The sequence below is a fragment of the Streptomyces sp. CNZ287 genome (genome assembly GCF_007827615.1).
On record NZ_VISV01000004.1, the window covers coordinates 57,207 to 114,114 of the forward strand.

General features: G+C 73.9%; 53 protein-coding genes, 1 pseudogene and 1 riboswitch (2 of these 55 only partly in view). Of the genes and pseudogenes, 21 read left to right on the plus strand and 33 right to left on the minus strand.

The window, feature by feature from the left end:
* From FB457_RS10320 to FB457_RS10330, 3 genes are all read right to left on the minus strand, one after another.
* Nucleotides 1-402, minus strand: partial view of a response regulator gene (locus FB457_RS10320; protein ID WP_047015302.1) — the 5' portion only. The gene continues 243 nt to the left of window position 1, outside the view; 402 of the gene's 645 nt are visible here — the first part of the coding sequence; it begins with the start codon at nt 400-402; its stop codon lies beyond the left edge, outside the window.
* A gap of 604 nt (nt 403-1,006) precedes the next feature.
* Nucleotides 1,007-2,230, minus strand: coding sequence for a MacS family sensor histidine kinase (gene macS, locus FB457_RS10325; RefSeq protein WP_145781609.1), 1,224 nt, complete (start codon nt 2,228-2,230; stop codon nt 1,007-1,009).
* Between the two features lie 36 nt (nt 2,231-2,266).
* Complete coding sequence (locus FB457_RS10330; protein ID WP_047015304.1) at nt 2,267-3,043, minus strand: lysophospholipid acyltransferase family protein; 777 nt, start codon at nt 3,041-3,043, stop codon at nt 2,267-2,269.
* 200 nt (nt 3,044-3,243) lie between these two features.
* Between FB457_RS10330 and FB457_RS10335 the strand changes: the two genes are divergently transcribed.
* Nucleotides 3,244-4,041: an alpha/beta hydrolase gene (locus tag FB457_RS10335; RefSeq protein WP_047015305.1), complete on the plus strand. Its 798-nt coding sequence runs from the start codon at nt 3,244-3,246 to the stop codon at nt 4,039-4,041.
* The gene (locus tag FB457_RS10340; RefSeq protein WP_047015306.1) at nt 4,028-4,708 is read left to right on the plus strand and encodes a hypothetical protein; all 681 of its coding nucleotides are present in this window, start codon (nt 4,028-4,030) and stop codon (nt 4,706-4,708) included. Before FB457_RS10335 ends, FB457_RS10340 begins: the two co-directional genes overlap by 14 nt.
* A 365-nt stretch (nt 4,709-5,073) precedes the next feature.
* Here the strand turns inward: FB457_RS10340 and FB457_RS10350 are convergent, their stop codons facing one another.
* From FB457_RS10350 to FB457_RS10375, 6 genes are all read right to left on the minus strand, one after another.
* On the minus strand, nt 5,074-5,856 hold the full coding sequence (locus tag FB457_RS10350; protein ID WP_145781611.1) for an endonuclease/exonuclease/phosphatase family protein: 783 nt from the start codon (nt 5,854-5,856) through the stop codon (nt 5,074-5,076).
* Between the two features lie 163 nt (nt 5,857-6,019).
* Nucleotides 6,020-6,961: an ROK family glucokinase gene (locus tag FB457_RS10355; protein WP_047015308.1), complete on the minus strand. Its 942-nt coding sequence runs from the start codon at nt 6,959-6,961 to the stop codon at nt 6,020-6,022.
* A 73-nt stretch (nt 6,962-7,034) separates the two neighbouring features.
* On the minus strand, nt 7,035-7,487 hold the full coding sequence (locus FB457_RS10360) for a DUF5304 family protein (RefSeq protein ID WP_145781612.1): 453 nt from the start codon (nt 7,485-7,487) through the stop codon (nt 7,035-7,037).
* 131 nt (nt 7,488-7,618) lie between these two features.
* On the minus strand, nt 7,619-8,932 hold the full coding sequence (locus FB457_RS10365) for an ArsA family ATPase (protein WP_047015310.1): 1,314 nt from the start codon (nt 8,930-8,932) through the stop codon (nt 7,619-7,621).
* A gap of 8 nt (nt 8,933-8,940) precedes the next feature.
* Nucleotides 8,941-9,423, minus strand: coding sequence for an SRPBCC family protein (locus FB457_RS10370; protein ID WP_047015311.1), 483 nt, complete (start codon nt 9,421-9,423; stop codon nt 8,941-8,943).
* A gap of 49 nt (nt 9,424-9,472) precedes the next feature.
* Complete coding sequence (locus tag FB457_RS10375) at nt 9,473-10,234, minus strand: metallophosphoesterase family protein (protein WP_078898183.1); 762 nt, start codon at nt 10,232-10,234, stop codon at nt 9,473-9,475.
* A 143-nt stretch (nt 10,235-10,377) separates the two neighbouring features.
* Between FB457_RS10375 and FB457_RS10380 the strand changes: the two genes are divergently transcribed.
* Entirely contained in the window at nt 10,378-12,198 is a 1,821-nt protein-coding gene (locus FB457_RS10380) for an AMP-dependent synthetase/ligase (protein WP_145781614.1), read from the plus strand.
* A gap of 147 nt (nt 12,199-12,345) precedes the next feature.
* Here the strand turns inward: FB457_RS10380 and FB457_RS10385 are convergent, their stop codons facing one another.
* On the minus strand, nt 12,346-13,569 hold the full coding sequence (locus FB457_RS10385) for a glycosyltransferase family 4 protein (RefSeq protein ID WP_486588983.1): 1,224 nt from the start codon (nt 13,567-13,569) through the stop codon (nt 12,346-12,348).
* A gap of 121 nt (nt 13,570-13,690) precedes the next feature.
* Between FB457_RS10385 and FB457_RS10390 the strand changes: the two genes are divergently transcribed.
* Nucleotides 13,691-14,932, plus strand: coding sequence for a glycosyltransferase 87 family protein (locus tag FB457_RS10390; RefSeq protein WP_486588984.1), 1,242 nt, complete (start codon nt 13,691-13,693; stop codon nt 14,930-14,932).
* Nucleotides 14,933-14,960: 28 nt separating this feature from the next.
* On the opposite strand, the gene FB457_RS35635 is transcribed toward FB457_RS10390, so the two are convergent.
* The 6 genes from FB457_RS35635 to FB457_RS10415 form a co-directional block, all read right to left on the minus strand.
* On the minus strand, nt 14,961-15,086 hold the full coding sequence (locus FB457_RS35635) for a DUF6126 family protein (protein WP_222439496.1): 126 nt from the start codon (nt 15,084-15,086) through the stop codon (nt 14,961-14,963).
* A 16-nt stretch (nt 15,087-15,102) separates the two neighbouring features.
* On the minus strand, nt 15,103-15,687 hold the full coding sequence (locus FB457_RS10395; RefSeq protein WP_047015315.1) for a helix-turn-helix domain-containing protein: 585 nt from the start codon (nt 15,685-15,687) through the stop codon (nt 15,103-15,105).
* Nucleotides 15,688-15,753: 66 nt separating this feature from the next.
* Nucleotides 15,754-16,995 (minus strand): hypothetical protein, encoded by a 1,242-nt coding sequence (locus FB457_RS10400; protein WP_145781616.1) that lies wholly within the window; start codon nt 16,993-16,995, stop codon nt 15,754-15,756.
* A gap of 195 nt (nt 16,996-17,190) precedes the next feature.
* Nucleotides 17,191-18,231, minus strand: coding sequence for an NlpC/P60 family protein (locus tag FB457_RS10405; RefSeq protein ID WP_145781618.1), 1,041 nt, complete (start codon nt 18,229-18,231; stop codon nt 17,191-17,193).
* A gap of 180 nt (nt 18,232-18,411) precedes the next feature.
* Nucleotides 18,412-19,434, minus strand: coding sequence for a C40 family peptidase (locus FB457_RS10410; RefSeq protein WP_047015318.1), 1,023 nt, complete (start codon nt 19,432-19,434; stop codon nt 18,412-18,414).
* Between the two features lie 306 nt (nt 19,435-19,740).
* Entirely contained in the window at nt 19,741-21,099 is a 1,359-nt protein-coding gene (locus FB457_RS10415) for an NYN domain-containing protein (RefSeq protein WP_047015319.1), read from the minus strand.
* 177 nt (nt 21,100-21,276) lie between these two features.
* On the opposite strand from FB457_RS10415, the gene FB457_RS10420 reads away from it, so the two are divergent.
* From FB457_RS10420 to FB457_RS10435, 4 genes and pseudogenes are all read left to right on the plus strand, one after another.
* On the plus strand, nt 21,277-21,558 hold the full coding sequence (locus FB457_RS10420; protein ID WP_047015320.1) for an Lrp/AsnC family transcriptional regulator: 282 nt from the start codon (nt 21,277-21,279) through the stop codon (nt 21,556-21,558).
* 104 nt (nt 21,559-21,662) lie between these two features.
* On the plus strand, nt 21,663-21,980 hold the full coding sequence (locus FB457_RS10425) for a hypothetical protein (RefSeq protein WP_052770237.1): 318 nt from the start codon (nt 21,663-21,665) through the stop codon (nt 21,978-21,980).
* Between the two features lie 3 nt (nt 21,981-21,983).
* Nucleotides 21,984-23,399 carry an ATP-binding protein gene (locus FB457_RS10430; RefSeq protein WP_145781620.1) on the plus strand — a complete coding sequence of 472 codons (1,416 nt, stop codon included), beginning with the start codon at nt 21,984-21,986 and terminating at the stop codon, nt 23,397-23,399.
* A pseudogene (locus FB457_RS10435) lies at nt 23,399-23,707 on the plus strand (response regulator); the annotation flags it as partial. The gene FB457_RS10430 and the pseudogene FB457_RS10435, both read left to right, overlap by 1 nt.
* An 89-nt stretch (nt 23,708-23,796) precedes the next feature.
* Here the strand turns inward: FB457_RS10435 and FB457_RS10440 are convergent.
* From FB457_RS10440 to ctaE, 6 genes are all read right to left on the minus strand, one after another.
* Nucleotides 23,797-25,179, minus strand: coding sequence for an aminotransferase class V-fold PLP-dependent enzyme (locus tag FB457_RS10440; RefSeq protein ID WP_145781621.1), 1,383 nt, complete (start codon nt 25,177-25,179; stop codon nt 23,797-23,799).
* 191 nt (nt 25,180-25,370) lie between these two features.
* Nucleotides 25,371-25,488, minus strand: a riboswitch (SAM riboswitch).
* A gap of 113 nt (nt 25,489-25,601) precedes the next feature.
* Complete coding sequence (gene trpD, locus FB457_RS10445; RefSeq protein WP_047015324.1) at nt 25,602-26,669, minus strand: anthranilate phosphoribosyltransferase; 1,068 nt, start codon at nt 26,667-26,669, stop codon at nt 25,602-25,604.
* Between the two features lie 127 nt (nt 26,670-26,796).
* Nucleotides 26,797-28,431 (minus strand): cytochrome bc1 complex cytochrome b subunit, encoded by a 1,635-nt coding sequence (qcrB, locus tag FB457_RS10450; protein ID WP_047015325.1) that lies wholly within the window; start codon nt 28,429-28,431, stop codon nt 26,797-26,799.
* Nucleotides 28,428-29,501 (minus strand): cytochrome bc1 complex Rieske iron-sulfur subunit, encoded by a 1,074-nt coding sequence (gene qcrA / locus FB457_RS10455; RefSeq protein ID WP_047015326.1) that lies wholly within the window; start codon nt 29,499-29,501, stop codon nt 28,428-28,430. The genes qcrB and qcrA overlap by 4 nt, the downstream gene beginning before the upstream one ends.
* On the minus strand, nt 29,498-30,310 hold the full coding sequence (gene qcrC, locus FB457_RS10460; protein WP_047015327.1) for a cytochrome bc1 complex diheme cytochrome c subunit: 813 nt from the start codon (nt 30,308-30,310) through the stop codon (nt 29,498-29,500). Before qcrC ends, qcrA begins: the two co-directional genes overlap by 4 nt.
* 63 nt (nt 30,311-30,373) lie before the next feature.
* Complete coding sequence (gene ctaE, locus FB457_RS10465; RefSeq protein WP_047015328.1) at nt 30,374-30,994, minus strand: aa3-type cytochrome oxidase subunit III; 621 nt, start codon at nt 30,992-30,994, stop codon at nt 30,374-30,376.
* A 145-nt stretch (nt 30,995-31,139) separates the two neighbouring features.
* On the opposite strand from ctaE, the gene FB457_RS10470 reads away from it, so the two are divergent.
* Nucleotides 31,140-31,553, plus strand: coding sequence for a hypothetical protein (locus FB457_RS10470; protein WP_047015329.1), 414 nt, complete (start codon nt 31,140-31,142; stop codon nt 31,551-31,553).
* Nucleotides 31,554-31,614: 61 nt separating this feature from the next.
* Here FB457_RS10470 and FB457_RS10475 read toward each other — a convergent pair whose 3' ends face one another.
* From FB457_RS10475 to ctaC, 4 genes are all read right to left on the minus strand, one after another.
* Complete coding sequence (locus tag FB457_RS10475) at nt 31,615-32,868, minus strand: L,D-transpeptidase (RefSeq protein WP_047019834.1); 1,254 nt, start codon at nt 32,866-32,868, stop codon at nt 31,615-31,617.
* 114 nt (nt 32,869-32,982) lie between these two features.
* Nucleotides 32,983-33,381, minus strand: a complete 399-nt coding sequence (locus tag FB457_RS10480) for a cytochrome c oxidase subunit 4 (RefSeq protein WP_047015330.1) — start codon at nt 33,379-33,381, stop codon at nt 32,983-32,985.
* Complete coding sequence (ctaD, locus tag FB457_RS10485; RefSeq protein WP_047015331.1) at nt 33,378-35,129, minus strand: aa3-type cytochrome oxidase subunit I; 1,752 nt, start codon at nt 35,127-35,129, stop codon at nt 33,378-33,380. The genes FB457_RS10480 and ctaD overlap by 4 nt, the downstream gene beginning before the upstream one ends.
* Nucleotides 35,126-36,124: an aa3-type cytochrome oxidase subunit II gene (ctaC, locus tag FB457_RS10490; RefSeq protein WP_047015332.1), complete on the minus strand. Its 999-nt coding sequence runs from the start codon at nt 36,122-36,124 to the stop codon at nt 35,126-35,128. Before ctaC ends, ctaD begins: the two co-directional genes overlap by 4 nt.
* Before the next feature lie 249 nt (nt 36,125-36,373).
* Between ctaC and FB457_RS10495 the strand changes: the two genes are divergently transcribed.
* Entirely contained in the window at nt 36,374-37,759 is a 1,386-nt protein-coding gene (locus FB457_RS10495; RefSeq protein ID WP_145781623.1) for a cysteine desulfurase/sulfurtransferase TusA family protein, read from the plus strand.
* A 96-nt stretch (nt 37,760-37,855) separates the two neighbouring features.
* Here the strand turns inward: FB457_RS10495 and FB457_RS10500 are convergent, their stop codons facing one another.
* Nucleotides 37,856-38,845: a carbohydrate kinase family protein gene (locus tag FB457_RS10500; RefSeq protein ID WP_125934420.1), complete on the minus strand. Its 990-nt coding sequence runs from the start codon at nt 38,843-38,845 to the stop codon at nt 37,856-37,858.
* A gap of 146 nt (nt 38,846-38,991) precedes the next feature.
* Here FB457_RS10500 and FB457_RS10505 point away from each other — a divergent pair, with 146 nt between their 5' ends.
* Both FB457_RS10505 and FB457_RS10510 read left to right on the plus strand, forming a co-directional pair.
* A complete protein-coding gene (locus tag FB457_RS10505; RefSeq protein ID WP_047015335.1) occupies nt 38,992-39,243 on the plus strand; it encodes a hypothetical protein in 252 nt (83 codons plus the stop codon).
* 86 nt (nt 39,244-39,329) lie between these two features.
* Nucleotides 39,330-41,066 carry a hypothetical protein gene (locus FB457_RS10510; RefSeq protein ID WP_145781624.1) on the plus strand — a complete coding sequence of 579 codons (1,737 nt, stop codon included), beginning with the start codon at nt 39,330-39,332 and terminating at the stop codon, nt 41,064-41,066.
* A gap of 117 nt (nt 41,067-41,183) precedes the next feature.
* Here the strand turns inward: FB457_RS10510 and erpA are convergent, their stop codons facing one another.
* Nucleotides 41,184-41,537, minus strand: coding sequence for an iron-sulfur cluster insertion protein ErpA (gene erpA / locus FB457_RS10515; protein WP_018837629.1), 354 nt, complete (start codon nt 41,535-41,537; stop codon nt 41,184-41,186).
* Nucleotides 41,538-41,844: 307 nt separating this feature from the next.
* Here erpA and nadA point away from each other — a divergent pair, with 307 nt between their 5' ends.
* Together nadA and FB457_RS10525 are read left to right on the plus strand one after the other, a co-directional pair.
* Nucleotides 41,845-43,029, plus strand: a complete 1,185-nt coding sequence (nadA, locus tag FB457_RS10520) for a quinolinate synthase NadA (protein WP_145781626.1) — start codon at nt 41,845-41,847, stop codon at nt 43,027-43,029.
* A gap of 54 nt (nt 43,030-43,083) precedes the next feature.
* The gene (locus FB457_RS10525) at nt 43,084-43,959 is read left to right on the plus strand and encodes a GNAT family N-acetyltransferase (protein WP_047015338.1); all 876 of its coding nucleotides are present in this window, start codon (nt 43,084-43,086) and stop codon (nt 43,957-43,959) included.
* 295 nt (nt 43,960-44,254) lie between these two features.
* Here FB457_RS10525 and FB457_RS10535 read toward each other — a convergent pair whose 3' ends face one another.
* From FB457_RS10535 to FB457_RS10550, 4 genes are all read right to left on the minus strand, one after another.
* The gene (locus FB457_RS10535) at nt 44,255-44,977 is read right to left on the minus strand and encodes a response regulator (RefSeq protein ID WP_078898186.1); all 723 of its coding nucleotides are present in this window, start codon (nt 44,975-44,977) and stop codon (nt 44,255-44,257) included.
* Nucleotides 44,974-46,455 (minus strand): histidine kinase, encoded by a 1,482-nt coding sequence (locus FB457_RS10540; RefSeq protein WP_145781631.1) that lies wholly within the window; start codon nt 46,453-46,455, stop codon nt 44,974-44,976. The genes FB457_RS10535 and FB457_RS10540 overlap by 4 nt, the downstream gene beginning before the upstream one ends.
* An 88-nt stretch (nt 46,456-46,543) precedes the next feature.
* Complete coding sequence (gene pspAA / locus FB457_RS10545) at nt 46,544-46,822, minus strand: PspA-associated protein PspAA (protein WP_047015340.1); 279 nt, start codon at nt 46,820-46,822, stop codon at nt 46,544-46,546.
* 37 nt (nt 46,823-46,859) lie between these two features.
* Nucleotides 46,860-47,669 (minus strand): PspA/IM30 family protein, encoded by an 810-nt coding sequence (locus tag FB457_RS10550; RefSeq protein ID WP_047015341.1) that lies wholly within the window; start codon nt 47,667-47,669, stop codon nt 46,860-46,862.
* 318 nt (nt 47,670-47,987) lie between these two features.
* Between FB457_RS10550 and FB457_RS10555 the strand changes: the two genes are divergently transcribed.
* Nucleotides 47,988-48,539: a DUF3043 domain-containing protein gene (locus tag FB457_RS10555; protein WP_047015342.1), complete on the plus strand. Its 552-nt coding sequence runs from the start codon at nt 47,988-47,990 to the stop codon at nt 48,537-48,539.
* A gap of 80 nt (nt 48,540-48,619) precedes the next feature.
* Here the strand turns inward: FB457_RS10555 and FB457_RS10560 are convergent, their stop codons facing one another.
* A complete protein-coding gene (locus FB457_RS10560; protein WP_047015343.1) occupies nt 48,620-48,835 on the minus strand; it encodes a hypothetical protein in 216 nt (71 codons plus the stop codon).
* A 105-nt stretch (nt 48,836-48,940) separates the two neighbouring features.
* On the opposite strand from FB457_RS10560, the gene FB457_RS10565 reads away from it, so the two are divergent.
* The 6 genes from FB457_RS10565 to sucB form a co-directional block, all read left to right on the plus strand.
* Nucleotides 48,941-50,143 carry a bifunctional adenosylcobinamide kinase/adenosylcobinamide-phosphate guanylyltransferase gene (locus FB457_RS10565; protein ID WP_047015344.1) on the plus strand — a complete coding sequence of 401 codons (1,203 nt, stop codon included), beginning with the start codon at nt 48,941-48,943 and terminating at the stop codon, nt 50,141-50,143.
* Nucleotides 50,144-50,351: 208 nt separating this feature from the next.
* Nucleotides 50,352-51,443: a nicotinate-nucleotide--dimethylbenzimidazole phosphoribosyltransferase gene (locus FB457_RS10570; RefSeq protein ID WP_047015345.1), complete on the plus strand. Its 1,092-nt coding sequence runs from the start codon at nt 50,352-50,354 to the stop codon at nt 51,441-51,443.
* The gene (locus tag FB457_RS10575; RefSeq protein WP_486588985.1) at nt 51,427-52,386 is read left to right on the plus strand and encodes an adenosylcobinamide-GDP ribazoletransferase; all 960 of its coding nucleotides are present in this window, start codon (nt 51,427-51,429) and stop codon (nt 52,384-52,386) included. Before FB457_RS10570 ends, FB457_RS10575 begins: the two co-directional genes overlap by 17 nt.
* A 334-nt stretch (nt 52,387-52,720) precedes the next feature.
* The gene (locus FB457_RS10580; protein ID WP_047015346.1) at nt 52,721-54,322 is read left to right on the plus strand and encodes a leucyl aminopeptidase; all 1,602 of its coding nucleotides are present in this window, start codon (nt 52,721-52,723) and stop codon (nt 54,320-54,322) included.
* Between the two features lie 188 nt (nt 54,323-54,510).
* A complete protein-coding gene (gene lpdA, locus FB457_RS10585) occupies nt 54,511-55,899 on the plus strand; it encodes a dihydrolipoyl dehydrogenase (protein ID WP_047015347.1) in 1,389 nt (462 codons plus the stop codon).
* Between the two features lie 53 nt (nt 55,900-55,952).
* Nucleotides 55,953-56,908 carry the 5' portion of a 2-oxoglutarate dehydrogenase, E2 component, dihydrolipoamide succinyltransferase gene (gene sucB, locus FB457_RS10590; protein ID WP_145781633.1) on the plus strand. The gene runs 916 nt beyond the window's last position, so 956 of the gene's 1,872 nt are visible here — the first part of the coding sequence; it begins with the start codon at nt 55,953-55,955; its stop codon lies beyond the right edge, outside the window.

Sequence of the window (56,908 nt, forward strand, 5' to 3'; positions counted from 1 at the left end):
CCGGCGGTACTCGCCGAGCACGAGGCCGGCGAGGCCGGGGGTGAACACCGGGTCGCCCTGGGCGGTCCGGTGGACGGCGTCGGTCAACTCCTCGGTGCTGGCGGACTTCACGAGGTAGCCGGTGGCGCCGGACTTGACGGCTTCGAGGACGTCGGCGTGCTCGCCGCTGGCGGAGAGCACGAGCACCCGCACGCCGGGCTGGGCGCCGAGGACCTCCTTGCAGACCTGCACGCCGGGCAGCCCGGGCAGGTTGAGGTCCAGCACGAGCACGTCCGGCGCGGCGGCCCGCGCCCGCCGCACGGCCTGCGGCCCGTCGCCGGCGGTGGCCACCACGTCGAACCCGGCGGCCGCCAGATCCCGGGCCACGGCATCACGCCACATGGGGTGGTCGTCGACGACCATCACCCGGACCCCACCGCTGCCTTCTCCGCCCACCTCGACTCCCTCCCTGCCACTACCGGACGGACACCGTCCGGGAACCATGGTGGCGCATGTATCTCGCCTCAGCACGTGTCGCGTCCCGCGGGGACGTGCGGACGACGGCGCGACGGAGCATCTGCCGGGACCGGTACGGGCACCGCCTCCGGCGGAAGCGGGAGGGTGAATGACGGGGGAAGAGCGCGGGCGGCGCGGGGACGGCACCGACCGGACCGACACCGCCCGGGAACCACGGCGGCGCGTCTCGGCACGTACCGCCTCCGGCGCGGACGTGCGGGCGAGGGCGTGGCGGAGCATCGGCGCAACCGGTACGGCACCGCCTCCGGCGGGAGCCGGGGCGGGTGAAGGAGCGCGGCCAGCGCGGGCACGGCACCACCACCGGACCGGCGCCGCCCGGGGCCCCCGGCGGCGCGCGCCCCGTGTCCGCATGCGTCTGCTCCCGTGGGCCCCATCGGCGGGGACAGGGCGCGGCACCCGGCGGACCGGCGCGGGCGCCCTCGGCCGGGACGTACCCGAAAGGGGGAGCCGTCGGGGCTTGGGGTCCTCGTCGGCTCGCGTGGGGGTGGGGTCATCCGGGGAGCGGGGCGTTGTGTGGGGGGAGGCGGAGTTCGACCTCCGTGCCCTGGCCCGGGGTGGAGATCCACTCCGCCGTGCCGCCCAGGTCCCGCAGGCGGCCGCGGATGGACTGCGCCACCCCCAGGCGGCCCTCCGCCTCCGCCGCCGCCAGGCGGCCCCGCGGGATGCCGGGGCCCTCGTCCCGTACGGTCACCACCACCGTGCCGTCCGGCTCCTCCTCCAGCAGCACCCACGCCCGCGCCTCCGGGCCCACGTGCGCCCGTACGTTGTCCAGCGCCGCCGCCACGGCCGCCGCCAGCTCCCGGGCCGCGTGCGCCGGCAGCGCCACCGGCGTGCCCGGCTCCGCGACCGAGACGCTCGGCCCGCCCAGCGACAGCAGGAGCAGCCGCAGGGAGATCTCCCCCGTCTCCCCCTCCGGGCCTCCGCCTGGCGCACCACCGCCCGCCGGACCGGCGGCACGTTCCGCCGCCGGCGCCCTCCGCTGACCCGGCAGCGTCGCGCCCATCACCAGCGTCCGCAGCGCCGCCTCCTGCTCGCCCGCCAGCCGGCCCAGTTCCTTCGCCTCGCCGCCGATTGCCGCCCCGCGGCGCTGTACCAGCGCCAGCACCTGCAGCACGCTGTCGTGGATGTCGCGCGCCAGCCGCTCCCGCTCCCGCGTCGCCGCCTCGATCTGCAGCGCCCGCGCCAGCGTCCGCTCACTGGTCCGCGCGACCTCCACGATGTAGCCGATCGCCGTCGACGCGACCATCAGCAGCACGATGTTGTGGAAGTTGTCCTGCACGACCTCGCCGCGCTGCACGATGTTCGACAGCCCCACCGCCGCCGACGACGCCGCGCCCCAGCGCCAGCCGCCCTTGACCGCGAAGCCCAGCACCGAGCCCGCCGCCCAGATCGACGGCAGCGTGGTCGCGCCGTCGTCGATGCGCGCCTGCGTCTCCACCGGGATCGTCAGCAGGATGCCGGTCAGCGTGAGCGTGATGTCCGCCGCGAGGAAGGGGTACGTGCAGCGCTCCGCCGAGGAGACCCGGCGGAAGGTGACCAGCGTCCACAGCGTGAGGACCGCGAAGTACGCCCAGCCCAGCGCCGGCCGCGCGACGTCGTCGTGGCGGGGTACGAACTGCGCCACCGCGTACGCGAGCGTCAGCACCCGGAAGTACGTCAGCGCCTGCCACAGCGGCTGCTCCACCGACATCCGCCGCTTGCTCTGCCCGGCCATCGCCCCGACTCTCCCTCCCGCAGGCGGACCGCCGCGCTAGGCGGCGTCCCGCCGCCCGCCGGCACCGGAGCCGCCGTCGGACTTCTCGGCCTTCTCGGCCGCCTTCTCCTCCGCCTTACGCCGCTTGGCCTCGTCCGCCATCCGCCGCTTGGCCGCCGTCGCGTACTCGTCCACGTACTCCTGGCCGGAGAGCTTCATGATCTCGTACATGACCTCGTCGGTCACCGAACGCAGGATGAACCTGTCGTGCTCCATGCCCTGGTAGCGCGTGAAGTCCAGCGGCCTGCCGATCCGGATGCCCGGCCGCATGACCTTCGGCACCACCTGCCCCGGCGGCTGGATCTTCTCCGTGTCGATCATCGCCACCGGCAGCACCGGCGCCCCGCTGAGCAGCGCCAGCCGGCCGAGCCCACCGGGCTTGCCGCGGTAGAGGCGGCCGTCGGGCGAGCGCGTGCCCTCGGGGTAGATGCCGAACAGCTCGCCCCGTTCGAGGACCTCAAGGCCGCTCTTGATCGCCGCCTCGCCGGCGCCCCGGCTGCCGGAGCGGTCGACGGGCAACTGCCCGACGCCCTTGAAGAACGCCGCCGTCAGCCGGCCCTTCACGCCCGGGGTGGTGAAGTACTCCGCCTTCGCGATGAAGGTGACCTTCCGGTGCAGCATCGAGGGCAGGAAGAAGGAGTCGGAGAAGGACAGATGGTTGCTCGCGAGGATCGCGGCACCGGTCTCGGGCACGTTCTCCATGCCTTCCACCCAGGGACGGAAGACGAGCCTCAGGCTGTTGCCGAGAGACATCTTCATCGCGCTGTAGAACAACCGGGGCCTCCTGCGATCCGCTCGTGTGACCATAGCGCTCCTGGTAGGAGAGCGGTATCCGGGGGCGCGGGCCCGTCCGGGGCCGGCGCGGGGCGCCCGCCGGGTGTCCGCGGGGGGCCGTCCGTCCGTACGGGGCAGTACGCTCAAGGGCAGCGCCAGGCACGTATCCGCCGCCCGCCTGACACGATCGGAGTCCCGTCATGCCGGTCCTTTCCGGAGCCGAGCCGTTCCGCCAGCCGGGTGGCGGGACCGGAGTGCTTGTCTGCCACGGCTTCACCGGCTCCCCCCAGTCCGTACGGCCATGGGCAGAGCATCTCGCCGCCCGCGGCCTGACGGTCTCCATGCCCCTGCTGCCCGGGCACGGCACGCGCTGGCAGGACCTCCAGGTGACCCGCTGGCAGGACTGGTATGCGACGGTGGACCGGGAGCTGCGCGAGCTGTCCGGCGAGTGCGCGCGGGTCTTCCTGTGCGGGCTGTCCATGGGCGGCACGCTGATGCTGCGGCTCGCCGCCCTGCACGGGGACGCCGTCGCCGGCGTGGTCGTGGTCAACCCGCTGAACAAGCTGCACGGGGTGCTGCCGAAGGCCCTGCCCGCGGCCCGCTTCCTGGTACGGAGCTCGCCGGGCGTGATCAACGACATCGCCAAGGAGGGCGCCGCCGAGACCGGCTACGACCGCGTGCCGCTGCACGCCGCGCACTCGCTGCGGCAGCTCCTCGCCCGCGTCGACGGCGAGCTGCCCCAGGTGACGCAGCCGCTGCTGGTGCTGCACAGCCGGGTCGACCACGTCGTCTCACCGGTGGACTCGGCCCGTATCCTCGGCCGGGTCTCGTCCCTGGACGTCACGGAGACCGTGCTGGAGGACAGCTACCACGTCGCCACGCTCGACCACGACGCGGAACGGATCTTCTCGGCCACCGACGACTTCATCGACCGGCTCACCCCGCCGGCCGACGGCAGCGAGCAGCGGAAGGGAGCCCGGGCCCGTGGCGGAGCGTAACCCGGACCGGGAGGACCCGCAGCAGGGCGACGGGCCGGCGGAGACGGAGCCGGCGGGCGCGGAGCCGGCGGGGTCGGGCGGCGCGCCGCTGGACGAGGAGGCCGCGTGGGCGGAGATCGTCGCGGCGTTCGACGAGGACTCCGTGGAGCCGCCGCACGAGCGGGCGGCGCGTGCGGCGGCCGAGGGCGAGGGCCCGGCGGGCGGTGCGGAGGGCGGCCCGGCGGACGCGGGCGGCGGTGTCGCCACCGCGGAGGGCCCGGCGGACCCGGACGAGGACGGCGGTCCCGGGGCCGCCGCCAAGAGCGGCGGGACCGGAGGCGGCGACGGCGCGAGCTTCATCGTCTTCTCCGCCGGTACGGGACCGCGCGACTGGGAGGCCGCCGAGGCGTCGGACGACGACCTCGACGAGACCGACGAGGGCCACTTCGTACCGCCGGAGCCGCCGCCGCTGCCGAAGGCCGACACGACGACCAAGTTCGCCTGGCTCGCGGTACTCGGCGGCCCGCTGCTCCTGCTGGGGATGCTCATCTTCCAGCAGCCGATGACCTGGTGGGCCTCGGTGCTCGGCATCGGCGGCTTCCTCGGCGGCTTCGCCACGCTCGTCGCGCGGATGCGCCCGGGCGGCGACGATGACGACGAGCCGCCGGGCGGCGGCGCGGTGGTCTAGGCCCCGGGGCCGTCGCCAGGCCCCGTACGGAACCGGAGGCGTCCGCCGCGGTCTTCGACCGGTACGCCACCGACGTCCACCGCTACGCGGCAAGGAAGCGGCCGCAGCCGGTTCAGCCGTACATGTCGCCCCAGACGGTCCGCAGCGCCCCCCTCGCGCACCAGCGACTCCCGCGCGGCCGGGGCCACATCAGGCGCCGCGGCCAGCAGGCCCAGGGCCTCGTCGAGCCCCGCCGCGCACCCGCCGGGGAACCCTGCCCGTATTCCAGCTCGGCCTCTCCGGGCAGCCAGGAGAGCCGCAGCCAGGAGCGCAGGCCCACCGCCCGCGGGCCGGCGACGGTCCGGCCGGAGGATCCGGTACGCGCCTCAGCGGCCGGCGTTCGCGGCCCCGGTCGGCGGCGGGGCGGGGACGCGGAGTACCGCCAGGACCGGGAGGTGGTCGGTGGCGACGCTGAGGTCGGCCGGGGAGACGCCCGGCAGGCCCTCCGGGACGCCGCAGGCCAGCACCTCGACCCCGTCGGTCGCGAGCACGGCGTCGATGCGCTTGCGCGGGTTGAGCGCGGTGGAGGTGTGCCGCCCGCCCCAGGGGCTGACGACCCAGCCGTCCTGCAGTTCGGCGGCGAGCCGGCGGAACGCCGGGCCCTTGGGTCGCTCGTTGAGGTCCCCGGCGACCGCGACGTGCGGCTCGCCGAGGGCGCGCACGTGCGCGAGCAGCAGCCCGGCCTGCTCGTAGCGCTCGGACTTGGCGAGGCTCAGGTGCGTGCTGACGACGGCCAGCCGGGCGTCGCCGAACCGCAGTACCGCCGTCGCCAGACCGCGCTGGTGCAGGCCGCGGGTGCGGGGCAGCAGGGTCTCGTCGGTGCGCTCCACGTGCGAGCGCAGGCCGGCGAGGAGCATGGGCCCGGCGCTGGTGGCGCCGCCGGTGACGTACAGCAGGCCGGTGGCGCGCGCGAGCCGGGCGGCTTTCTTGCGCCAGCGGAAGAAGCGCGGCGCTTCCTGGATGCAGACGACGTCGGGGGCGCAGGCGCGGATCACGCGGGCGAGGGCGGCGGTGTCGTCGCGCATGGAGCGGATGTTGTAGCTGAGCAGCCGGACGACGGCGGAGCCGTCGGGCTCGGTGCGCGAGGCGGGCAGATCGGGCAGCAGCACGGGGGTGAGACTACCGGGGTACGGCCGTGGGCGGCGGGCGCCGCGGGCCGCGGCGTCGCGGAAGCCGGGGGCCGCGGCGTACCGCGAGCCGTGGGCCCTCGTGCCTTCGGGTGCTCGCACCGTCCGGCACGCGGGCCGTCACGTCATCCGCGCCGGCCGGGCGTCAGCCCTGGCGGGCCAGGTCAGCGGCGCCGACGAGCCCGGCGCGGCCGCCGAGTTGGGCGGCGAGCACCTGCGCGTGCGGGCGCCACTGGCTGCCGACGAGCCAGCGCCGGAACGACTTGCGGATCGGGTCGAGGACGAGGTCGCCCTCGTCCGAGACGCCGCCGCCGACGATGAACGCCGACGGGTCGAAGAGCGACGCCAGGTCCGCGAGCCCCGCCCCCGCCCAACGGGCCAGCTCCCGGAACGAGTCGACCGCCACCGGGTCACCGTGCCGGGCGGCCTCGCTCACGTGCCGCCCCTGGACGCCCTCCGGTGTGCCGTCGCCGAGGGAGAGCAGTATCTCGGCGGACTCGGGGGTGGCGGCGGCCCGCTGGCGCGCGTACCGCACGAGGGCACGGCCGGAGGCGTACTGCTCCCAGCAGCCCTGGCTGCCGCAGCCGCACAGCAACCCGTCGGGCACGACGCGGATATGACCGAACTCCGCGGCCACGCCGAAGCGGCCGCGGTGCAGCCGGCCGCCGATGATCACGCCGCCGCCGAGGCCGGTGCCCAGGGTGATGCAGACGACGTCGTCGTGGCCCTGTCCCGCGCCGAAGCGATATTCGCCCCAGGCGGCGGCGTTGGCGTCGTTCTCGACCACGACGGGCAGGCCGATGCGCTGCTCGACCTTGTCCTTGAGCGCCTCGTGGCGCCAGTTGACGTTCGGGGCGAAGAGCACGGTGGCGCGCTTGTCGTCCACGTACCCGGCGGCGCCGATGCCGACGGCCTCGGCCGGGGTCGTGGACGTGACCTCCCGGACCGCCGCGCAGATGGCGTCCACGACGCCTTCGGGTGTTTCGGGGGTCGGTACCGTGCTCGTCCGGATGATCGAGCCCTCTTCGTCGACCACACCGGCCGCAATCTTGGTGCCGCCGATGTCGACGCCGATGGTGAGTCCCATGTCTCCCTCGGTTATTCGGTTCGAGCCCCGCTGCGCCTCCTCACATTACCGGAGGCGGCGCGGGGCCCGGCCGTCAGTCGAGGTCGATCTGCTTGGGGCTGCTGGGCGGTTCGTCGTCCCGCGACCAGTCGGCTTCCTGCCGCTGAACTGCGGCGCGGTAGGCGGCGGCGATCTCCGTGCCGGCGGTGGCGAGGTGGTCGAAGACCTGCGGATTGCGTTCCACGACGGGCTCGACGACGGTCTTCACGGAGGCGAGGAACTGCTTCGCGATCTGCTGCGCGGCGGTCTGCGCGACGGCGGCGGTACCGCCGGTCGCGCCGGGGGCGCGGAGCTCGGAGACCTTGTCGGAGAGGGAGTCGAAGAAGCGGCGCAGCTCCTCCGCGGCGCTGACGGGCTCCGGCCCGTAGACCGCGCGCCGCCGGGCCTGCTCGGCGGCGAAGTCCTCGGCACACGCCTGGGCCCACGCGTCCGGGTCCGGGACGGTGGACGCCGCACCGGGTTCAGGGCGCTCGATGGCATCACTCATACATCGACGGTACCCGACCGCCGACTTCACGTTCACCGCCGCGCAGCGGGTTGTGGGCCCGGGGAGGAGGGAGGCGGGGGTGGCGGGGGACGGGACGGAGCGGGTCGGGGTCGATGAGGCGGGTGGGGTCGTCAGCCCGGCTGGGGCCAGACCGCCGGGTCCGGGGTGAAGCGGATGTGGAGTTCGGCCTCGTGGAGGCCGGCGCGGGTGATGGTGCAGCGGCGCAGTGCCGCCGGCAGCGGCAGGGCGCGGCGGTGGCCGGCCGCCGTGACCAGGAGTTCGTCGCCGCGGCGTACGAGGGTGAGGTCCCCCCGTTCGACGCCCGGCAGCGGCAGGCGGTACAGCAGCACGCCCTCGTCGGCCAGCAGGTCGTCCACCTCCGCCGGGTCCCCGGGGTCGATCGCCGCGGGCCGTGCGCCGGGCGGCGCCACGGCCTCCGCCAGCACCGCCAGGGCCACCGGGCCCTTCGGCTCCGGGCCCAGGTGCGGCAGCACGCAGAACCTGGCGCCCGCCTCGCGCAGCTCCGCAGCCAGTTCCTTGGCGACACGGTGCTGCTCGTCCGCCAGCGTCGCGTACCAGGCGTCGTCCGAGCCCCCGGGCAGCACCCGGTTCGCCACCACGGCCTCGACCGCGCAGCCCTGCAGCGCGTACGCCGCGCGCGTACGCCGCAGCTCGCGCGCCCCGCGCGGAGTGGCCTCCAGCACGAGCCGCACCCGCGTCCCCGCGGCCTCGGCCGCCTCCCGTACGGTCTCCAGCCGGTGCTCCCAGCGGGCCGCCGCCTCGTACACGCGCCCCGCCGGCACCGGCGCCCCGAGCAGCCGGCCCAGCAGCGGGCGCAGTCCCCGCGCCGCCTGCCGCTCCGCGGGCAGCAGCCGCCGCAGGTAGCGCACCAACTGCTCCGGCAGCGCTAGCGCCCGCAGGGTCTCCCACGCGGCGGGCATGTCCACGACGGCCAGGTCCCACGGTCCGGACGCGGCGGAGTCCCCGGCCGCGGATACGTCGCCGTCTGCCGGCCCGGTCTCGTAGAGCGCCACCAGCGCCCGCAGCACCGCGAACTCGCGCGAGCCCGGCAGCGGCGTCAGCTCCTCCGCCGCCAGCGGCGTCGCGCCGAGCAGGTCCAGGGTGTCCTCGTACCGCTCCTGCCAGAGCGCCAGCGACTCCGTCGCCGACTCCGCCCCGCGCAGCCGCGCCGCCCACAGCCCCGTCCCGACCCGGACCGGATCCGTCCACGGCGGCGCCTCCGCCGACCGCTCGGCCGCCGGCTCCGCGGCCGGCCGCTGGCCCGGGACCCGCGCCTCCGGCGCGCCCGTCAGCAGCCCGCCCGCCTCCCGGTCCGCCGTCAGCAGCAGCACCCGGGCCCCGGCGCGCGCGGCCCGCAGCGCCGTCGCCGCCGCGACCGTCGTACGGCCCGCGCCGGCCGCGCCGGTGACGAGGAGAGTACGCACGCGGCCCGTCAGTCCGTGCCGGAACCGGAGCCGGAGTCCGCTGAAGCGCCCGGCACGCTCTCGACGCGCTGCTTCAGCCCGTCCAGCGCCCGCTCGATGATGATCTTCTCCATCTTGCGCTTCATCATCCCGAGCATCGGGATCTTGACGTCGACGGTGAGCTCGTACGTCACCTCGGTGCGCTCGCCGCCCGCCAGCGGCCGCAGCAGATACGCCCCGTCCAGCGCGCGCAGCATCTGCGACTTCTCCAGCGTCCAGCGCACCTCGTGCGGTCCCGCCCAGGTGTACGCCAGCGTCTGTTCGTCCCGGATCGTCTTCGCGTCCAGCACCAGCAGCACGCGCACCGCGCGCCCCTGTCCGTCCGCTTCGAGCACCTCGGTCCGCCGCACCTCGCCGGTCCATTCCGGATAGCGGTCGAAGTCCGCGATCACCGTCATCACCGCGTCCGGCGCGGCGTCGATGGTGATGCTCGACCTGGTGTGCTCTGCCATGCCTTGGCTCCTCCGTCAACCGTCCGCGCTGAAGGTTACCGCGCCCGGTTCACCACTCCAGAACCCACGGCTTCCCACGGGACGCGAAGTGCCCGACGTTCACGCACTCCGTCGCCCCGATGCGCATCCGCCGCGCCAGCGGCTGGTGGACGTGGCCGAAGAGCGCGTACCGCGGCCGCACCTTGTGCACCGCCTCCAGCAGCGCCTCGCTGCCGCGCTCGAAGCGGCGCGCCACCGTGTCGTAGCAGAGGTCGGGGACGAGGGGCGGGATGTGCGAGCAGAGCACGTCGACGTCGCCGACGGCGGCGACCTTCGCGGCGTACGTCTCGTCGTCGATCTCGTACGGCGTGCGCATCGGCGTCTGCAGTCCGCCGCCGACGAAGCCGAAGACCAGCCCGCCGATCTCGACCCGCTCGCCGTCGAGAACCGTGGTGCCCTCGCGGGCGAACTCGGGCCACAGCCGCGGGATGTCGACGTTGCCGAAGGTGGCGTACGTCGGCGTGGGGAAGGCCGCGAACAGCTCCGCGTACTGCTGGCGCACCGCCTTCTCGATCTCCCCGCGCTTGTCCATCCCGGCCCACAGCGAGCCCACGAACTCCCGGTGCTCGTCGAATCTGCGGGCGGTGCGCAGCTCCACGCTGCGCGTGGTGTTCGCGACGCCGAAGAGGTCGGGGAAGATGCCGCGCGAGTGGTCGGCGTAGTCGATGAAGAGGATGAGGTCGCCGAGGCAGACCAGCGCGTCCGCGCCGTCGCCCGCGCGGGCCAGATCCGCGCTGTTGCCGTGCACGTCGCTGACCACGTGGACCCTCATGCGATCACCCTACTTCCGGCGCGCACGGGCCCGCACGGCGCCCGTGCGGGCACCCGCACGGCGGCGAGCGGCGCCACTGCCGCTAGGCGCCCCCGTGGGGATAGGGTCGCAGGTGGCCCACCGGAACGTCGAGGAGCAGCGTCTTGCGAGAGTTCGCCCTTCCCGCCCTGTACGAGGTCCCGGCGGACGCCAACCTTTCGGACCTCGTCCGCACCAACGCCGCCCGCACCCCCGACCTGGCCGTCGTCGCCCGCAAGACCGCGGCCGGCGACTGGCGGGACGTGTCCGCGGCGGACTTCCTCACGGAGGTCGAGGCGGTGGCCAGGGGCCTGGTCGCGGCCGGGCTGCGGCCGGGGGACCGGATCGGGCTGATGTCCCGTACGCGGTACGAGTGGACTCTGCTGGACTTCGCGATCTGGACCGCGGGCGGCGTGACGGTCCCGGTGTACGAGACGAGTTCGGCCGAGCAGATCCACTGGATCCTCAGCGACTCGGGCGCCGTGGCGTGCGTGGTGGAGACCGCGGAGCACGCCGCCGCGGTCGAGTCGGTACGCGGCCGGGTGCCGCTGCTGCGCCAGGTGTGGCAGATCGAGGGCGGGTCCGGCGGCGAAGGGGACGGTAAGGGCGCCGTCGCCGAGCTGACCGCCGCCGGGACCGGGGTGTCCGACGCCACGCTGGAGGAGCACCGCTCCGCGGCCGGCGCCGACTCCCCCGCGACGCTCGTCTACACCTCCGGCACCACCGGCCGTCCCAAGGGCTGCGTCCTCACCCACGGCCACTTCCTCGCCGAGTGCGGCAACGCGGTGGAGCAACTGCGCCCGCTCTTCCGCTCCGGCGACAGCTCCATCCTCCTCTTCCTGCCGCTCGCCCACGTCTTCGGCCGGCTGGTGGAGATCGCGGCGATGGTCGCCCCGATGAAGCTCGGGCACGTGCCGGACGTGAAGAACCTCACCGGCGACCTCGCCGCCTTCAAGCCGACGCTGCTGCTCGGCGTCCCCCGCGTCTTCGAGAAGGTCTACAACTCCGCCCGCGCCAAGGCCGGCGCCGACGGCAAGGGGAAGATCTTCGACAAGGCGGCCCACACCGCCATCGCGTACAGCCGCGCCCTGGACACCGGCGGCCCCGCCCTCGGACTGCGGCTGCGGCACGCGCTCTTCGACAAGCTCGTCTACGCGAAGCTGCGCGCCGTCCTCGGCGGCCGCGCCACGCACGCGATCTCCGGCGGCGCCCCGCTCGGCGAGCGGCTCGGGCACTTCTACCGCGGCATCGGCTTCACCGTCCTGGAGGGCTACGGCCTCACCGAGACGGCCGCCGCGATCACCGTCAACCCGGTGCAGCGCCCGAAGATCGGCACCGTGGGACAGCCGCTGCCGGGCTGCACCATCCGCATCGCCGACGACGGCGAGGTGCTGGTGCGCGGCGGCAACGTCTTCGAGGAGTACTGGGCCGACGCGGACGCGACGGCCGCGGCGCTGGACGGTGAGTGGCTGCGCACCGGCGACCTCGGGAGCCTGGACGAGGACGGGTATCTCTCCATCACCGGGCGGAAGAAGGAGATCCTCGTCACGGCGGCGGGCAAGAACGTCGCCCCCGCGGTCATAGAGGACCGCATCCGGGCACACGCGCTGGTGGCGGAGTGCATGGTCGTCGGCGACGCGCGCCCGTTCGTCGCGGCGCTGATCACGCTGGACGAGGAGTTCCTCGCCCGGTGGGCGGAGGAGCACGGCAAGCAGGGCCGGACGGCGGCCGAGCTGGCGGACGACGCGGAGCTGCTCGCGGCGGTGCAGTTGGCGGTGGACGACGGGAACGCGCAGGTGTCGCGGGCGGAGTCGGTGCGCAGGTTCCGCATCCTGCCGGGGCAGTTCACGGAGGAGTCGGGGCATCTCACGCCGTCGCTGAAGCTGAAGCGGGGCGCGGTGGCGAAGGACTTCACGGAGGAGATCGAGGCGCTCTACGAGCGGTAGGGGGCGGGGGCGTACGGGGCCGCTCGCGGGCGGGCGCCGCACGCCGGTCGGCTGCGGGTGCCCAACGCCGGTCGCGTACGGGCCCGGTGGGGCCGGTGCGTACGGCCGCGAGCCCCCGGCCCGTACCGTACGCGCCGCTCCGCGCCCTCACAGCAGCGACGTCAGCCGCTCCGCCAGCAGGTCCCAGCGCCACCGCTCCGCCACCCACACCCGCCCCCGCGCGCCCATCCGCGCGCGCAGGTCCGCGTCGCCCAGCAGGGTCACGATGTGCTCCGCCGCCTGCGCCGCCTGCCGCTCCGCGCCGCCGCGCACCACCCACCCGGTCTCGCCGTCGAGCACCGCGTCCGGGGCCCCGCCCGAGTCGCCCGCGACGACCGGCAGGCCGGTCGCGGACGCCTCCAGGTACACGATGCCCAGCCCCTCCACGTCGAGCCCGCCGCGCCGCGTGCGGCACGGCATGGCGAACACGTCGCCCGCACCGAAGTGCGCGGGCAGTTCCTCCCACGGCACCGCGCCCGTGAAGCGCACCGAGCCGGCGACGCCCGTGGCCGCCGCGAGCTTCTCCAGGTCACCGCGGTACGGTCCGCCGCCGACGATCAGCAGCACCGCCTCCGGCTGCGCGGCCAGGATCCGGGGCAGCGCGCGGATGAGGGTGTCCTGGCCCTTGCGGGGGACGAGCCGGGAGACGCAGACGACGACCGGCCGGTCCGCGAGCCCGAGGCGGGCGCGTACGGCGTCGCCGCCGGAGCCCGGGTGGAACGCGGTGTCGTCGACGCCCGGCGGCAACCGCGCCATCCGCGCGGCGGCCTCGGGGGTGAGCGCGCGGGCGATCCGGGCGCGGGTGTACTCACCCAGGTACGTGAGCGTGTCCGCCGACTCGCCGATGCGCCGCAGCAGTTGCCGCGCCACCGGCAACTGCGCCCAGCCCGCCTCGTGCCCGTGCGTGGTGGCCACGATCCGCTCGGCGCCCGCGCGCCGCAGCGCCGGCGCCATCAGCCCCAGCGGCGCGGCGGCCCCGAACCACACCGAGCGGCAGCCGTGCGCGCGCAGCAGCCCGGCCGCGCGGCGGGTGACGCGCGGCGTGGGCAGCAGCATCGTGGTGCCGTCGCGGATCACCTCGAAGGGCTGGCGGGCGTCGAAGTCCCGGGTGGCGGCGCGGCCTTCGGCGTCACGCTTCCAGGTGGAGGCGTAGACGACGACCTGCTCGGGGTCCAGCCGCAGGCACATGCTGTGCAGGAAGTTCTGGATGCCGCCGGGCCGGGGCGGGAAGTCGTTGGTGACGACGAGGGTCTTGCGCGGCGGCCGGTGGGCCGGCGGTCTGCCGGGAGGCGGGTCGCCGGGCGGCGGCTTGCGGGGCGGTGGCGTGTGCATCGCGGCCGACAGTACCGGGGCCCGCGGGGCCGGGGACCTGCGGCCGGGCGGAGCCGTGTCGTAGTGTCGTCGGACTCGCAGCGTCGTCGGACGCACACGGGGCAGGGGCGGAGGTCGAGCCATGGCACGGGTCGCGGCGCCGGTGGCGGCGTGGGCGCTGACCCGCGCGGGCCTGCTGCTGCTCGTCCTGGGCGTGGTCACGCTGCCCGGGCCCGACGTCACCAGCGACGTCGAGGTGATCTACCGCGGCTGGTACGAGGTGCTGCGCACCGGCACGTTCCCGGTCGACGACGTGAGCTGGCAGTACCCGCCGGGCGCGGCGCTCCCGGTGCTCTCCCCCGGGCTGCTGCCGTTCCTCGGCTACGCGTCCGCCTTCTTCGCGCTGGCCTGCGCCGCGGACGCGGCGGTGCTGGCGCTGCTGCTGCGGGCCGGGGGCGGCGCCGGGCGGTCGTGGGCGGGGGCGTGGTTCTGGGTGGCGGGGGTGCCGCTCCTGGGGCCGACCGCGTACGCGCGCTACGACGTGATGGTCACCGCCGTCGCCGTCGCGGCGCTGCTGGCCGCGGCCCGGCGGCCGGCGGTGGCGGGGGCGCTGGCGGGGTTCGGCGCGATGCTGAAGGTGTGGCCGGTGCTGGTGCTGCTGGGCGCGGCGCGCGGGCGGGCGACGCGGCTGTCGTGGGGCGCGGCGGCGGGTACGGCGGCGGGGGTGGCGCTGCTGGCGGCCGTGGCGCTGCCGGGGGCGTTCGGCTTCGTCACGGCGCAGCGCGACCGCGGCACGGAGGTGGAGTCGCTGGGGGCGCTGGTCTTCCACGTCGGCAGGCACCACGGCTGGGAGGGGACGGTGGAACTGCACTACGGCTCCATGGAGTTCCTCGGTCCCGGCGTCGGCCTGGTCAGCGATCTGGCGCTGGGGCTCTCGGTGGTGGCGATGGGGTGGCTGGTGCTGTGGCGGCTGCGGGCGCGGGAGTTCACGGCGACGACGGGGTGCGAGGCGGCGTTCGCGGGCGCGCTGCTCTTCACGACCACGAGCCGGGTGATCAGCCCGCAGTACCTGCTCTGGCTCGTCGGCCTGGCGGCGGTGTGCCTGACGCTGCGGGCGGCGCGGATGGCGCTGCCGGCGGGTCTGGTGCTGGCGGCGACGGGGGTGACGCTGGCGGAGTTCCCGGTGTGGTTCGGGGAGGTCGTGGGGAGCACCGGGTTCGGGATCGCGCTGCTGGCGTTCCGGAACGGGCTGCTGGTCGTGGCGACGGTGGTGGCGTGCCGGCGGCTGTGGCGGTCGACGGCGGCGCCCGTGGGGCCGGGGAGCGGGGAGGCTGCGGTGCCGCGGCAGCGTACGGCGCGGGAGGACGACCTGCTGACGTGGTGAGGTCCGCGTTACCCCATCCCCTGCGGGTCTACGCGCCGCCGCCCGCCTTGAAGAGGAGGAGCAGGAACGCGGCGAAGAGGTGGCCGACGAAGATGTAGACGATGAGGCGGATCACCAGGCCGCGGGGGAATCTCTCTTCGATCCGCTTGGACACGGCGGTCTCCTTGGGGTCAGTGCCGGGTGCCGTCGCCGAGGCACAGCCCGGTGACAGCGCTCTGCAGCAGCGTGTGGACGAAGAGCAGCCCGAGCCCGCCGGGCTCGGCGGCGGCGATGCGGTGCGGGGTGAGGGAGTCGAACTGGGCGCTGTCCCCGGGGTCCAGCAGGTGCTCGCGGTCGCCGAGCACGAGCCGCATCCGCCCGTCGAGCACGTACAGCCACTCCTCGCCGGGATGGACCCGGACGAGATCGCGGTGCTCGGCGTCGTACGGCACGAACACCCGCAGCGCCTGCATCCCCCGGTCCGTCCCCCCGGCCTGCCGGTACGACCACCCCCCGGCCTCCCGCACCGGCACCTCGGCCCCCCGCACGACGGAGGTCTGCGCCGAGGACACCTCGCCGAGCAGCTCGGAAACCGTCGTACCGTAGACCCGGGCCAGCTTGAGCAGCACCGGCAGCGAGGGCTGCCGCTGCCCGGTCTCCAGCCGGGAGAGATGGGCCGGCGAAAGCTCGGCCCTGGCGGCCGCGGCCTCCAGCGTCAGCCCGGCCCGCCGGCGCAGCTCGCGCAGGTGGGGAGCCTGGGGATGCTCGGTGCTCATACCGCTCATTGAGCCAGCGCACGTGCCTCAGAGTCAAACTTCTTGCCTCTCAGGCAAAAGACGGCCTCAGCCCAGCTCGTGGTCCAGGTACGTCCGCCACCGTGCCGTGAACTCCGTGAGGCTCGCGCCCAGCTCCGCGCGGAGAGCCGGGCCGACGGCCTTGTCGCGGGACTTCGCCCCGCCCACGGCGCGGTAGAGCGCCACGAGGTCGTCCGGGGTCCACTCGTCGGCGACCATCCGTGCCGCCAGCCACGCTTCGCCGTACGCCTCCGCCACCCGGTCGCCGTCGCCGCCCGTGGGGCGGGTGAAGTCGCCGTCGGCGGGGAGGGAGTCCGGCAGCCGGCCGGCGGCCACCGCGCGGGCGAGTTCGGGTGCGCCCTGGCGGGGGTCGCGGCCGGTGCCGCGGAAGGCGACCCAGTCCGCGAAGCCCTCGGAGAGCCAGAGGGGCGTGGCCGGGGAGGTGTCGGCGCGGGTGGCGACGTGGACGGTCTCGTGGGTGAGGACGATGCGGCGCCCCAGGGTGCCGAGCGTGCCGTACGCCTCGGGGTTGACGACGACGCGGTCGGCTGGCGTGCGGTCCCGGTGCCGGCCGGTGGTGACGGCGGCGACACCCGCGTAGTCCGTGGGTCCCGCGCCGAGCAGTTCCCCCATCGCCGCCTGCGACGCGGGCACCACCACCACGACGCGGCGCGCCCACGCGCCGCCCCACGCGGCGGAGACGTCGGGCACCGCGCGGTCGGCGACGGCGGCGATGCCGCGCAGGCGGGCCCCGGACTGGCCGGCGCCGAGCACGAGGCTGTGCGTGCCGCGTACGACGGTGAGCGGGCCCTGGTCCCACGGCTGCGGGCGGCTGCCGGGCGCCGGTCCCGCGACGTACCAGCGGCTGTCGCGGCGTACGAACTCCAGCCGCTGGCCGGCGGTCGCGTCGCCGGTGTCGTAGCCGCGGAGGCGGTAGGCCAGGCGGACGTCGGCGGTGGTGCGTTCCGCGGTGGCGGGCACGGTGGCGCGGGCCGGGTCGTCGAGGCGGACGGTCCAGGCGGCGAGCGGGAGGGCGTCGAGGTTGCGGAAGACGGTGCGCTGCCGCTGCCGGTACGGGCCGGAGTGCGGGTCGACGGTGCGCAGGTACGCGGCCTCGTCGCCGTCGCGGACGGCGGCGGAGCGCTGCCGCAGCAGGTCGGCGATGGCGCGGGTGGCGTCGCGGGGCTCGCCGTCCCCGCCGTCCCTGCCGTCCCTGCCGCACCCGCCGAGCAGCGCGGCGACCAGCCCGGCACAGAGCACCAGCACCACGGTCCGCCGCACGCCTGCCACGCCGACGAGCGTACGTCGCTCCGGCGGGCGGGGGTGCGGCGCGGGTGACCGGGGCGGTGTTGTCAGAGGGGCGGCCTACCCTTGGGCGGGAGTGCGGGGGACGTAGGGGACGTAGGGGACGTAAGGGGTGGCGGGGAGGTGGCGGGGATGTGGCAGGCGTGGGGGCGCGACGGCGATCCGCGCCCCCGTCCGGCTCTACGGCCGGGTCACCGAGGCCACCGGCATCATCCCCACCGGGTCGTAGCGCACCGACGCACCCGGGTACGGGGCGTGGACGACCTGGCCGCCGCCCACGTACATCGCCACGTGGCTCGCGTCCGCCCGGTACGTCACCAGGTCGCCCGGCTGCGCCTGGCCCAGCGGCACCTGGCGGCCCGCGTAGCGCTGCGCCTGCGACGTGCGCGGGATGGACACCCCGGCCTTGCCGTAGGCCCACTGCGTGAGGCCCGAGCAGTCGAACCCGCCGGGCGCCGCGCCGCCCCACACGTACGGGGTGCCGACCGCGCCCCGTGCCGCCGCCACCGCGAGCGCGCCGCGGCCGGAGGCCGGTGCCGGGGCGAGGTCGGGCGCCTGGGCGGAGCGGGAGGCGCGGTCGCGGCCGGTGCCGGGGCGCTCCTCCTTCGGCAGCGAGTTGAGGAGCCGCCGCGCCTCCGCGAGCCGGTCCGTGACCTCGCGCTTGTGCCCCGCCAGCGCGTCGCGTTCGCGCTCCAGGTCCGCGAGGGTGTCCCCGGCCCGTACCCGCTGCTGCTCCAGCCCGCGCTGGAGGCCGACGAGTTGGCGCAGCCGGCCGCTCTGCCGGTTGCCGATGCGCTCCAGGGCGGCGGCCTTCTCCAGATAGCCCTCGGGGCTCTCCGAGAGGATCAGGGTCAGCTTCGGGTCGATGCCGCCGGAACGGTACTGCGCGCCGGCGAGCGAACCGAGTTCGGTGCGCATCCGGTTGATCCGGGCGAGGTCGCGGGCGGCGCGGTCCTGGAGCAGGGCCGCCTTGCGGCGCAGCTCCTCGGTGCGCTCCTTGGCCGCGTTGTACTTCTCGGTGGCCCGCTCTGCCTGGGCGTAGAGGTCGTGGACGCGCTCCCTGGCCGCGGCGTGGTCGTCGGGGGCGGCCAGGGCCGCGTCGGAGAGGCCGGAGAAGACGGCGGGCGAGCCGGACAGCGCCGCCGCCGCGGCGGCGGTGAGGACGCCGGTACGCAGCCGGCCGGCACCGCAGGGCCGGGTGGATCGTCGATGTGCTGACACGCGGCAGACAGTAACCACGCGACTACGCGCCGACCAAGAACCGCCCCCGGGCGCGATGTCGGCGCCCGGGTGCCGACGCAGGTCACCCGCGGGACGTTCGAAACGCGCGGTGTCGGCAATTCGCCCGAACGGGCGGCACGGTGCCCGTAACGAAAGCCGCGGCGGGCGCCGCGGCCGGCGTCAGACGCGCGCGCCCCACATGAACGGCATGTTCCCGACGGCCTCGTAGCGGACGACCGCGCCCGGCTTCGGGGCGTGGATGATCTGGCCGTTGCCCGCATAGATGCCGACGTGGTGCAGGTCGCTGTAGAAGAACACGAGGTCCCCGGGCTGGAGCTGGCTGACCGAGGATATCCGGGTGCCGACGTTGGCCTGGTCCTGCGAGATGCGCGGCAGCGCGACGCCGGCCTGCGAGAAGGCCCAGCCGGTGAGGCCCGAGCAGTCGAAGGAGCTGGGGCCGGTGGCGCCGTAGACGTACGGGGCGCCCAGCTTGCTCTGCGCGGCGGACAGGGCGGCCGCGCCGTGGGAGGAGCCGGGGGCGACGTCGCCGAGGTCGACGCGGTCCTCCGCCTCGCGGCTGGCGCGCTGCTCCTCTTCGGCGAGCGCGGCCTGCTCCTCCTCGGTGAGCTGGTTGAGCAGCGCGCGGGCGTCGCTCAGCTTGTCCTGGACCTTCTTCTTCTGGGAGCCCAGCTCCTTGCGGGTCTCCTCCAGGTCCTTGAGCTTCGCGCTCGCCTCCTGGCGCTGCTGCGCGAGGCTGCGCTGCTTGTCGGCGATGCGTTCCAGCGACTCGGCCTGCTTGCCGCTGACCCGGTCCATCGTGGACGCCTTGTCCAGGTAGGTGTCCGGGTCGGCGGAGAGGAAGAGCTGCACGGAGGGGTCGATGCTGCCGCTGCGGTACTGGGCGGTGGCCAGCGAACCGAGGCCGTCGCGGAGGTCGTTGAGCTCCTGCTGGCCGCGGGCGGCCTTGTCCTGGAGCTCCTTGACGTCCTCTTCGAGCTTGTCCTGCCGCTCCTTGGCGCCGTTGTACTTCTCCGTGGCGCGCTCGGCGTCCTCGTACAGGTTGTCGACCTGCCGCTTGACGTCGTCCTTGTCGGGGGCGGCTTGCGCGCTCTGGGTGGAGAGGGCGACGGCCGCGGCGGCGGTCGCGGTGAAGACGGTGACCCTGGCCCGGTTCGGCTGCTTCGGTCGACGGTGGGACGCCACGAAGGCGAGCTCCTCTTCCTCCAGCCGCCCGACCGTGGCTTTGGGGATGCCCCGGTACCGGCGGGACCTTCGCCATCGCCCCGGATGAGCGATCGACTGCACGAAGGTTCGGGCCAGACACTAACGAGGCACGGGCGATCCGTTCAAATCCCTCCGGCAAAAAAGTCCCCCCGAAGCGCGTTTCTTTACTCACATCACACGGCCAGTAGTCACTGTTCGACAACGAGTTGGACTCGGAGCGGCGAACTGTCCGTACCCGCGAGGGACGGCGGGGTTGTCCGAACTCGCCCGTGTTTCCCCGGGTTGTCAGCTCCGGGCGAGCCGCTTGAGGAGCAGCGCGGACGATACGGGCCGGGCGCCCGCGGCGGCGACGCCGTCGGCGACCTCGCGGTCGGCGGAGACCACCACGACGGGTCTGCCGGTGGGTTCGGCCCGGACGAGCCGGCGGATCAGCTCGTCCGCGGTCTCCCCCGGCTTGCTGAAGAGCACCCGCACCCCGCGAGGCGGCGCGAGCAGCACCGGCGCGGCCAGCTCCGCGCCGTCGAACACGCACGTCACCTCCGCACCCGTCTGCGCGGCGAGGCCGGCGAGGCCGCCGAGGAGACGCAGGCGCTGCTTCTCCAACGGGAGCGTGGGATAGCCGGTCTTGGTGACGTTGTAGCCGTCGACGACCATGTGCGCCTGCGGCAGCGCGAGCAGTTGGTCGAGGAGCGCCGGGTCGGTGGCGGAGAGGGCGCGGGCGGCCACGTCCTTCGGCGAGATCGTGCCGGGCTCGACCGCGCCGACGGTGTCCGCGGGGGTCATCCGGGTGGGCGGCAGGGCGAGTTCGCGGCGGAGCCCCTGGGCGGCGTCGAGCACGGTGTCGAGGAGGAGGCGTACGCGCATGTCCTCCACGCTGCGCCCCTCGCGGGCGGCCCGGCGGCTGGCCTCCAGACCGGACTCGGCCTCGCCGAGGCGGGCGCGGAGGCGGCGGGCCTCGCTCTCGGCGGCGGCCAGGTGGGCGGCGGCCTCCTCGCGTCCCGCGGCGGCCTCCTGCTGGAGCTTGCGGACGGCGGCCTCGCCGCGCTTGACGTCGCTGAGCGCGCTGCGCAGCCGGCGGTGCAGGCCCTCGTTCTCGCGGCGCAGCGCCTCCAGTTCGTGCCGGGTGCGCTCCGACTCGCCGCGGGCGGCGGCGCGGGCCTCGGAGAGCTCCGTACGCAGCCGGGCCAGCTCGCGGGCGGCCTCCTCGCCGGCCCGCTCGGCGCCGGCGCGCTGCTCCTCCTCGCCGGCGGCGGCGATGAGCTTGACCCAGCCGGGGGGCCGCAGCAGGTACGCGAGGGCCGCGACGTCGACGGGCTCGGCGGCGGCCGGCGGGCTGCCGCCGCGCAGCGCGGCGGCCAGCTCGGGCTGGAGCTCGGCGGCCCGCAGGGCGATCCGCTCGCGGAAGGCGGCGTCGGCCGCCAGCGCGGCGGCGATGGCGTTGCCGGCGAGCTTGACGCGGCGGGACGGGGTGAAGCGGGCGTACTGCCGCAACTGCGGCGGCAGCTCCGCGACGGTCAGGCCGCCGAAGGACTCGTCGGCCAGGGTGACGATCCGGCGGCGCACCCCCTCGGGCAGCGGGCCGTCGAGCACCTCGGCCGCGTCCTCGTCGGAGGAGACGCCCGAGCCTTCCCTCGGCTCCACCACCGGTCACCCTTCCGCTTCAGCGATCCCCGCGGCTTCGGCCGGTCCTTCCGGCGCCGGCGCCGGCCCGGCGCACCGACCTCGTCGCAGGCCGTGCCCCCACCCTACGACCTGGAGCGAGGTCTTAGGCAGACAGATAGAGTGAGCGCCGCACGCGGGTCCGAGAGGGAGAGCGCACACATGATCACTGCGATCGTTCTGATCAACACCGACGTGGACCGCATTCCCGAGATCGCGGAGTCGATCGCCGCGATCGACGGGGTCAGCGAGGTGTACTCGGTCACGGGGGCGCACGACCTGATCGCCATCGTCCGGGTGGCGCGCCACGACGATCTGGCCGACGTGATCCCGGGCCGGATCAGCAAGGTCCCGGGCGTGGCGGGGACCGAGACGCACATCTCCTTCCGTACGTACTCGCAGCACGACCTCGAAGCCGCGTTCGCCATCGGCCTGGAGGAGTAGCGGGGTGCGCGCTCGGGGCCGTAGATGAAGAATCTCTCATCCGTCCTTCACGCTGTACGGCATCCGCCGGCCGCAGCCTCGGACACATGGCTTTCTCGAAGCGCATGGCCGCACTGACCGCCGTGGTGGCGATCCCGCTGGGCATCGCCGCGACCAGCTACGCCCTGACCGACGACCCGGAGGACCCCGCTCCGCCCGCCCGGGTGGAGATGGAGGGAGGCACGTCCTCCCCGCCGGGGTCCGCCTCACCGTCGACCGGCACGTCCCCCGGCGAGGAGACGGGCAAGGAGACGGTCTCGCCGCCGCCTGTGCGCGACGGCCCCACCACGGATCCGTCGGGCAGCGCGAGCGGAGACGACGACGCCGACGACACGGGGGACGACTCCGGCGGCGGCAACGACGACGATGAGTTCGACGACTGATCGATGATCTCCGCGCGTGCCCGCATCCTCCTTCTCCTGCTGGTGGTGATGGCGGCGGCCCTCGCCGCCGTCGCCGGTACCACCCGCTCCATCCTGCTGCGCGACCTGGAGCACCGGGTCGACCAGCTGCTGGCACAGGAGACGCGGGAGTTCGCCAGCCTCTACGAGCGGGGCGTCGACCCGGAGACGAGCCGCCCCTTCACCGACCCGGAAAGGCTGCTGACGGTCTTCCTGGAGCGGCAGTACGCCGACCCGGACGAGGAGCTGCTGGGCCTGGTGCGCCAGCGCGGCGACGGGCCGAAGCAACTCGTCCAGCCGCGGGACCTGACGATGTCCCGGCCGCTGGAGAACGACAAGGCGGGCCGCCGGACGATCTTCGAGTCCGGCGACCGCACGGGCTTTCTCGACCGGCCCTCGGGCGAGGTGCGCTGGGCCAAGGCCGGCATCGGCGCGAAGGAGGAGCCGGACGCGGCGGCGTTCGTCGTGGCCATCCACACCGAGCGCGAACGCGAACAGGTGAGCGATGTGTTCGTCATCATGCTGATGATCTCGGCCATGGCGCTGGTGGTCGTCAGCGCCATCGGCTGGGCGGTGGCGGGCCGGATCCTCGCGCCCGTACGGCTGGTGGGACAGACCGCCGCGCAGTTGACGGAGCAGGACCTGACCCGGCGGATCCCGGTGCGCGGGCGCGCCGACCGGGACGAGACGGCGGCGCTCGCCGCGACCTTCAACGCCATGCTGGACCGGCTGGAGCGGGCGTTCGCCGCCCAGCGGGAGTTCGTCGACGACGCCGGGCACGAGCTGCGTACGCCCATCACCATCGTGCGCGGGCACCTGGAGCTGATGGGCGAGGACCCGGCGGAGCGCGAGGAGACGCTGCGGCTGGTCACCGACGAGCTGGACCGGATGACCCGGATCGTGGAGGACCTGCTGCTGCTCGCCAAGGCCGAGCGGCCGGACTTCGTCCAGCCGGAGCCGGTGCAGTTGGCGGAGCTGACCGCGGACGTGTTCGTCAAGGCCAGGACCCTCGGCGAGCGGGACTGGGAGCTGAGCGAGGTCGCCGAGGGCGAGACGCGCCTCGACCCGCAGCGCGTCACGCAGGCCATGGTGCAGCTCGCCCAGAACGCGGTGCAGCACACCGCGCCCGGCGGGCGCATCCGGATCGGCTCGCGGACCGCGGAAGGACACGTCGAGCTGTACGTCGCCGACAGCGGCCCCGGCATCCCGCCGCAGGACGCCGGCCTCATCTTCGAACGTTTCCGCCGCGGCACCGCGCGCCGCGGCTCCCGCGGCGGCGGCGCGGGCCTGGGCCTGGCCATCGTCAGGGCCATCGCGGAAGGCCACCGCGGCCACGTCGAACTCAGCCCCACCGACGGCGGCGGGGCCACCTTCACCCTGATCCTTCAGGAGGGTCTGTGATGAACCGGATTCTCATCGCCGAGGACGAGGAACGCATCGCCTCCTTCGTGGAGAAAGGGCTGCGCGCCAACGGCTTCACCACCACCGTCGCCGCGGACGGCGACACCGCGTACGAGCACGCCCTCACCGGCGGCTTCGACCTGGTCGTCCTCGACATCGGGCTGCCGGGACGGGACGGCTTCACCGTGCTGCGCCAACTGCGCGAGGCGCGCTCGGCGGTGCCGGTGATCGTGCTCACCGCGCGGGCGTCGGTCACCGACACCGTCGCGGGCCTCGAAGGCGGCGCCGACGACTACATGACCGGACCGGCGCCCGGCCGGCGGTCGCGAGCGGGACCCGCAGCCGAAAGCATGTGCACCGGCGGGCAGACGGACCCGGCCGGAGGCCGCCCGCGGGGTCAGGACGCGGTCGCAGTCCGGTCCTCGCCGGAGGCGGGGACGCAGCGGCCGTCCACCGTACGGTACGACCACCGCGCCCCGTCGCGCACCAGCGACCCCAGCGCCGCCAGGAACCGGTCCACGTGCTCGTCCGGCGTGCCCGCCCCGAAGCTCACCCGCACCGCGTTCAGCGGCCGCTCCCCGTCCCCGGCGCCGCCACCGCACTCGGCCGGCTCCCCCGCCTCGCCGAGCAGCGCCCGCACCAGCGGGTGGGCGCAGAAAAGCCCGTCGCGCACCCCGATCCCGTGCTCCGCCGACAGCGCCGCCGCCAGATGGGAGCTGCTCCATCCGTCGACCACGAACGAGATCACCCCGACCCGCGCCGCGTCCGCACCGAACAGCGACAGCACCCGCACCCCCGGCAGCTCCGCGAGCCCGTCGAGGACCCGCGCCACCAGCGCCCGCTCCCGCGCCACCAGTTCGCCGAACCCGGCCTCCGTCAGCGCCTTGCACGCGGACGCGATGGCGTACGCGCCGATGACGTTCGGCGACCCCGCCTCGTGCCGCGCCGCCGTCGTCTGCCACTCGACGTCCACTCCCCCGTCGGCCGCGCGCAGCACCCGCCGGCTGGCGCCGCCGCCCGCGAGGTACGGCGGCGCGGCCTGGAGCCAGTCCGCCCGCCCCGCGAGGACGCCGGCGCCGAAGGGCGCGTACAGCTTGTGGCCGGAGAAGGCCACCCAGTCCACGCCCAGATCCGCCACGTCCACCGGATGGTGCGGCGCCAACTGCGCCGCGTCCAGGACCAGCCGCGCCCCGTGCCGGTGCGCCGCCGCGGTCAGCTCCCGTACGGGCCACAGCTCGCCGGTGACGTTGGAGGCGCCCGTCACGCACACCAGCGCCGGACCGTCGCCGACCCGCGCCGCAAGCGCCGAGTCCAGCGCCGCCACGGCCTGCCCGGGGCCGCCGGGAGCGGCGAGCACGGTGACCCGGCCGGCCGCGGACCCACCGTGATGCCAGGGCAGCAGGGCGGCGTGGTGCTCGGTCTCGAAGACGTAGACCTCGGTCCCCGGCGGCAGCGCGGTCGCCAGCAGGTTGAGCGAGTCGGTGGTGGAACGGGTGAAGACGACCTGGTCGTCGGGGCGGCAGCCGAGGAACCCGGCGACCGTCGCCCGGCTGGACTCGAAGAGTTCGGTGGAGAGTTGCGAGAGGTAGCCGGCGCCGCGGTGCACGCTGCCGTAGTACGGCGCGTAGGCGGCGACGTCGTCCCAGACGCGCTGCAGGGCCGGGGCGCTGGCGGCGTAGTCCAGGGCGGCGTACTCGGCGTCGCCGCCGGTGACGAGCGGGGCGCGAACGTCCCGGCCGAGGACGGGCAGACAGGCGGGGGTGAGCGTGGACGCGGACATGCGGAACTCCCGTGAGCAGGCGTCGAGATGTGCGGGGTGACGGGCCCGTACGGCCCGGAAAGGACGCGCGCGACGCTCGGCGGCGACGCTGCGGAAGGACGCGCGCGGCGGCGAGGGGCGGAAGGCCCCTAGCGCATTCGCTTGCTCACGGCGATACTCCCTCGGCCGACCAGGACCCCTGGATTCCGAGGGGTCCGCGCTTGCCGCAGACCTCGCTGCCTGCGGCCCGGTCATCACCCGGGGCACCCCGCCACGGACGGAGGGTTGCCGGACAGCGGGCCGGGGCCTTGATCGCTGTCGCTCGTGACCTGGTCAGGAGTATGCGCACCGGAGAGCCGCGGCGCAACCCGGCTGCCCGGACTGTCCGCAACTCTCCGGATATCGGCGGGGGTGGCCCGTACCGGCAGCCCTCCGCCTGCGCCTCAGCGGTTGCTGGCCGCGACCCAGCGCTCCAGCGCCCGCAGCGCGGAGCCCGAGTCGATCGACTCCGCGGCCCGCACGATGCCCGCCGCGATCCGGTCCGGCAGCGGGCCGTCGGCGTCGGCGTCCAGGGCCGTGAGCGCCGCCGCCGCGTTCAGCAGCACCGCGTCACGCACCGGGCCGGTCTCGCCGGCCAGCAGCCGGCGGGCGACATCGGCGTTGTACGAGGCGTCCGCGCCCCGCAGCGCCTCCACCGGCACCAGCTCGATGCCCACGTCCCGCGGGTCGAACCGCTCCTGCCGCACCGCGCCGCCGCGCACGGTCCACACCTGGGAGGTGGCCGTCGTGGTCAGCTCGTCCAGCCCGTCGTCGCCGCGGAAGACGAGCGCCGAGGTGCCGCGCTCGGCCAGCACCCCGGCCATGATCGGCGCCATCCGGGCGTCCGCGACGCCGGTCGCCTGCGCCCCGACCCTCGCCGGGTTGGTGAGCGGGCCGAGGAAGTTGAAGGGGGTGCTGACGCCCAGCTCCTTGCGGGTCTGCGCGACGTGCCGCATCGCGGGGTGGAACTTGACCGCGAAGCAGAACGTGATGCCCGCCTCCTCCGCGACCTCGGCGACCCGCCCGGGCGCCAGGTCCAGGTTGACCCCCAGCTTCTCCAGCACGTCGGAGGCGCCGGAGGCGGAGGACGCTGCCCTGTTGCCGTGCTTGACGACCCTCGCCCCGGTCCCGGCGACGACGATCGCGGACATGGTGGAGATGTTGACCGTACGGGCCCGGTCGCCGCCGGTGCCGACGACGTCCACGGTCGGTCCCGGGACGGCGATGGTGTGGGCGTGCTCGTACATCGTGCGCACGAGCCCGGAGATCTCCGCGACCGTCTCGCCCTTGGCGCGCAGGGCGACCGCGAAGCCGGCGATCTGCGCGTTGCTCGCGGTGCCCGACATGATCTGGTCCATGGCCCAGGCGGTGTCCTCGGCGCTGAGGTCCTGCCCGGCGATCAGCGCGCTGATGACATCCGGCCAGGAACGCGCCGCCGTGCTGTCGCCTCCTGCTGCCGTCTGCACGCTCATGGCACACCGTCCCGGGGGTCGTCTCAGTTGTCGGGCGTCAGCCTATCGACCGCAGAGTACGCCGAAGGGCCCCCGTCCAACTGCTGGACGGGGGCCCCGGCGGTGATCGCCCGGCGGCGGACAAGCCCTAGTGGTGCCCGTGGCCGCTGGTGATCTCCTCGTACTCGCGCCGGGTCGGCTTCGCGATCTGGCCGGCCTCGCCGTAGTAGCCCTGCGACAGCCTGGCCCGCAGCTTCTCGACCGGGCCCTGCTTGCGCACCACGCCGTTGTCGTCGACCGTCGGGCCGAGCTCCAGCGGCGTGTACTGGTCGTGCGCGGTGAGCTTGTGCATCTCCTCCTGCGACAGCGACTCGTGCACCTCGATGAACTCGCCGTGCGGCAGCCGCTTGATGATGCCCGTCTCCCGGCCGTGCAGGACCTTCTCGCGGTCCCGCCGCTGCAGCCCGAGGCAGATGCGCCGGGTGATCCAGAAGGCCACCACCGGGGCGACGAAGAAGGAGACCCGCACGAACCACGTGATCGACTCGATCGAGAGGTGGAAGTGCGTCGCCCACAGGTCGTTGCCGCCGCCCATCAGCAGCACGAAGACCCAGGTCAGCCAGGCCACCCCGTAGGCGGTACGGGTCGGCACGTTGCGCGGGCGGTCCAGGGTGTGGTGCTCGCGGTGGTCGCCGGTCACCCAGGTCTCGAAGAACGGGTAGGCGACCATCGCGATCGGGACGACGCCCACGATCATCAGGGGGATGAACACCCCGAAGTTGATCGTGTATCCGCCGGGGATGACCCATTCCCAGCCGGGCATGAACCGGATCAGCCCCTCGGTCCAGCCCATATACCAGTCCGGTTGGGCTCCGGTGGAGACCAGATCTGGTCGGTACGGTCCCAGATCCCAGACCGGGTTGATGGTGAACATGCCCGCGATCACCGCGACCACGCCGAAGACGAGGAAGAAGAACCCGCCCGCCTTCGCGACGTAGATCGGCATGAACGGCGCGCCCACGACGTTGTCGTTGGTCTTCCCGGCGCCCGCGAACTGGGTGTGCTTGTGGTAGAAGACCAGGATCAGGTGGAGCACGAAGAGCCCCAGCATGATGCCCGGCACCAGGAGCACGTGGATGGCGAAGAATCTCGGGATGATGTCCGTCCCGGGGAACTCACCGCCCCACAGGAAGAACGCCAGGTAGGTGCCGACCACCGGGGTGGCGAGCGTCGCGCCCTCCATGAAGCGGACGCCCGTGCCGGAGAGCAGGTCGTCGGGGAGCGAGTAGCCGGTGAAGCCGGCGATGCAGCCGAGGACCAGCAGAGTGAAGCCGAAGAGCCAGTTGACCTCGCGCGGCTTGCGGAACGCGCCGGTGAAGAAGACGCGCATCATGTGCGTCGCCATGGCGGCGATGAAGATCAGCGCGGACCAGTGGTGGATCTGCCGGATGAGCAGCCCGCCGCGGACGTCGAAGCTGATGTCCAGCGTGGAGGCGTACGCCTCCGTCATGTGCACGCCGTTCATCGGCGCGTACGAGCCGTGGTAGGTGATCTCCGCCATGCTCGGCTTGAAGAACAGCGTCAGGTACACGCCGGTCAGCAGCACGATGAGGAAGGTGTACATGGCCACTTCCCCGAGGAGGAAGGACCAGTGGTCGGGGAACACCTTGCGGATGTTCTTGCGGCCGGCGGCGTGCAGGCCGAGCCGGGCGTCCGCCCAGTCGGCGACTCTCTCACCTCTGCCGGGTGGTTTGCGGCGTGTGTCTGTCGTGGTGGTGCTCATCCGCGCTCCCAGAAGCTGGGGCCTACCGGCTCGTCGAAGTCGCCGAGCGCGTACAGGTAGCCCTCGTCATTGACCGTGATCCTAAGCTGCGGCAGGGGGTGCCCGGCCGGGCCGAAGAGCACGCGCGCGCCGTCGGACAGGTCGAACGTCGACTGGTGACACGGACACAGCACGTGGTGCGTCTGCTGCTCGTACAGGCTGACGGGACAACCGACGTGCGTGCAGATCTTGGAGTAGGCCAGGATGCCCTCGTGTCCCCAGTCCGCCGACTTCTTGTCCTTGATGTCGCCCGGGTGGATCCGGACGAGCATCAGCGCCGCCTTGGCGATCTCGGTGTTGAAGTCGTGGTCGCCTTCCTTCAGCCCTTCGGGCTTGGCGAAGGAGAGCGAACCGACGGTGATGTCCTCCGGGCGCAGCGGCTCGTCGGTGTTCATGTTGATGAGCAGCTTGCCCTTGCCCCACAGGGTGTGGCGCAGCTTGGTGCCCGGCAGCGGGCCGAGGTCGCGCAGCAGCACGACGCCGGCGAGGGGCACCAGCGTGAGCGCGCCGAGCATGGTGCGGCGGATGATCTTGCGGCTGCCGATCGCCGATTCCTCGGTGCCCTGGCGCCACTGGGCCTTGGTGATGGCCTTGGTCTCTTCGGAGGACTCGATCTGGTGCCGCTCCTGGATGACCTCCACGTCCGACATCAGCGTGCGGGACCAGTGGATGGCACCGGCGCCGATGCAGAACAGCGCGAGGCCCAGGGTGACGCCGAGGGCGAAGTTCAGCGCGCTGATGTGGCCGAGCGGGAAGATATAGACGATCTTGTCGACGTCGATCGCGACGAACGAGACGATGAAGCCGACGGTCGCCAGCATCGACACCGTGAAGAGCAGCGAGACGGTGCGCTCGGAGCGCTTGGCGGCACGCTCGTCGATGTCCTGCTTGCGCGGCTCGTGCGGCGGCAGGCCGGGGTTGGCGAACGGGTCGCGCTCCTCGACCGCGACGCCCCCGCTCTCCTCGCCCTCCCGGACGGTCGGCAGGTGCTCGCCGTTGTTCTCGTTCTCGGAGCCAGGCTGGCTACTCATGACTTCTTGGCCTTTGCAGAGCGGGCGGTGATCCAGATCGTCAGGATGACGAGGGAGCCGAGCCCGAAGACCCAGGCGAACAGACCCTCGCTCACGGGGCCGAGGCCGCCGAGGCTGAAGCCACCGGGCGACTCGGCCTCGTCTCCGCCGACCTCGTCGAGGTAGGCGATGATGTCCTGCTTGTCCGAGGTGGTGAGCAGCTTGTCGGGGAAGGACGGCATGTTCTGCGGCCCCGTCTGCATCGCCTCGTACATGTGCTTCGGATCGACGCCGTCGATGTTCGGCGCGTACTTGCCGTCGGTCAGGGCGCCGCCCTTCCCGGTGAAGTTGTGGCACTGCGCGCAGTTCGTACGGAACAGGTCACCGCCGCGGGCGACGTCGCCGCCCGCCGGGTCGTACTGGCTCTCCTCGGGGACCGCAGGGCCCGGGCCCAGGGAGGCGACGTACGCGGCGAGCTGGTCGATCTCCTTCTGGGTGTACACGCTCGGCTTCTTCGGCGCCTGGGCACCCTGCTGCTGGAGGGGCATCCGGCCGGTGGAGACCTGGAAGTCCACCGCGGCCGCGCCGACGCCCACGAGGCTGGGGCCGTCGCTGGAGCCCTGCCCGCCGGTGCCGTGGCAGCTCGCGCAGCCGACCCGGAAGAGCTTCTGTCCCTCTTCGACGGCGAGGGACTGTGCGCTGGTCTCGTCGGCCTGCGCCTTACCGGTGGGCGCGAATGTGGCGTACAGCCCCCCGGTGGCCGCCAGCGCGATGAGTAGGACGACGAGCGCCGCCAGCGGATGGCGCCGTCGTGCGGAGAGCTTTTTCACGGATTACCCCGGTATCAGGATCTTCAGCGTCGGTGTGCTTCTCGGTGCCGGCTCCCCGGCCGGTTACTTGATCAAGTAGATGGTGGCGAAGAGGCCGATCCAGACCACGTCGACGAAGTGCCAGTAGTAGGACACCACGATCGCGGCCGTCGCCTGCTGGTGCGTGAACCGTCTGGCCGCGTAGGTGCGTCCCAGGACCAGCAGGAAGGCGATCAGACCGCCCGTCACATGCAGGCCGTGGAAGCCGGTGGTCAGATAGAACACCGAGCCGTACGGGCCGGAGGAGAGCGTGATGCCCTCGTGCACCAGCTCGACGTACTCGGTGACCTGTCCGGCGATGAAGACGGCACCCATGATGAAGGTCACCGTGAACCACATGCGCAGCTTCTTCACGTCACCGCGCTCGGCGGCGAACACGCCGAGCTGGCAGGTGAGGGAGGAGAGCACCAGGATCGTGGTGTTGCCGAGCGCGAACGGAACGTTGAGGGTTTCGGCCTGGTCCTTCCAGAAGTCCGCCCCCATCACCGAACGCAGGGTGAAGTACATCGCGAAGAGGGCCGCGAAGAACATCAGCTCGGAACTCAGCCAGATGATGGTTCCGACGCTGGTGAGGTTCGGCCGGTTGACCGACGGGTGCGCGTGCCCGGTCTCTACTGCTGCTGTTGCTGTCGCCACGTCCGACATTATGTCGGTCCCTTATCTCCGCCTCACTCCGGGGGGTGCCGTTCGGAGTGTCAGGGCGCCGCAGAGGGGCCTGGACTGCACCGCCGCACCCCGGGCGGAGTAGCATCCGCGGTGAGAGCGGTGCCCGAGAACCACCGGAGGAACCATGGAGTCGACGGCCGCAGGACCGGTCAACGTACTGGTCTACAGCGACGACGCGAACACGCGCGAGCAGGTCCGGCTCGCCGCCGGGCGCCGCCCCGCGGCGGACCTGCCGCCGGTGGAGTACGTCGAGTGCGCCACGTTCCCCGCGGTGCTGGCGGAGTTGGAGCGGGGCGGCATCGACGCCTGCGTGCTCGACGGCGAGGCGGTGCCCGCCGGCGGCATGGGCGTGTGCCGGCAGATCAAGGACGAGATCTTCCAGTGCCCGCCCGTCCTGCTGATCATCGGCCGCCCGCAGGACGCCTGGCTGGCGACCTGGAGCCGGGCGGAGGCCACCGTGGCGCACCCGGTCGACCCGGCGGCGCTCGCGGACGGTCTGGCGGAAGTGCTGCGGCTGCGGCAGGCCGTACGCGCCTGAGGGCGGCGGGCGCCGGGGGACCCGGCGCTCCCCCGCCGGGCCGTACGGCCCGGCGGGCGGCTCAGATTCCCGGCCGCAGCCGGCCCGCCTCCGCCGGGCCGCCGCCGTCGCGTACGCCGGGCGTCAGGGCGCTGCCCTCCTGCCACTTGGTCCAGGAGAGGTTCCAGTCCCCGAAGCCGTTGCCGAACGGGGCCATGTCCTCGCCGTAGCTGTTGACGACCTCCACGATGTCGCCCGGCCGTACGGTCTTGAAGAACCAGGCGGCGTCCTCGGTGCTCATCCCGGTGCAGCCGTGGCTGACGTTGGCGGAGCCCTGCGAGCCCACGGACCAGGGGGCGGCGTGCACGTACTCGCCGCTCCAGGTGACGCGGGTCGCCCAGGACACCTGGAGGTCGTAGTCCTCCCCGGTGCCGCCGACGCCGATGCTGGCGCCGGTCATCCGGACGCTCGACTGCTTCTCCAGCACCACCTTCTTGCCGTTGCGGGTCTCGAAGCCCGCCTTGCCGGTGGTGACCGGGATGGTGTTGATCTCTTTTCCGTTGCGGTACACGGTCATCTCGTGCGCGGAGGCGTCGGTGACCGCCTCGATGCGGTCGCCGATCTTCAGTTCCAGGGGTTTCGCGGCGCTCGCGTAGACGCCCTCGCGCACCTTGACGCCCTCCAGCCGGCTCTCCAGCCGGACCCGGGCGCCCGCAGGCCAGTACTCCTTGGGGCGGTAGTGGAGTTCCTTGTCGCCGACCCAGTACCAGGCGCCCTGGACCACCGGGGTCGAGCTGACCTTCAGCCCGCGCTCGACGACGGACCGCTCCGCCTGGGTCTTCACGGCCCGGTTCAGCTTGACCGTCAGCGGCTGGCCGACGCCGTACGTGCCCTTGCCGGGGCCCAGCTCGACCTTCATCGGCTTCTTCGTCCTGACCTTGGAGGTGCGGTACGTCAGCCGCTTGCGGCCGGGCGCACCGTCGTCGTTCTCGGTGCTCACCTCGACGCTGTACCGGGACCGGGCGGCCAGCGGCACGGTGCTGCGCCAGGTGTGGCCGTCGGCGGAGAGCCGGCCGCGTACGTACCGGCCGCTCTCGTCCACGGCCGTGACGTCCGTGATGCGGGCCTGCCCCTGGGCGGTGACCTCCAGGTCCTCCGAGGGGTCGGCGAGACCGCTGTCGTCGGCCACGCCGGAGAGGGCGATCCGGCCGGCGGGCTCTCCCGGTTCGCGGGCCAGCGGATGGCCGCCGGCGCCGCATGCGGCGAGTCCCGGGGCGAGGGCGACCACCAGCAGGGAACAACTGACTGCCGTACGGCGATGGGGCGTTTGGCTCATGATCACACGCTAGGCAGATGCTCCACGCGACGCGCGGTGTGTGGGCCATACGAGGGGGCCGCGGCACCCGTTCGGCGTGCCGCGGCCCCGTCGGTGGAGCTGTGCTGTAGTGCGCTACTGGTTCTGGTCCGCCCCGCGGTAGTACTCGAAGACCCAGCCGTAGAGGCCGACCAGGATCACGGGGATGGAGAAGTACAGCAGCCACCAGTTGAGGACGATGCCGAGGAAGGCGAGCGCGCCGCCGATGGCCAGCGACAGCGGCTGCCAGCTGTGCGGGCTGAAGAAGCCCAGCTCGCCGGCGTCGTCGGCGACCTCCGCCTCCTTGTTGTCCTGCGCCCCGGTGTCGACCCGGCGGGCCGTGAAGACCAGGTAGTACCCGATCATCGCGGTGAGGCCGAAGGCCAGGAACAGCGCGGTGGTGCCGACCGGCTCCTTCGACCAGTAGCCGTAGACGATCGCCGCGACCAGGACGAAGGCGGCGAGCCAGCCGAACATGTGGCCCTGGATCTTCACTTCGCTTCCCCTTCGCTGCCGCCGCCGACGAGCGTCTTGTCACCGGCGCCGTGGCCGTGCCCGACCTGGGCCGCCGCGATCTCGGGATGGTGCAGGTCGAAGGCCGGCGATTCGGACCGGATGCGCGGCAGCGAGGTGAAGTTGTGCCGCGGCGGCGGGCAGGACGTGGCCCACTCCAGCGAGCGGCCGTAGCCCCACGGGTCGTCGACCTCGATCTTCTTGCCGTACTTGGCGGTCTTCCACACGTTGTAGAAGAACGGCAGCATCGACATGCCGAGCAGGAACGAGCTGATCGTCGAGAACGTGTTCAGGGCGGTGAACCCGTCGGCCGCGAGGTAGTCCGCGTACCGCCGGGGCATGCCCTCGGCGCCCAGCCAGTGCTGCACCAGGAACGTGCCGTGGAAGCCGATGAACAGCGTCCAGAAGGTGATCTTCCCGAGCGTCTCGTCGAGCATCTTGCCCGTGAACTTGGGCCACCAGAAGTGGAAGCCCGCGAACATCGCGAAGACGACGGTGCCGAAGACCACGTAGTGGAAGTGGGCCACCACGAAGTACGAGTCGGAGACGTGGAAGTCCAGCGGCGGCGAGGCCAGGATGACACCGGTCAGACCGCCGAAGGCGAACGTCACGAGGAAGCCGATGGACCAGAGCATCGGTGTTTCGAAACTCAGTGATCCCTTCCACATCGTGCCGATCCAGTTGAAGAACTTCACTCCTGTCGGCACCGCGATCAGCATCGTCATGAACGCGAAGAACGGGAGGAGTACGCCTCCTGTCACGTACATGTGGTGCGCCCACACGGTCACGGACAGACCGGCGATGGAGATCGTGGCGGCCACCAGGCCGATGTAGCCGAACATCGGCTTGCGGCTGAAGACCGGGATGACCTCGGAGATGATGCCGAAGAACGGCAGCGCGATGATGTACACCTCTGGATGGCCGAAGAACCAGAAGAGGTGCTGCCAGAGGAGCGCACCGCCGTTCGCCGGGTCGAAGATGTGCGCCCCGAACTTGCGGTCCGCCTCCAGTGCGAGCAGCGCGGCGGCCAGCACCGGGAAGGCGAGCAGCACCAGCACACCGGTGAGCAGCACGTTCCAGGTGAAGATCGGCATGCGGAACATCGTCAGGCCGGGCGCCCGCATGCAGATGATGGTCGTGATGAAGTTCACCGAGCCGAGGATGGTGCCGAAGCCGGAGAGAGCCAGACCCATGATCCACATGTCGGCGCCGACGCCCGGCGAGCGCACCGCGTCGGAGAGCGGCGTGTACGCGAACCAGCCGAAGTCGGCCGCGCCCTGCGGGGTGATGAACCCGGCGACCGCGATCAGCGACCCGAAGAGGTACAGCCAGTACGCGAACATGTTCAGCCGCGGGAACGCCACGTCGGGCGCGCCGATCTGCAGCGGCATGATCCAGTTCGCGAAGCCCGCGAAGAGCGGCGTCGCGAACATCAGCAGCATGATCGTGCCGTGCATCGTGAACGCCTGGTTGAACTGCTCGTTGCTCATCACCTGCGTGCCCGGCCGGGCCAGCTCGGCGCGCATGAACAGCGCCAGGATGCCGCCGATGATGAAGAAGAAGAACGACGTCGCCAGGTACAGCGTGCCGATCGTCTTGTGGTCGGTGGTCGTCAGCCACTTGACCACGACGTTGCCGGGCTGGCGGCGGCGCGCGGGCACCTCGTCCTCGTATGCGTCTTCGCCTGCGCCCGCGGCCGCCGCACCCTGGGGTTCGTTGAGGATGCTCATTGGTTGTTGGTCTCCGCATTCCTAGCGGCGTCGGTCTGGGGGATGCCCGCCGGGATGTACCCGGTCTGGCCCTTGTCGGCCAGCTTCTGCAGGTGCTCCTGGTACTTCTCCGGGGAGACCACCTTCACGTTGAAGAGCATCCGGGAGTGGTCCGTGCCGCACAGCTCGGCGCACTTGCCCAGGAAGGTGCCCTCCTTGTTGGGGGTCACCTCGAAGACGTTGGTGTGGCCGGGGATGACGTCCTGCTTCATCAGGAACGGCACCACCCAGAAGGAGTGGATGACGTCCCGGGAGGTGAGTACGAACTGAACCGTCTCACCCTTGGGGAGGACCAGCGTGGGGCCCGGGTTGCCGGTCTGCTCGTTCTCGGTGGCCGGCACGCCGTAGTCGTAGACGCCCTCGGCGCCCTTCGGCACGGCCTCGAAGTCCCGGTCGGGGATGGCGTCGAGCTCCTTGGGCCGCTTCGCCGGCGTGGCGGCGTCGCCGTCCAGGTTCTCCAGGTAGTTGAAGCCCCAGCTCCACTGGTAGCCGACCACGTTGATCACGTGGTCCGGCTTCTCCGAGGTCTCCAGCAGCTTGCTCTCGTCGCGCGCGGTGAAGTAGAAGAACACCGCCACGACGATCAGCGGGACGACCGTGTACAGCGCCTCGATGGGCAGGTTGTACCGGACCTGGGCCGGGACCTCGACCTTGGTCCTGGAGCGGCGGTGGAAGATGACGCTCCACAGGATCAGGCCCCAGACGAGGACCCCGACGGCCAGGGCGGCCGCCCAGGATCCCTGCCACAGGGAGAGGATCCGCGGCGCCTCCTCGGTGGCCGGCGTGGGCATGCCCAGGCGGGGGAAGTCCTTGTAGGTACAGCCGGAGAGGGTGACCAGGACCAGGCCCGCGGCCAGCGCCTGCGGCAGCCTTCGCCGCATCGTGCGCCGCGGCGAGCGGGTACCTCCCGCGGCCGCCGTGTGGCCGCGGGGGAGGTCGGAGCCGTTGTGACTCACGTAGCGCCTTCCCGAGAGTCTCGCCCACGGTCCCTTCGGGCGCGCGGGCAGCAGGTTTGGATGTTTACGCGGAGCAAACCCTACTGGACGCCATTTGGGGTCGCTCGGGGAGGGTGCCCTGGCGCGCCGGGGGCACTCCGATGGTGCGGCGGCGGCCGTCAACTCTGTCCCGCCGGTCCCCCGTCGGGGCCCGTCCCGGGCGCAGGCGTCGCGGGCCCGAAGGCGCGGACCAGGGGTTAGCGTGGTCGTGTGCCGTACTTCGACGCCGCGTCGTCCGCGCCCCTTCACCCGATCGCCCGGCAGGCCCTGCTCGCCGCGCTCGACGAGGGCTGGGCCGATCCGGCCCGGCTGTACCGGGAGGGCCGCCGGGCGCGCCGGCTGCTCGACGCCGCGCGCGAGACCACCGCGGACCTCGTCGGCTGCCGCCCGGACGAGCTGGTGTTCACGTCCTCGGGCACGCGCGCGGTGCACGACGGCATCGCCGGGGCGCTGGCGGGCCGCCGCCGCGCCGGGCGGCACCTCGTCGTCTCGCCGGTCGAGCACTCCGCGGTCCTGCACGCGGCGGAGCGCCACGAGGCGGCGGGCGGGGAGGTGACGTACGTGCCGGTGGACCGCGGCGGCCGGGTGGCGCCCGGGGCGTACGCCGAGGTGCTGCGCCCCGACACCGCCCTGGCCTGTCTGCAGTCGGCCAACCACGAGGTGGGCACGGAGCAGCCGGTCGCCGAGGCGGCCGAGGAGTGCCGGGCCGCCGGAGTGCCGCTGCTGGTGGACGCGGCGCAGTCGCTGGGCTGGGGACGTACTGAAGGGCCGTGGTCGCTGCTGGCGGCGAGCGCGCACAAGTGGGGCGGCCCGCCCGGCGTGGGGCTGCTCGCGGTGCGCAAGGGGACGCGCTTCGCGCCCGCGGGCCCGGCGGACGAGCGGGAATCGGGCCGCGCGCCCGGCTTCGAGAACATCCCGGCGATCGTCGCGACCGCCGCCTCGCTGCGCGCCGTCCGCGGGGAGGCGGAGGCCGAGGACGCGCGGCTGCGGGCACTGGTGGACCGGATCCGCGCGCGGGTGCCGGAGACGGTCGCGGACGTGGAGGTGGTGGGCGATCCGGAGCGCCGGCTGCCGCATCTGGTGACGTTCTCCTGCCTGTACGTGGACGGGGAGGCGCTGCTGCACGCGCTGGACCGGGCGGGGTTCTCGGTCTCGTCCGGGTCTTCGTGCACGTCGAGCACGCTGACGCCGAGCCATGTGCTCAAGGCGATGGGCGTGCTGTCGGAGGGCAACGTGCGCGTGTCGCTGCCGCAGGGGACGTCGGTGGAGGACGTGGAGGGCTTCCTGGGGGCGCTGCAGGGCGCGGTCGCCGGGGTGCGGGCCGAGCTGGGCGCGCCGGTGAGCGGTGCGGCGGGGGAGACGCCGGGCGGGGAGCTGGTGGTCGACGCGCGCGGGCGGCGCTGCCCCGTCCCCGTCATAGAACTGGCGAAGGTCTTCGACCGGGTGCCGGTGGGCGGCACGGCGCTGGTGCTGTCGGACGACGAGGCGGCGCGGCTGGACATCCCGGCGTGGTGCGAGATGCGCGGGCAGGAGTACGTCGGTGAGGAGCCGGCGGCGGGCGGCGGCACGGGCTACCGGGTGCGGCGCAGGGGCTGAGCGGCGCCCGGCCCGTACCGGGGGCGCGCGGCGGGCGCCCGGCGGTCCTGCCCGCCGGGCGCCCGCGCGCACTGCTGGTCTGCCGGTCCCGCTGCGTCAGTCCTGCACCGACTCCGGCAGGTGCTCCTGCACCTCGGCGGCGGCTTCCTCCCCGTACGCCTTGGTGAAGCGGGCGACGAAGTTGCTGCGCCGCAGCTCGTACTCCTGCGGACCCACGGTCTCGATGACCAGCGTCGCCAGCATGCAGCCGAGCTGCGCCGCCCGCTCCATGCTCACGCCCCAGCTCAGCCCGGAGAGGAAGCCGGCCCGGAAGGCGTCGCCGACGCCCGTGGGGTCCGCCTTGCGCTCCTCCTCCGGGCAGCCGACGAGGATCGGCTCCTCGCCGGCGCGGTCGATGCGCACGCCGCGGGCGCCGAGGGTGGTCACGCGGGTGGCGACGTGGGTCAGCATCTCCTCGTCGCCCCAGCCGGTCTTGGTCTCGATCAGCCCCTTCTCGTACTCGTTCGAGAAGAGGAACGCGGCGCCCTCGGTGAGGGTGCGGATGCCGTCGCCCTCCATGCGGGCGATCTGCTGCGAGAAGTCGGCGGCGAAGGGGATGCCGCGGGTGCGGCACTCCTCGGTGTGGCGCAGCATCGCCTCGGGGTCGTCGGCGCCGATGGAGACGAGATCGAGGCCGCCGACGCGGTCGGCGACGGTCTTCAGCTCGATGAGCCGGGCCTCGCTCATGGCGCCGGTGTAGAAGGAGCCGATCTGGTTGTGGTCGGCGTCGGTGGTGACGACGAAGCGCGCGGTGTGCAGCACTTCGGAGATGCGCACGGAGCCGGTGTCGACCCCGTGCCGGTCCAGCCAGTCGCGGTACTCGCCGAAGTCGGCGCCGGCCGCGCCGACGAGGATCGGCCGGGCGCCGAGCTGGCCCATGCCGAAGCAGATGTTGGGTCCGACTCCGCCGCGGCGCACGTCCAGTTTGTCGACGAGGAACGACAGCGAGACGGTGTGCAGTTGGTCGGCGACCAACTGATCGGAGAACCGACCGGGGAAGGTCATGAGATGGTCGGTCGCAATGGAGCCGGAAACGGCAATATGCACGGCGTACGCTCCTGTAGGCGGGGCAGGTAACGCGGGTAGTGCTCACGCTACCGGCTGAACACCGGCCTCCGGACGGGTTCGACCCGGCCAAAACTACCTGATAGTAGGTCTTACCACTCCTCGCCGCGGGTGCGTACGGTCGAGACATGCAGAAGGACTCGCGGGCCTCCGCCACCCCCCTCCCGTCGTCGGCCTTCCCGAGCGCAGCGCCGCTGGAGCTGGACGGCGGTCTCGCCGAGCTGCGCACCGACTGCGCCCGGATGGCGCCGCACTGGTCGGGCCACCCGCACAGCCCCGCGGGGCACGTGCCGGACACCCGGATCAGCGGTCTGGCGCGGATCATGGTGCCGTCGGCATCCGCGGACCTGCTCCGCGGCATGTCCGAGTACGGCGACTGACCCCGCCGCCCGGTCGGCTCCCCCCGGGGGGAACCGGATCCGCATGACCGGCGTCCCATCGGCATCCCCGACGAAGGAGCCGAACGGTGAGCACCGAGCACACCCCAGGTCCCGTGCCCGAGCCCGAGCCCGCGCACGCCCGCGCGGCCGGTCCTGACGGCCGGGACGCCGAAGACGCGGGCGGCGCCGGCGAGCCCGGCCGCCCGGACGGCGGCAGGCGCCGCCCCGGCGTGCTGGTGGCGGCGGCCGTCGCCGCCGCGGTGATGCTGACCGGAGGCGGGGTCGCGTACCTGGTGGACCGGACGGACGACGGCGGCGGCGCCGGCTCCGACGGCGGCGAGCCGCCGCCGCTGCGGCTCGACGGGCTCTCCATGGAGGCCGCGGCGAGGGGCGGGAGCGCGCCGCTGCGGCTCGTCGGCGAGCTGCCGGAAGGTCCTGAGGAGGCGCCGGTGTTCGAGCCCGCGGGCCGGGTCGGGGCCGCCGACGTGGCGCGGCTCGCGGCGGCGCTGGGGATGGACGGCAAGCCCCGCGAGGAGGGCGGCGGCTGGCGCGTCGGCGTCTCGCGCGACGGGCAGGGGCCGCTGCTCCAGGTCCAGGCGGAGGCGCCGGGCGCCTGGACGTACCAGCAGTACGGCGGCACCGCCTGCGACCTCCCGCTGCCTGCGGAGCCGGACGGCGCCGGCCCGGACGCGGCGGTGACCTCCGCGTGCGAGGTCCCTGTCCCCCGGCCCCGGACGAAGGCGGACGCCCCGGTGCCGGCGGACGCGGCGGAGAAGGCCGCCGAGCCGGTGCTCGCGGCGGTGGGCCAGGAGGATGCCGAGGTGGCGGCGGCCGAGCCGTTCGGCGCCGTGCGTACGGTGACGGCGGAGCCGGTCGTCGGCGGGCTGCCGACGACGGGCTGGCAGACGTCGCTGCAGATAGCCGGGGACGGACAGGTGACCGGCGGCAACGGCTACCTGGTCGATCCCGCCGAGGCGGACACGTACCCGGTGATCACGGCGGACGCGGCCTTCGAGGAGCTGGCCAGGCCCTCGGGCGGCGGCGGGGAGCCGGCGGTCGCCCCGGCATGCGCCTCGGCGGTGCCGTACGAGGAGGGCACGGGGCCCGGCAAGCCGCCGGCCGGCAAGGTCGACCCGTGCCTCGGCAAGATGGCGCCGACCAAGGTGCGCGGCGCCGAGTTCGGGCTCTCCGCGCAGTCGGTGGAGGGGCGGCCGGTGCTGGTGCCGTCCTGGCTCTTCCAGGTGACGAGCGATGCGCCGGCCCCGTTCCACGGCGGCAAGCCGGGCACCGTCGTCTGGCCGCAACTGGCCGTCGCGCCGGAGTACGTCACCGAGGCGGAACCGAGCGCGCCCGCGGTCCCCGAGCCGGCCCCGCCGACGTCCGCCCCGGGCGCCGAGCCCACCGCCGGCGGCGGCTCCGCCGGCCGGCCCGGCAGCCCCGCGCCGTCGGAGAGCAGCGACTCGGGGCAGGGTTCGCCCGGTCAGGTGGGGCCCGCCGAGCCGGCGCAGCCGCCGTCGTCCGCGCCCGCCGAGGAGCCGGAGAGCCGCGGCGGCGCGGTGGGAAGCCCCGTGGGCATCGAGTCGTACTCGGTGGACGGGCGCACTCTGAAGCTGCACTTCTGGGGCGGCGTGTGCACCGAGTACGCGGCGACCGCCGACGAGGCGGGCGGCGCCGTGACGGTGCGGCTCACCGGGGAGGACGAGCCGGGCGAGGTCTGCATCAAGATCGCGAAGCGCTTCACGGAGACGGTGGAGCTGTCCGCACCGCTCGACGGCCGCATGGTCGTGGACGCGCGAACGGGAGAGCGGGTGGCCGCCAAGTAGGTAGCAAGAACGTGCCACGCCGGGCGGCAACGCCCACACAAGCGGAAGGCGGCGGAACCGTGGGGGTTTCCGCCGCCTTCCTCATGCCGGTACGGCCCGTGCGCTCCGGCGGGCTCCTCAGCTGAAGGAGTCGCCGCAGGCGCAGGAGCCGGTGGCGTTCGGGTTGTCGATCGTGAAGCCCTGCTTCTCGATGGTGTCGACGAAGTCGATGGACGCGCCGGTCAGATACGGGGCGCTCATCCGGTCGGTCACGACCGAGACGCCGCCGAAGTCCTTGACGACGTCGCCGTCGAGGTCGCGGTCGTCGAAGAAGAGCTGGTAGCGCAGGCCCGAGCAGCCACCCGGCTGAACGGCGACGCGGAGCTTGAGATCCGGCTGGCCTTCCTGCTCCAGCAGGCTCTTGACCTTCGCCGCAGCGGCGTCGGACAGAATGATGCCGTCGACTGCGGTGGTCTCGCCCTGAACGGTCATTCGCATGTCTCCCGGGTTGTGGACTGCTTGCCGATCGAGTCCAACCGGCCGCGCTCCCGATTCATTCCGGCCGGGGGCGCGTTTTCTTGCTCCCTTCATGCTCGCATACGCCACCACTTCGGGTCATCCGCCCAAGGTCGAGGGAGGGCGCACGGACCGGCCCCGGACCTGCGCGCGGCATTCGTCACATTGACACGAGCACCATCGTCAACCTGACGCGAAGGGGATATGATGAATAACGTCAATGTGACGAAAATGGATGCGCCGGCAGCCCGCCGAGAGCCGAAGAGAAAGGGTGGAGTGCGCTGTGACCACCGCCCAGGACCTTGATGTGACCCCCACACCCCTCGCCCTGCTGCTGCTCGGGCGGGAGGCCGACCCCTCCAGCGAGCGCGGCGTCGACTGTCCGGGCGACCTGCCCGCCCCCTCGGACCCCGGCCTGGTCGAGCGCGCCCGCGCCGCCAAGGAGCGGCTCGGCGAGAAGGTCTTCGTCCTCGGCCACCACTACCAGCGCGACGAGGTCATCCAGTTCGCCGACGTGACCGGCGACTCGTTCAAGCTCGCGCAGCAGGCCGCCGCCCGCCCCGAGGCGGAGTACATCGTCTTCTGCGGCGTGCACTTCATGGCCGAGTCCGCGGACATCCTCACCTCCGACTCCCAGGCGGTCGTGCTGCCCGACCTGGCGGCCGGCTGCTCCATGGCCGACATGGCCACCGCCGAGCAGGTCGCCGAGTGCTGGGACGTGCTCACCGAGGCCGGTGTGGCGGACGTCACCGTCCCCGTCTCGTACATGAACTCCTCCGCGGACATCAAGGCGTTCACCGGCAGGCACGGCGGCACCATCTGCACCTCCTCCAACGCCGAGCGGGCCCTGAACTGGGCGTTCGGCCAGCGCCCGGCAGGCGCGGGCAAGGTGCTGTTCCTGCCCGACCAGCACCTCGGCCGCAACACCGCGATACGCGACCTGGGCCTCTCCCCCGACGACTGCGTCGTCTACAACCCGCACCGGCCGAACGGCGGCCTCACCGCGGAGCAGTTGCGCGCCGCGAAGATGATCCTGTGGCGCGGGCACTGCTCCGTGCACGGCCGCTTCTCGCTCGACTCGGTGAAGGAGGTACGCGAGCGCATCCCCGGCGTGAACGTGCTGGTCCACCCCGAGTGCAAGCACGAGGTGGTCGCCGCCGCCGACCAGGTCGGCTCCACCGAGCACATCATCAAAGCCCTCGACGCGGCCCCGGCCGGCTCCAAGTGGGCCGTAGGCACCGAGCTGAACCTCGTCCGCCGGCTGGCGAAGCAGCACCCCGACAAGGAGATCGTCTTCCTCGACCGCACCGTCTGCTTCTGCTCCACGATGAACCGCATCGACCTGCCCCACCTGGTCTGGGCGCTGGAGTCGCTGGCGGACGGGAAGCTCGTCAACCGCATCGAGGTCGACGAGGAGACCGAGGACCACGCCAAGCTCGCGCTGGAGCGGATGCTGGCGCTGCCCTGACGAGCGGAATGCGGGGGGTGACGCGGGCCCCGCGCAGGGCAGAGGATTGACCTCATGATCTTGCGCCAGGTCCGCGACTCCAAGGACGACGCCGAGGCCGTACGCGCGACCGCCTACGCCGCGTTCGCCGCCTCGCACGCCGCCAAGGGCGACCCGCCGGAAGAGGCCGACGAGAGCGACGCGATCCTCCTGCGCAGCGTCGTACGGCACCTGGCGCGCACCGACCCCAGCGGCTGCTGGCTGGCCCTGGACGACACCGGCAAGACGCTGGGCGCGGCGCTGTCCACCAGACGGGAGGGCACCTGGGGTCTCTCGCTGCTGGTCGTCACGCCGGAGGCGCAGGGCAAGGGGATCGGCAAGGCGCTGCTGGCGCGCACGCTCGCGTACGGGCGCGGCTGCCTGCGCGGCCTCATCTGCGGCTCCCGCCACCCGCACGCCGCCCGCGCCTACCGCGCCGCGGGCTTCACCCTGCACCCGGCCATGCGGCTGCGCGGCACCGTCGACCACGCCGGCCTCGAACCGCCCACGGGCGCCGTCGTCGAGGGCGGCCCGGGCCAGCGCGACCTCATGGACTCCGTCGACCGCAGGCTCCGCGGCGGCGCCCACGGCCCCGACCACACCGAGCTGCTGCGGCACTACCAGTGCATCGTCTCCGACGACCTCGCGGGCAGCGGGTACGCCTACCTGCGCGACGGCGAGGTCGGGATGCTGGCGGCGACGTCGCGCCGGATCGCGGCGCGGCTGCTGACGGCGGCGCTGCTGAGCCTGGCCCCGGGGGCGGCGGCGCGGGTCGCGCACCTGACGGCGGACCAGGAGTGGGCGGTGGACGTGGGGCTGGCGGCGGGGCTGGAGCTGACGACGGCAGGTTACGTGTGCGTACGGGGCATGCGGCCGCCGGCGCCGTACATCCCGTCGGGGATGCTCCTGTAGCGGTACGGAGCCGGGGGTACGGGCGTGCCGGTGCGGGGCTGGGCCCTTTCTGGCAGATCCCGCCTGCGTCCGGGGGTACCGCCCACGTGCGCGCAGCGCGCTGTGGGGGAGCCTGGCACGCACGCACGCTGCGTTGTCGGGATCGGCCGAAGAGGCCCCCTATGCGGTCGACCCTCCGCCTTGCGACCGCACGCACCAGACGCCTGGGGGTACCGCCCACACGCGCCTGCGCACTGTGGGGGAGCCCGGGGGGAGCCCGCCCACAGGGCGGACGGCGCTATGTGCCCGACAGGGCCTAACTGCCCGGACGGACAAGGCCCGACTCGTAGGCCAGGACCACCAGTTGGGCCCGGTCGCGGGCGCCCAGTTTGGCCATCGTGCGGTTGACGTGCGTCTTCACCGTCAGCGGGCTGACCTCCAACTGGCCGGCGATCTCGTCGTTCGCCAGGCCGCGGGCGACGAGCCCCAGCACCTCGCGCTCCCGGCTCGTCAGCGCGGCGAGGCGGTCCGTCGCCTCCGCGCGCCCGGTGGCGTCGGCCGTGCCGCCCGGCGGGGTGTCGCCACCCGCCAGGAAGCGGGCGATGAGCCCCTTCGTCGCCGTGGGCGACAGCAGCGCGTCGCCGTCCGCGGCCACCCGGATCGCGGCCAGCAGCTCGCCGGGCTCCGCGCCCTTGCCGAGGAAGCCGGAGGCGCCCGCGCGCAGCGCCTCGATGACGTACTCGTCGACCTCGAAGGTCGTGAGGATGACGACGCGCACGTGGCCGAGGCCGTCGTCCCCGGAGATCGCGCGGGTGGCGGTCAGGCCGTCGGTACCGGGCATCCGGATGTCCATGAGCACCAGGTCCGCGCCCGTCTCGCGGACGACCCGCACCGCCTCCGCGCCGTCGCCCGCCTCGCCGACGACCTCCATGTCCGGCTCCGAGTCGACCAGGACGCGGAACGCGCTGCGCATCAGCGCGTGGTCGTCCGCCAGCACCACCCGGATCGGCCGCGTCCGCGGCGGCGGGACCTCGCTCACCCCTGCTCCTTGATCGCCCCACCGGACGCGCGGCGCAGACAGCCGGACGCCCGCGTCCCGTTCGCCTCCCGCTCCCGCGGCGGCCTGGCCGTGCCCGGGCCGCCGGCGGCCGGGGTCCCGCCCGTATCCGCGTCCGCCGCGACCCGCAGCGGCAACCGTACCCGTACCTCGAAGCCCGTCCGGCCGTCCGTACGCTCTCCCGCCGTGCACCGGCCGCCCAGCGCGGCGGCGCGCTCGCGCATGCCGACGAGCCCGAGCCCGCCCGCGCGCTCGCCGTCCGCGTCCCCCTCGGCGCCGTCCTTCGCACCGCCGTCGCGCCGCGCGCCGTCCTTTCCCCCGCCGTCCCGCCCGTCGTCCGGTCCCGTCCCGGCCGTGCCGGGGCCGTCGTCGCGGACCGCGATCTCCAGCTCGTCCGCCTCCCGCGACAGACTCACCACCGCATGCGCCTCCGCGCCCGCGTGCTTGTGCACGTTCGTCAGCGCCTCCTGGAGCACCCGGTACGCGGCCAGGTCCACCGCCGCCGGGAGCCCGCCGACCACCTCGGCCGCCCGCTCCACCCGCGTCGTCACCGCCGTCCTGCGCGGGCCCAGCTCCGAGGCGACCTCCACCGACACCGGCGTGCCCGCCCGGACGAACCCCTCCACCAGCTCCGCCAGCATCGCCAGCCCCGGCGCGGGCTCGGTGGGCGCGTGCGGGTCGCCGGACTGGCGCAGCAGCCCCACCGTGGTGCGCAGCTCCTCCAGCGCCGTACGGCCGGCGTCGCGTACGTGCGCCAGCGCCTCCTTGGCCTGGTCCGGGCGGCTCTCCATCACGTGCGAGGCCACCCCCGCCTGGACGTTGACCAGCGCGATGTGGTGCGCGACGACGTCGTGCAGCTCGCGCGCGATCCGTACCCGCTCCTCCGCGACCCGCCGCCGCGCCTCCTCCTCCCGGGTCCGCTCGGCCCGCTCGGCGCGCTCGCGGATGGCGTCGACCACGGCCCGGCGGCTGCGCACGGCGTCGCCGACGCCCGCGGCCATCCCGGTCCAGGCGAAGACCCCGAGGTTCTCGTCCGCGTACCAGGGGCGGTCGCCGAAGAGCATCATCGCGAACGTCAGCACCCCGATGGTGAGCAGCGCGATGCGCCAGGTGGTGTGCCGGTCGGTGCGGGCGGCAACGGTGTAGAGGGCGACCACGACGCTCAGCGCGATCGGCGAGCGCGGGTCACCCGCGGAGGCGATGACGTGCGCGATGGTCAGCGTCATCGTGGCGGCGAGCACGGCCCACGGCGCCCGCCGGCGCAGTACGAGGACGGCGCAGGCCGCGGTCGCGAGCACGACCTCGGCGGCGCCGAGGTCGGCGGGCGGCGGCGCGTTCGCCCCGCGGTCGGGGTACACGGAGCTGATGAGGATGGCGGCGAGCGCGACCGCCGCCAGCAGGGCGTCGGCCGCGAGGGGGTGCGCCCGCAGCCAGCGGGGCAGAGCGGCGAGTGAGGTCACGGCAGCGTGGGGTGCAGAGGAGGGCCGGCCCCGGTCCTGACGACCGGGGCGCGAAGCGGCCGAGGCGTACGTGATGCGGTGACGGGAGTCAGCCGGGGATGAGGCCGTCGTCGCTGAGCATCTCCCGCACCTCGTCCAGGGAGGCGTCGGGCCCCGGGAGGATCAGCTCGGAGGGCTCCAGCGCGTCGGCCGGGAGCGGGGCACCCAGGGAGCGCACGGCGTCCAGCAGGGCGCCGAGGGTCCGCCGGAAGCCGGCCTCGTCACCGCCCTCCATCTCGGCGAGCAGTTCGTCGTCCAGCTTGTCGAGCTCGGCGAAGTGGCTGTCGTCCAGCTTCACCTGACCCTCCCCCATGATCCGTACGATCACGGCTTTCTCCCGTTCTTCCGAGCCCGTCGCGGGGCAGTCACTGCTTGTCGAACCGCGGGGCGTCCTGCGGCGGAGCCTGCTGCTGCGGCGGCGTCTGGGCGCCCTGCCGGCCGCCCTCGATCGCCTGCTGCTGCTCGGCGGGACCGCCCGCCAGCTCGGCCTTCATGCGCTGCAGCTCCAGCTCGACGTCCGCGCCGCCGGAGAGCCGGTCCAGCTCGGCGGAGATGTCGTCCTTCGCCATCCCCGTCGGGTCGTCCAGCGCACCGGAGGCCAGCAGCTCGTCGATCGCGCCGGCGCGGGCCTGCATCTGCGCCGTGCGGTCCTCGGCGCGCTGCACGGCCAGGCCGACGTCGCCCATCTCCTCGGAGATGCCGGAGAACGCCTCGCCGATCCGGGTCTGCGCCTGCGCCGCGGTGTACGTGGCCTTGATGGTCTCCTTCTTGGTCCGGAAGGCGTCGACCTTGGCCTGCAGCCGCTGGGCGGCGAGGGTGAGCTTCTCCTCCTCGGTCTGGAGCGTCTGGTGCTGCGTCTCCAGGTCGGTGACCTGCTGGTGCAGCGCCGCCTTGCGGGACAGCGCCTCGCGCGCCAGGTCCTCGCGGCCGAGGGCGAGGGCCTTGCGGCCCTGGTCCTCCAGCTTGGCGGACTGGTTCTGCAACTGGCCGAGCTGGAGCTCCAGGCGCTTGCGCGACGTCGCCACGTCGGCGACGCCCCTGCGCACCTTCTGGAGCAGCTCGAGCTGCTTCTGGTACGAGTAGTCGAGGGTCTCGCGCGGGTCCTCGGCCCGGTCCAGGGCCTTGTTGGCCTTCGCGCGGAAGATCATCCCCATCCGCTTCATGACACCGCTCATGGGCCTCGCGCGCCCCCTTCTGACGGACTTCAGCCTCGGCACATACTCTGCAGAACCCACAGTACGGGCCCTGCTTCTATTACCGCACTGCCCGGGCGCCAATGCGCTCCTCCTGTGGGACGAACCGCCAGGGGTCCGTCCTCCCGCCCAGGGAGTAGACGACCGTAGGGGCTCCCGGTTCACGCGCCCCCACAGGTAGTGACACGCACGCCGTTGCCGGATCGTTCCCCCTCGCTCTGGGTCGTACACCCGACTGCCCCTATTCTTGGGCTTGTGTTCGGAAGCCGTTCCAAGGATGACCAGTCCACTGAGCCCGAGGTGAGCGAAGTGGAGTCGAAGCATGTGCGTCCGGCCGAGGCCCCCAAGGGCAGGCCCACGCCCAAGCGCAGCGAGTCGCAGGCGCAGCGCCGCGCCATGGCCAAGACGCCGGTGACGCGCAAGGAGGCGTCGAAGCGCGCGCGGGAGACGCGCAGGGCCGACATGGCCCGCCAGCGCGAGGCGCTGGCCTCGGGCAACGAGAAGTACCTGCCCGCGCGCGACAAGGGCCCGGTGCGCAAGTTCGTGCGGGACTACGTGGACTCGCGGTGGTGCGTGGCGGAGTTCTTCCTGCCGCTGGCCATCGTCATCCTCCTGCTCAGCATCACGCCGTCGGCAGGGCTGAAGAACATCTCGCTGCTGCTGTGGCTCTTCGTGATCGTGCTGATCGTCTTCGACTCGATCGCGATCTCGGTGCAGGTGAAGAAGCAGCTCAAGGCGCGCTTCCCGGACGAGAGCCACCGCGGCGCCCGGGCGTACGCGCTCATGCGCACGCTGCAGCTTCGCCGGATGCGGCTGCCGAAGCCGCAGGTGAAGCGGGGCGAGCGGCCCTGACGCCGGCGGGCGTACGGGGCGGAGACCGCCGCGTACGCCCGTACGAGCCGAACGCCGCCGCCCGGGTGCCGGGTCCGTCGCTACGCGCCCTCGGCCGCCGCCAGGCTCATCGGGCCGTACACCTCGGCCCCGTCCTCCAGCAGCCTGACCTGCTCGACGCCGCCCGCCAGCAGTTCCTTCCAGAACTCGCCGAGCCACGACTCGGCGTCACCCTGGGTCGTGAAGTCGTCCGGCTCCACCGCCGGGGTCGTCTCCGTGCCGTCGGCCTTCTCGAACCGCCAGGTCCACGCTGCCATGCATGCCTCCGTCCCACGCCGGATAGTGCGCTGGCAGCGTAACCGAGAGCGCTGAAGCGCCGCCCCGCCCGGGCGCGGGACCGCCCCTCGCGAGACGATCGGGGCGTGGACATCACCCTCCTCGGCACCGGTGCGCCCGCCGGGCTGCCGCGCCCCGGCTGCCCCTGCGCGGCGTGCGCCGCCGCCGTCGGGCCCGAGGCGCGGGCGGCGACGTCCGTCCTGGTGGACGGCATCGTGCTGCTCGACCTCACGCCGGGCACCGCGCTCGCCGCGGCGCGCGCCGGGCGGACGCTCTCCGGCGTCATGCAGGTGCTGCTCAGCCACCCGCACGACGGCCCGGCCCTGGCGTCCCCGGCGGGCGTGCCGGCGCCGTCCCGGGCGCCGGAGGGGCAGGACGTGACGCTGATCAGCGGCCACCGGGTGCGGGCCGTGGCGGTCGACCACCCCGGCACCGGGTACGAGATCACCGGGCCCGGCGGGCGGCGGCTGCTGTATCTGCCGCCGGGGGCCGCGCCCGCGGGCCTCGAGGGTTCCGTGGAGCCGTACGACATCGTGCTGCTCGACGTCTGCGGGCGTCCCGGCGCGCTCGCCCGGCTGCGCGCCCACGGCGCCGTCGCCCCCGCCACCGACGTCGTCGCCGTCCACCTCGGCGGCCACTCCGGCGACGCCTCGGGGCCGACGCCGCCGCCGGGGCCCGAACTGCACCGCCGGCTCGCCGCCGCGGGGGCCAGGGCCGTACCGGACGGGGTGAGCCTCGTCGCGGGACACGGCCCGGACAGTCCCGTCGTGCCGCGGCGCACGCTGGTGCTGGGCGGTGCCAGGTCGGGCAAGTCGGTGGAGGCGGAGCGGCGGCTCGCGGCGTTCCCCGCGGTCGAGTACGCGGCCACCGGCGGCACCCGCGACGGGGACGCCGAGTGGGCGGCGCGGGTCGCCGTCCACCGCGAGCGCCGGCCGGCGAGCTGGCGTACCACCGAGACCTGCGACCTGGTGCCGCTGCTCGCCGCGGACGGCGCGCCGCCGCTGCTGATCGACTGCCTGTCGCTGTGGCTCACGGACGCCATGGACCGGGCGGGGGCGTGGCAGGGCGGCGACGTCCGGCCGCGGGCCGACGAGCTGGTCGCGGCGGTACGCGCCACCCGCCGCACGGTCGTCGCCGTCAGCAACGAGGTCGGCTCGGGCGTCGTCCCGGCCACCCCGGCGGGCCGGCTGTTCCGCGACGAGCTGGGTCGGCTGAACGCGGGAGTGGCGGCGGAGTGCGAGCAGGTGCTGCTGGTGGTGGCGGGGCAGGTGCAGATCCTCCGGGGGTGATCGATTCCGCGGGCGCCGGGCCCGGGGCAGCCGCTCCGTCCCGTACGGCCCGTTCCGATACCGGACCGGATGCGGACCAACCGGCCGGGCACCGGTCCCCGCGGGCACGGCGAGGGCCCGCCCGAGCGGCGGTGTCCGCGCCCGTGCCAGGGCGGCCAACCTCGGGGGCAGCGGAGTCGGCGGCGCGCCCGGCGGGTAATCTGCGCCCGTGAGCGGCCTGAATCTGGACGACTTCATCAACGACATCGACCGCCCCGACTCGGCCGTCCGCCGGGATGCGGAGGAGTGGCGGGCGACCCACGGCCCGCGCCCCGGCGCGCTCGGCCGCCTGGACGACCTGGGCGAGTGGCTGACCGCGGCGCAGGGCGGCGTGCCCGCCAAGCCGGTCGCGGCCCCGCGTCTCGTGCTCTTCGCCGGCGACCACGGCGTCGCCGAACTGGACGTCTCGGGCCGCGCCGCGGGCACCGCCGACGCGCTGGCCCGCGCCGCGCTCGACGGCCGCAGCGCCTCGGCGATCCTCGCCCGCCGCTTCGGCGCCGGCCTGCGGGTCGTCGACATGGCGCTCGACTGCGACCCGGAGTCGCTGCCGAAGGAGGTCACCCGGCATCGCGTACGCCGCGGGTCGGGACGTATCGACGTCGAGGACGCACTGACGGCGGAGGAGGCCGAGGAGGCGTTCCGGGCCGGCATGGCGGTCGCGGACGAGGAGGCCGACTCCGGTACGGACCTGCTGCTCCTCGGCGACCTCAGCGTCGGCGGCACCACGGCGGCGGGCGCGATCGTCGCGGCCCTCTGCGGCACCGACGCCTCGGTGGTCACCGGCCGCGGCGGTGCGGGCATCGACGACCTGGCCTGGATGCGCAAGTGCGCCGCGATCCGCGACGCGCTGCGCCGTGCGCGGCCGGTGCTGGGCGACCAGTTGCAGTTGCTGGCCACGGTCGGCGGCGCGGACCTCACCGCGATGACGGGCTTCCTGCTGCAGGCGGCGGTGCGCCGCACGCCGGTGGTGCTCGACGGGGTGGTCTCGGCGGCGGCGGCGCTGGTCGCGCAGCGGGTGGCGTTCCGGGCGCCGGACTGGTGGCTGGCCGGCCAGGCGAGCGGCGAGCCGGCTCAGGAGAAGGCGCTGGACCGCATCGCGATCGACCCGCTGCTCGACCACGGCGTGACGACGGGCGAGGGCGCGGGCGCCCTGCTGGCCCTGCCGTTCCTCCAGGCGGCGGCGGAACTCTGGGCGGACCTGCCGGAGAACACGCCCGGCAAGGACGCCGCGGCCGAGGAAGCGGTTGACGACATCACCTGACGCGGCGCCCCCTCCGGGGGACCGGGACGAGGCCCGTCCGGCGGAGCCGCACGGGACGGCCGGTCCCGCCCCGGCGGCCGACCGGGCCGCGCACGACCTGTCGGAAGCCGGCCAGCCGGGCCCGTCCGCCGGCCGCACCGCGGCCGGCGCGCGCGCCTCGTCTCCCCTCGATGGCCTGCGGTTCGCGTGCGGGACCCTCACCGCACTGCCCGTGCGCGTGCACCGCTGGGACCGGGCCGCCGCCCGCGGCGGCATGGCCGCCGCACCCCTCGTCGGGCTCCTGCTCGGCGCGCTCGCCGCCGGGGCCGGTCGGCTCCTGCTGCTCGCGGGGGCCGGGGCTGCTCTCGCCGCCGTGGTCACCGTCGCCGTGCCCGCCGTGCTCACCCGCGGGCTCCATCTCGACGGGCTCGCCGACACCGCCGACGGGCTGGGCAGCGGGCGGCCCGCGGCCGGGGCGCTGGCGGTCATGCGGCGCTCCGACATCGGCCCGTTCGGCGTGATCACGCTGCTGCTGGTGCTGCTCGGGCAGGTCGCCGCGGTGGCCGAGCTGTACGGCGACGACTCCGGGATCCGCGCCGCGGTCGCCGTCACCGCCGCGGCCGTCGCCGCCCGCGCTGCCCTCACCCTCGCCGCCCGCACGGGCGTGCCGCCGGCCCGCCCGGAGGGGCTGGGCGCCGCGGTGGCCGGGGTGCTGTCCACGCGTACCGCCGTTGCCTGTACGGCGGTTGCCGCCGCCGTCCTCGCCGCGGCGGCGGGGCTCCTCTCCGGCCCGTACGCGGCGCTGCACACCGCGCTCGCGGTCGCCGCGGGGCTGGCCGCGGCCGAACTGCTGCGGCACCACTGCGTACGGCGCCTGGGCGGGGTCACGGGCGACGTCTTCGGCGCGCTCGCCGAGACCGCCGCGACCGCCGCCCTGATCGCCGCCGTCCTGGGCCCCTCCTGAGAACTCACGGCACCCCGCGCCCCGTCCCCGTCGTCTGCCCGCGCTCCCCAAGACCGCCGCGCCCGCCCGCCGTTCACCGCCGTCCCGGCCCGCCGGGGACCCGGCGTCAACCTCCTGCCGTCCCACTTCGGGCGAACGGCGCCGGACCGCCGCGAGACCGGCACCGGACCGGCACCCCGCCCGCAGGCGCCCGCGGGCGCCCCGCGGCGGGTCCCCGCCACCTGCCCGTACGCGGGGAAACCCGCCTCAACCCGCCGCCCTCCGCGGGCGCCGTACCGCATACGATGCCGCGTACACCCCCCGAAACCCGCACCGAGAATGGATCACCACCACCGTGACTGCTCTGACTCTCAGTTCCTCGTCCGCCACCGGCCTGCGTGCGGACGCCGTCGTCGTGGGCGTGGCGAAGGGCCCCAAGGGTCCCGTGCCGGCCCCCGGCGCCGAGGCCGTCGACGAGGCGTACGGCGGGAAGCTGGGCGCCGTGCTGGAGGCCCTCGGGGCGTCCGGCGGCGAGGGCGAGGTCACGAAGCTGCCCGCCCCCGACGGCCTCAAGGCGCCCGTCGTCGTCGCCGTCGGCCTCGGCGCCGTGCCCGAGAAGGGCGCCGGCTACGACACGGAGACCCTGCGCCGCGCCGCGGGCAGCGCCGCCCGCGCGCTGGCCGGCGCGAAGAAGGCCGCGTTCGCGCTGCCGCTGGACGTCGCCGACGACACCGCCGCCGTGGCGGAGGGCGCGCTGCTGGGCGCGTACGCCTTCAACACCTACCGCGACGGCGGCACGGCCGCCGATGACAAGGGCGGCAAGGGCGACAAGGACGAGAAGGGTGCCAAGGGCACCAAGGGCGGCAAGGCCGCGAAGGGCAAGGCGAACGGGGGCGCCAAGGCCGCGCTCGGCGAGATCGCCCTCCTCGGCGCCAAGCGCGACAAGGCCCACCGCGCCGCCGTCGAGCGCGCCGCGGTGCTCGCCGACGAGGTCAACCGGGCCCGCGACCTGGTCAACATCCCCTCCAACGACCTCGACCCCTCCGGCTTCGCCGCCGCCGCCCAGCAGGCCGGCAAGGAGCACGGCTTCAAGGTCACGGTGACCGACGAGAAGGCGCTCGCCAAGGGCGGCTACGGCGGCATCCTCGGCGTCGGCCAGGGCTCGCAGACCCCGCCCCGGCTGGTCCGCCTGGAGCACCGGCACCCGCAGGCCGAGCAGACGATCGCGCTGGTCGGCAAGGGCATCACGTACGACTCGGGCGGCATCTCGCTCAAGCCCGCGGGCCACAACGAGACGATGAAGTGCGACATGAGCGGCGCCGCGGCCGTGCTCGCCGCCGTCTCCGCCGCCGCCCGGCTGGAGCTGCCGGTGAACGTCACCGGCTGGCTGGCGCTCGCCGAGAACATGCCCTCCGGCTCCGCCACCCGCCCGGGCGACGTGCTGCGGATGTACAGCGGCAAGACCGTCGAGGTGCTGAACACCGACGCCGAGGGCCGGCTGGTCCTCGCCGACGCGCTGACGAAGGCGTCGGAAGAGAAGCCCGACTACATGATCGACGTGGCCACCCTCACCGGCGCGATGGTGCTGGCGCTGGGCAACCGCACCTTCGGGATCATGGCCAACGACGATGCCTTCAGGACCCGGATCCACGTCCTCGCCGAGGCGGCGGGCGAGCAGTCCTGGCCTATGCCGATGCCGCCGGAGCTGAAGAAGGGCATGGAGTCGCCGATCGCCGACATCGCCAACATGGGCGAGCGGATGGGCGGCGGGCTGGTGGCCGGGCTCTTCCTGGAGGAGTTCGTCGGCGAGGGCATCACCTGGGCGCACCTGGACATCGCGGGCCCGGCCTTCAACACCTCGGGTCCCTTCGGCTACACCCCGAAGGGCGGCACCGGGTCCGCGGTCCGCACGCTGGTCGCGATCGCCGAGGAGGCGGCGCACGGCGACCTGGCCTGACGTGCACCGCAGCCCGCCGGTGACCGGTCCCGGGACCGGCGGGGTGCGGCCCGCGTCTCCGTCTTCCGTCGACAAGTGCGAAGATGGCTGGTGGCAGGACAGGGCCTCAGTAGTAGAGCGGCCGATAAGGAGCCGCCGCCCGGCCGCACCACGGCCGGCCACCGGCGCACATGCATGGAGGACGTGACGTGGCGAACGACGCCAGCACCGTTTTCGACCTGGTGATCCTCGGAGGCGGCAGCGGCGGCTATGCCGCCGCCCTGCGAGGCGCTCAGCTTGGTCTTGACGTCGCCCTGATCGAGAAGGACAAGGTGGGCGGCACCTGCCTGCACCGAGGATGCATCCCGACGAAGGCGCTGCTGCATGCCGGGGAGCTCGCCGACCAGGCACGCGAAGGCGCATCCTTCGGGGTGAACACCTCGCTCGACGGCATCGACATGGCCGGCGTGCACAAGTACAAGGACGGCGTGGTCGCCGGCCTCTACAAGGGGCTGCAGGGACTCATCGCCTCCCGCAAGGTCACCGTCGTGGAGGGCGAGGGCCGGCTGTCCTCGCCGACCTCGGTGGACGTGAACGGCCAGCGGTACACCGGGCGGCACGTGCTGCTCGCCACCGGTTCGTACTCGAAGTCCCTGCCGGGCCTGGAGATCGACGGCAACCGCATCATCGCCTCGGAGCACGCGCTGGTCCTGGACCGGGTGCCGAAGTCGGCGATCGTGCTGGGCGGCGGCGTCATCGGCGTGGAGTTCGCCTCCGCGTGGAAGTCCTTCGGCACCGACGTCACGATCATCGAGGGCCTGAAGCACCTGGTCCCGGCCGAGGACGAGAACAGCTCCAAGCTGCTGGAACGGGCCTTCCGCAAGCGCGGCATCAAGTTCAACCTGGGCACCTTCTTCGAGAAGGCGGAGTACACCCAGGACGGCGTCAAGGTCACCCTCGCCGACGGCAAGGAGTTCGAGGCCGAGCTGCTGCTGGTCGCGGTCGGCCGCGGCCCGGTGTCGCAGGGTCTGGGCTACGAGGAGCAGGGCGTGGCCATGGACCGCGGCTTCGTCCTGACGGACGCGTACAAGCGCACCAACGTGCCCACGATCTCCGCCGTCGGCGACCTGACCCCGGTCCTCCAGCTCGCGCACGTCGGCTTCGCCGAGGGGATCCTCACCGCGGAGCGGCTGGCCGGGCTTGACGTGGTGCCGATCGACTACGACGGCGTGCCGCGGGTGACGTACTGCCACCCGGAGGTCGCGTCCGTCGGCATCACGGAGGAGAAGGCGAAGGAGACGTACGGTGCCGACAAGGTCGTGGCGCTGAAGTACAACCTGGGGGGCAACGGCAAGAGCAAGATCCTCAAGACCTCGGGCGAGATCAAGCTCGTCCAGGTCAAGGACGGCCCCGTGGTCGGCGTGCACATGGTCGGCGACCGCATGGGCGAGCAGGTCGGCGAGGCGCAGCTCATCTACAACTGGGAGGCGCTGCCGGCCGAGGTGGCCCAGCTCGTCCACGCACACCCGACGCAGAACGAAGCGCTCGGCGAGGCCCATCTGGCACTGGCCGGCAAGCCGCTCCACGCTCACGACTGAGCCACGGACACACGCCCACCATCCCGCAAAGATCGTTAGGAGCAACCGAAACCATGGCGGTTTCCGTAACCCTGCCGGCGCTCGGCGAGAGCGTCACCGAGGGCACCGTCACGCGCTGGCTCAAGGCCGAGGGCGAGAGCGTCGAGGCCGACGAGCCGTTGCTCGAGGTCTCCACCGACAAGGTCGACACCGAGATCCCCTCCCCCGCCGCCGGAGTGCTGTCCTCCATCAAGGTGGCCGAGGACGAGAGCGTCGAGATCGGCGCCGAACTGGCCGTGATCGACGACGGCACCGGCGGTGCGGAGGCGGCTCCCGCGCCGGCCGCAGAGCAGGCCGCGGCGCCCCAGCAGCCCGCGCCCGCAGCCGCACCGGCTCCGGAGCCCGCCCAGGCCCCGGCGCAGGCCGAGGCCGCACCCGCGCCCGCGGCGCCCCAGGAGCCCGCGCCCGCGCAGGCCGCGGGCGGCGCTCAGGGCACCGATGTCACGCTGCCCGAGCTGGGCGAGTCGGTCACCGAAGGCACGGTGACCCGCTGGCTGAAGCAGGTCGGCGAGCAGGTCGAGGCCGATGAGCCGCTGCTGGAGATCTCCACCGACAAGGTCGACACCGAGATCCCGTCCCCGGCGTCCGGCACGCTGCTGGAGATCGTGGTCCAGGAGGACGAGACGGCGGAGGTCGGCGCGAAGCTGGCGGTCATCGGCAGCGGCGCGGCCGCGCCCGCCGCTCCGGCCGCCCCGGCACCCGCTCCGGCGGCTCCGGCGCCCGCACCCGAGGCCGCGGCACCCGCCCCGGCCCCGGCCCCGGCCGCGGCACCCGCCGCGCCGCCGCCTGCTCCGGCGCAGCCGGCCCCGCCCGCGCAGCCGGCCCCGCCCGCCCCGGCTGCCGCTCCGGCACCGGCCGCTCCGGCACCCGCCGCCGCGGCTCCGGCGCCCGCCGCCGCGGCTCCGGCGCCCGCCGCCGCGGCTCCGGCGCCCGCGCCCGCCGCCGAGGGCGCGTACGTCACCCCGCTGGT

Bases quoted from the DNA above. Each gene is read 5' to 3' on its own strand.
- macS (WP_145781609.1), bottom strand. From the start codon at position 2,230: ATGGCCGGGCAGAGCAAGCGGCGGATGTCGGTGGAGCAGCCGCTGTGG.
- FB457_RS10335 (WP_047015305.1), top strand. From the start codon at position 3,244: ATGCCGGTCCTTTCCGGAGCCGAGCCGTTCCGCCAGCCGGGTGGCGGG.
- FB457_RS10355 (WP_047015308.1), bottom strand. From the start codon at position 6,961: ATGGGACTCACCATCGGCGTCGACATCGGCGGCACCAAGATTGCGGCC.
- FB457_RS10360 (WP_145781612.1), bottom strand. From the start codon at position 7,487: ATGAGTGATGCCATCGAGCGCCCTGAACCCGGTGCGGCGTCCACCGTC.
- FB457_RS10370 (WP_047015311.1), bottom strand. From the start codon at position 9,423: ATGGCAGAGCACACCAGGTCGAGCATCACCATCGACGCCGCGCCGGAC.
- FB457_RS10375 (WP_078898183.1), bottom strand. From the start codon at position 10,234: ATGAGGGTCCACGTGGTCAGCGACGTGCACGGCAACAGCGCGGATCTG.
- FB457_RS10385 (WP_486588983.1), bottom strand. From the start codon at position 13,569: ATGCACACGCCACCGCCCCGCAAGCCGCCGCCCGGCGACCCGCCTCCC.
- FB457_RS10390 (WP_486588984.1), top strand. From the start codon at position 13,691: ATGGCACGGGTCGCGGCGCCGGTGGCGGCGTGGGCGCTGACCCGCGCG.
- FB457_RS10395 (WP_047015315.1), bottom strand. From the start codon at position 15,687: ATGAGCACCGAGCATCCCCAGGCTCCCCACCTGCGCGAGCTGCGCCGG.
- FB457_RS10420 (WP_047015320.1), top strand. From the start codon at position 21,277: ATGATCACTGCGATCGTTCTGATCAACACCGACGTGGACCGCATTCCC.
- FB457_RS10425 (WP_052770237.1), top strand. From the start codon at position 21,663: ATGGCCGCACTGACCGCCGTGGTGGCGATCCCGCTGGGCATCGCCGCG.
- FB457_RS10430 (WP_145781620.1), top strand. From the start codon at position 21,984: ATGATCTCCGCGCGTGCCCGCATCCTCCTTCTCCTGCTGGTGGTGATG.
- FB457_RS10440 (WP_145781621.1), bottom strand. From the start codon at position 25,179: ATGTCCGCGTCCACGCTCACCCCCGCCTGTCTGCCCGTCCTCGGCCGG.
- trpD (WP_047015324.1), bottom strand. From the start codon at position 26,669: ATGAGCGTGCAGACGGCAGCAGGAGGCGACAGCACGGCGGCGCGTTCC.
- qcrB (WP_047015325.1), bottom strand. From the start codon at position 28,431: ATGAGCACCACCACGACAGACACACGCCGCAAACCACCCGGCAGAGGT.
- qcrA (WP_047015326.1), bottom strand. From the start codon at position 29,501: ATGAGTAGCCAGCCTGGCTCCGAGAACGAGAACAACGGCGAGCACCTG.
- ctaE (WP_047015328.1), bottom strand. From the start codon at position 30,994: ATGTCGGACGTGGCGACAGCAACAGCAGCAGTAGAGACCGGGCACGCG.
- FB457_RS10470 (WP_047015329.1), top strand. From the start codon at position 31,140: ATGGAGTCGACGGCCGCAGGACCGGTCAACGTACTGGTCTACAGCGAC.
- FB457_RS10475 (WP_047019834.1), bottom strand. From the start codon at position 32,868: ATGAGCCAAACGCCCCATCGCCGTACGGCAGTCAGTTGTTCCCTGCTG.
- ctaD (WP_047015331.1), bottom strand. From the start codon at position 35,129: ATGAGCATCCTCAACGAACCCCAGGGTGCGGCGGCCGCGGGCGCAGGC.
- FB457_RS10505 (WP_047015335.1), top strand. From the start codon at position 38,992: ATGCAGAAGGACTCGCGGGCCTCCGCCACCCCCCTCCCGTCGTCGGCC.
- erpA (WP_018837629.1), bottom strand. From the start codon at position 41,537: ATGACCGTTCAGGGCGAGACCACCGCAGTCGACGGCATCATTCTGTCC.
- FB457_RS10525 (WP_047015338.1), top strand. From the start codon at position 43,084: ATGATCTTGCGCCAGGTCCGCGACTCCAAGGACGACGCCGAGGCCGTA.
- FB457_RS10550 (WP_047015341.1), bottom strand. From the start codon at position 47,669: ATGAGCGGTGTCATGAAGCGGATGGGGATGATCTTCCGCGCGAAGGCC.
- FB457_RS10560 (WP_047015343.1), bottom strand. From the start codon at position 48,835: ATGGCAGCGTGGACCTGGCGGTTCGAGAAGGCCGACGGCACGGAGACG.